The organism is Pseudomonas sp. Pseusp10, assembly GCF_059492225.1.
In genome coordinates this window covers 7,501-64,757 of the sequence record NZ_CP168528.1, presented here as the reverse complement: position 1 = coordinate 64,757, position 57,257 = coordinate 7,501, and the positions used below count along the sequence as shown (strand labels likewise).

The window sequence follows — 57,257 nt, the reverse complement described above, 5'->3', positions numbered from 1 at the left end:
GTCGGCGAACACAGCGACAAAATGGGTGATGAACTTGTCGTGGTTGCGCACGGCACTGATGGTCAGCCAGCTTGGATACAGCTCGCCATTCTTGCGCCGATTGGAAATCTCGCCCTGCCAATGACCTTCGGCGGTCAATTGATGCCACATGGCCGCGTAGAACGCGCTGTCATGCAGGCCCGAGGCGAGCAGGCGCGGCGTGTGGCCCAGCGCTTCGTTTTCACTGTAACCGGTGATTTCGGTGAACGCACGGTTCACCGCACTGATGTGTTGTTGGGTATCAGTGATCAATACGCCTTCGGCGGTGCTTTCGAACACGGTGGCGGCCTGTTGCAGTTTTTCCTGCATCAGATGCCGATCGGTGATGTCCCGGGCGATGGTCAGCATGCAGTCTTCATCGCCAATCGGCAGCGGACGGCTGGACACTTCACAGAGGCGGATCTGCCCGTCGCTGCGGCGGATGTGGCAGCTGAAGTCGCGGACAAAACCGTCGCGGTGCAGCAGGTCGAGCATTTGCTTGCGCTCATTGAGGTTGACCCAGATTCCCAGGTCCAGCGCCGAACGATCCACCGACATGGCGCTGTTGAACCCGGTGATGCGGCTAAAACCCTCGTTGACCTCCAACAGCAAGCCATCGCTTTGCCGCGACAGCAGCAAGCCGTCGGGGGAGGCGTGGAAGGCCTTGGCGAATTTTTCTTCGGAAGTTTGCAGCTGTTGCTGGGTTTCCTTGAGCTGGGTGATGTCCCGCACCACGACCACCAGCGCCGGTGTCATGTCGAGGTTGAACGGTTCGGCGGAGATCAGGCCGGTAAACACCTGGCCGTTGCTGCGACGAAAGGGCATTTCCAGGTTGCGGATGCTGCCGGCCTGCAAGCGTTGCAACAGGCCCGGCCCAACACCGGGAATCCCCCAGATGTTCAGGTTGGTGGCGGTCTGGCCAATGACGTCCTCGGCCAGGAGGCCGATCTGTTCTTCGAACGCTTCGTTGACTTCCAGCAGGCAACCGTCGCTCAGGCGCGCGATCACCAGAATGTCCGGGCATTGCTGGAACACGGATGCAAATTTCTGTTCCGACAGGCGCAGTGCTTCTTCGGTGCGCTTGGCGTCGGTGATATCGATCATCAACCCGCGCAACACCGGCTCATGCCCGTGTTCGATCAGGCTGACGATATCGCGCACCCACAGGCAGCGGCCGTCGGCGGTGATCACACGGTAATCGAGGCGGTGATCGCGCCCGGCCAGCACTTCGTGATCGCAGAAGGTCTGGGCGCGGATAAGGTCGGCGGGGTGAATGATGTTGCGCCAGAAGCCCGGAATCAGCCAGTGGGACAGGGGATAACCGAGAAGATCCTCGGCGTGGGGCGATACATAGCTGTAGGTGAAGTCGGTGACTTTTGCTTCCCAGGCGATGGCCGACAGGCTCTCCACCAGGCCACGGTAGTGGTATTCGCTGCTACGCAGTTCCTGTTCAAGGTCGACACGGCGGGCGATTTCCGAGCTCAAGCGGCGGTTGATGCGGATAACCACCGCCAGCACGGTAGTCAGCAGCAGCAATCCGGGCAGGCCATACACCACCAGGTCATTCCAGAAAGTTCGATGATCGAGGACGTTACCGACCCAATGTTCCTGGATGGCGCTGATTTCGGCGGGGCTCATGTCCGCCAGGACTTTGTCGAGAATGCCGACCAGCATCTTGTTGTCGCGGGGTACAGCCATGGCCAGTTGATAGCGATAGGGGGTTTCACCGCTGACATACAACCCGTCGAGCTTGAGTTGGCGCAGGCTCCAGACGCTGGAAGCCAGATCGCCCACCACGGCGTCCACTGCGTCGGTGGCCAGTGCCTGTAGCGCCGAGCTGACGTTGGGCATCGCCACCAGGTTCAAGTCGGGATGGTGGCTGCGCAGCAGCTCGTGGGGGGCGTAGTTTTCCACCACGGCGATTTTCAGGCCGTACAGGTCTTGCAGGTTGTGTGGCTGGGGGCCCCCGACATGGGCCAGGATGACAATCGGAAAATCCAGATAGGGGCGGGTGAACGACAGGTATTTCTGGCGTTCCGGGGTCGACATGATGCCTGGCAGCAGGTCCAGTTTGCCCTTTTTGGCTTGTTCCAGGACGGCGGTCCAGCTCACCGGTTCGATGGGTGTGAGCCGGGTTGCCAGCCTTTTGCGGATGACCTCGATGTAATCCGCGGCAAGACCCTGGTAGCGGCCCTCATCGTCACGAAACTCGAAAGGCGGCCACGACGCATCGACCCCCAGGCGCAAGTCCGGGTGAGCCGCCAGCCAGCTACGTTCATCCTCAGTGAGAGTCAGCGCGCCAGCCGTTGCGGTCCAGGTCATCAGCGACAGCAAAAAAAGCACGGTCGGCAGTCTGGGCATAACGGTCTCGTTATGGCTCTGGGGAATGTTTCGAGTGTAGACGGGCTACAGGGAGGAGGGGGGAGGTGCGGAGATATTAATCTGCCATAAAACAAAACCCCCGGCCTGGGCCGGGGGTTCTGGTATCACTCGTCGAGGAAGGAGCGCAGATGCTCGCTTCTCGTCGGGTGGCGCAGCTTGCGCAGCGCCTTGGCTTCAATCTGACGAATCCGCTCACGGGTCACGTCGAACTGCTTACCAACCTCCTCGAGGGTGTGGTCGGTATTCATGTCGATACCGAAGCGCATGCGCAGTACCTTGGCTTCACGGGCAGTGAGGCCGGACAGTACTTCGCGAGTCGCTTCTTTAAGGCTCTCAACGGTTGCGACATCGATTGGCGACTGCATGGTCGAGTCTTCGATGAAGTCACCCAGGTGGGAGTCTTCGTCATCACCGATCGGGGTTTCCATGGAGATCGGCTCTTTAGCGATCTTCAACACCTTGCGGATCTTGTCCTCAGGCATTTCCATGCGTTCGCCCAGCTCTTCCGGGGTCGGTTCACGACCCATTTCCTGCAGCATCTGGCGGGAAATGCGGTTGAGCTTGTTGATCGTCTCGATCATGTGCACCGGAATACGGATGGTGCGGGCCTGGTCGGCGATCGAGCGAGTGATCGCCTGACGGATCCACCAGGTGGCATAAGTCGAGAATTTGTAGCCGCGGCGGTATTCGAACTTGTCTACCGCTTTCATCAAACCGATGTTGCCTTCCTGGATCAGATCGAGGAACTGCAGGCCACGGTTGGTGTACTTCTTGGCGATCGAGATCACCAGACGCAAGTTGGCTTCGACCATCTCTTTCTTCGCGCGGCGGGCCTTGGCCTCACCGATCGACATGCGACGGTTGATGTCCTTGATCTCGGCGATCGTCAAACCGGTTTCGGTTTCCAGCGCGGTCAGCTTCTGCTGGCAACGGACAATGTCCGGCTGCAGGCGGCCAATGGCTTCAGCGTATTTGCTTTTGCCTTTGGCCAGGGCATCACTCCAGCTTTCGTCGACTTCGTTGCCCGGGAACTGGCGCAGGAAGTCTGCACGCGGCATGCGCGCATCACGAACGCAGAGCTGCATGATTGCGCGCTCTTGTTGACGCAGGCGATCCAGGGCGCTGCGAACACGCTCGACCAAGGCTTCGAATTGCTTCGGCACCAGTTTGATCGGCATGAACAGGTCGGCCAGGGCCAGCAACTCGGCAATCGCTGCCTTATTGTTACGACCATGCTTTTTCAGCGCCTTGCGGGTGATCTCCATCTGATCGGCCACAGCGCCAAAACGCTGGGCGGCGATGATCGGATCCGGACCGCTTTCGGCTTCTTCCTCGTCATCCGAGGCTTCACCGTCTTCGTCGTCGGAATCGTCATCCGCTTTGACGGCTTTCGCGTCAATCGGCGGCGGCACTTCTGCCGCAGGCGGCGCGATGCCGTCGTCCGGGTCGATATAACCGCTCAGGACGTCAGACAGGCGGCCACCTTCGGTGGTGACGCGGGTGTACTCGGAGAGAATATGATCAACCGTGCCAGGGAAGTGCGCGATTGCGCTCATCACTTCACGGATGCCCTCTTCAATACGCTTGGCGATTTCGATTTCGCCTTCGCGTGTGAGGAGCTCGACCGTACCCATTTCGCGCATGTACATGCGCACCGGGTCGGTAGTGCGACCAATGTCGGTCTCGACCGCAGCCAACGCTGCAGCGGCCTCTTCGGCTGCGGCTTCGTCGGTATCGGCGTCGGCCAGCATAAGGGAATCCTTATCTGGCGCAACCTCGAATACGTTGATCCCCATGTCATTGATCATGCGGATGATGTCTTCCACCTGTTCCGGATCTGAAATATCCTCCGGCAGGTGGTCGTTGACCTCCGCGTAAGTCAGGTAGCCCTGCTCACGACCAAGGGTGATCAACTCTTTGATACGAGACTGCTGTTGCGCTTTTCCGGACATAACACCCTATCCACTGAAGGTCTTGGCGGGCAAAAAACAAGCCGAGGATTATACCTGAGCTATGACCTCACGCGCCAGTTGAGGTCGGGTTTGATGCGGAAACATTGCGACTCAAGAGGTCGCGCAGTTGATTTTTCTCTTCGCTGGTCAATTCGCTTTGACGTGCTTTTCTAAGAAGTTGTTCCAGGTTTCGCTCGCGTTGGCGGGCTGACAAGCTAGTAATGGTGTCGAAAAACTGTTGTTCAAGGTTATCTCCATCAATCAGCCATTCCTTTTCCGCCAGGGCCTTGAGCAAGCGGCCTTGTTCTGTACCGTGCCAACGCGCAATCAGTTGAATTGAGTTTAGCTTGGGATTCTTCTGCACGGCTTCGAGCAGCGCCACCAGCAATTGTGTGTTGGTGTGATCCTCGGCGGCGAAGTGTCCGGCATCCTCGACTTTTTCGGCCAATTGCGGGTGATGCAGCAATGTGCGCAAGGCGGCGAGGGTCGGCGGTTCTACGGCGGCGGGCACCCGTGGCGCGCGGGGTTGATCGCGATCACCGCCCCGTTTGCCATTTTTGTCCCACGGTTTCTTGTCCCATTTCTTGCCTCCTACACCGGGTTTCTTCGGCGTCCATTCCTGCTGCGGCACATACATTTCCTGTGCCTGCGGCTGATGATAGTCGCTGTAATCAGGCATCGCGTCGTAATCGATGCCCGGGTCGTAGGCCGGTGGAGCTTCTTGCGGGGCGCTTTGTGCCAGCTGGCTCACTGCTTCGCCGCTCAGGCCGGTGATTTCACTCAGACGCTGGCGCATCAGGGTGCGCAGGTTGGCGCCGGGGACTTTGTCGATCAACGGTGCGGCGAGGGTGGCCATATGGGCCTTGCCCTCAAGCGAGCGCGGGTCGGCTTCTTCCGTCAGTTGCTGGAAGAAGTAATCGGCCAGAGGCTGCGCGTGCTGGTTGATGCGCGCGCGGAAGGCATCGGTGCCTTCGGAGCGGACCAGGGTGTCCGGATCCTCGCCTTCAGGCAGGAATAGAAAACGTGCGCGGCGACCGTCCTGCAGGCTCGAAAGTGTCGCCTCCAGCGCTCGCCATGCAGCATTGCGGCCGGCCTGATCGCCGTCGAAGCAGAACAATACGCTGGGTACGACGCGAAACAGCCGCTTGAGGTGTTCCTCGCTGGTGGCGGTGCCCAAGGTCGCGACGGCATTGCGCAGACCTTGCTGGGCCAGGGCAATGACGTCCATGTAGCCCTCGACGACGATGATCTCGTCGAGGTTGCGGTTGGTCTTGCGCGCTTCGTACAGGCCGTAGAGTTCCTGGCCTTTATGGAAAACCGGGGTTTCCGGGGAGTTCAGGTATTTCGGCTTGTCGTCGCCCAATACCCGGCCACCGAAGGCGATGACGCGCCCGCGACTGTCGCGGATCGGGAACATCACGCGGTCGCGGAAGCGGTCGTAGCGTTTGCCGCTTTCGGCATTCTCGATCAGCAGGCCGGCGTCGATCATGGCTTTTTGTTGCAGGGTATCGCTGCTCAAATGCTTGAACAGGTTGTCCCAGCCAGGTGGAGCAAAACCGAGACCGAAGTCCCGGGCGATTTCGCCGGTCAGTCCGCGCCCTTTCAGGTAGTCCACGGCGGCCTTGCGTGATGGATGGCTTTTCAGGGCCTGGCGATAAAAGTCGGCAGCGGCGCTGAGTAGCGGATACAGCGGCGAATCGGTCGGCTGTCGCGGCTTGTGCGGGCGGCCGCTTTCTTCGCGGGGGATTTCCATGCCGGCGGCTTTGGCCAGTTCTTCGACAGCCTGGACGAAATCCAGGTTGTCGTGGTCCATGATGAAGCCGAGGGCGTTGCCGCCAGCGCCGCAGCCGAAGCAGTAATAGAACTGCTTGTCGGGGCTGACGCTGAACGACGGAGTCTTTTCTTTGTGGAACGGGCAGCAGGCGGTGTGGTTCTTGCCGGCCTTTTTCAGTTGCAGGCGCGAGCTGACCACATCGACGATGTCGGTGCGGTTCAGAAGGTCGTCAATGAAGCTCTGGGGAATTAGCCCGGCCATGGCGTTCTCGTCGTCTGCGCTGAAAGGAACCCGAAACGTACGGCGATCGAACGCGGTCATTGTTTGAGACGCGCAAAGTGTGCGGCTCGACCAGTGTCGTCTGCGTAATCGCTGTCGGGAAGTGTATCTGCCGAAAGTCCACTGACGTTAATGCCAATCAGTATTCGACCGTTTGAAAGTGTTGCGCTGAATCCGCTGCGGCCAACTATCGGCCTCGGATAGCTCATCATTTGGCACGCAAGCAGGTGCCTTGGGCTGATCGTCGTGAGAGGAATCAGTGGGTGTGCTCGTCAGTAGCCTTGAAAGGCTCGTCAGAAAAGACGTGCACCGCTGGCAAAAGAGCCAGGTCTGACGCGGTGAAGCAGATTTGTCTCGGTCGCGTCTGCGGCTTTGACGGTGAAGCATCAAGCGTTTTACGCAAATGCCATAAGCCCGGCTGAGGGCCGGGCTTGGCAGAAGCTTGCTACGATCGTCTGTGTATTAGTACAGGCGAACGGCGCGGCGCTGTTCGCGCTGAACTTTCTTGGCGTGACGCTTAACAGCGGCTGCTGCTTTGCGCTTACGCTCAGAAGTTGGCTTCTCGTAAAATTCGCGGCTACGAACTTCAGCCAGTACACCGGCTTTTTCGCAGGAGCGCTTGAAACGACGCAGAGCTACGTCGAAGGGTTCGTTCTCTTTTACTTTGACGGCTGGCATCCAGAGCTACCTTCATTCATTACCGGGGTCAACATCCTCGCGGCAAAAGAGCACTTGAAGACGTCGGTTTTTAAGGGTTGCGGATGTTAACCCCTCAACGCTCGGAATGCAAAGCCTCTGATCGAAAACCGCTGGTCGGGGCATCACGCGACGACTATTATGCGCGCCTTCGAATTCAGCCTAAACAAGGCGCAAACCCATGCTAGTACTGGGATTAGAAACCTCCTGCGACGAAACCGGTGTCGCACTTTACGACAGTGAACGCGGCCTGCTGGCCGATGCGCTGTTCAGTCAGATCGACCTGCACCGCGCCTACGGCGGTGTGGTGCCGGAGCTGGCGTCGCGCGATCACGTCAAACGCATGCTGCCCTTGATTCGTCAGGTGTTGGCCGAAGCCGACTGCGTGCCGACCGAGATCGATGCGATCGCCTACACCGCGGGTCCTGGCCTGGTTGGCGCGTTGCTGGTAGGGGCTTCCTGTGCGCAGGCGCTGGCCTTTGCCTGGGGCATTCCGGCCCTCGGCGTGCATCACATGGAAGGCCACCTGCTGGCACCGATGCTGGAGTCGCAACCGCCGGAATTTCCGTTCGTCGCTTTGTTGGTGTCGGGTGGTCATACGCAACTGGTTCAGGTCGACGGAATTGGTCAGTACACGCTCTTGGGCGAGACCCTGGATGACGCCGCCGGCGAAGCGTTCGACAAGACGGCGAAGATGATGGGCCTCAATTATCCGGGGGGACCTGAGATCGCTCGCCTTGCAGAACAAGGCGTTGCAGGACGTTTCGTCTTCCCGCGTCCGATGTGCGACCGTCCGGGCCTGGATTTCAGCTTCAGTGGCTTGAAAACCTTTGCGCTGAATACCTGGCAGCAGTGCGTCAGCACCGGGGACGACGGTGAGCAAGCCCGTTGCGACATCTCGCTGGCGTTCCAGCAGGCCGTGGTGGAGACTTTGACCATCAAGTGCAAACGTGCCCTGAAAGCCGCCGGCATGAAGCGCCTGGTGATCGCAGGGGGCGTCAGTGCCAACAAGGCGTTGCGGTTTTCTCTGGAGAAAATGCTCGGCGACATGAAGGGCGATGTGTTTTATGCCCGTCCGCAGTTCTGCACCGATAACGGTGCGATGATCGCCTTTGCCGGCTGCCAGCGCTTGCAGGCCGGTCAGCAGGAAAGCCTGGCGATCAGCGTGCAGGCACGCTGGCCGATGGAGCAGTTGTCGGCGTTGTGATGAGCGGTGCTTATGTCCGGCCGCTAGAAATGCCGTTCGCGCCCGGCAAACAGGTCGCGTAGATTGCCGCGATGGCGCCAGACGATCAACCCGGTGAGCGTGCTCATGGGCAGCAGGGCTGCAGGCTCTTGCCAGGCGAGCAACGGCAGGGTCAGCGGCGTGGCAATCAGGGCGGCCAGCGAGCTGGTGCGGGTCAGGTAGAACGTCAGCAGCCAGGCGCAGACCGCCAGAAGGGCTGCGGGCGGGTAGAGTCCCAGCAACATGCCGGCAGCGGTGGCGACACCCTTGCCGCCGCGAAAGCGGAAGTACAACGGAAACAGATGGCCGATGACGGCATAGACGCCGATCCAGGCTTGCTCCTGCTGCGAAAGGCCCGCAAGACGCGCAATCAGTACCGGCAGCAGGCCTTTGCAAAGGTCGCCGAGCAGGGTCAGGATGGCGAGTTTCTTGCCGGCCAGGCGCAACATGTTGGTGGCACCGGCATTTCCCGAGCCACTCATTCGCGGATCGGGGTTACCGGTCAGGCGGCTGAGCAAAATGGCGAAGGACAGAGAGCCGAGCAGGTAGGCGAGGATCGCCAATAACCAAAACATGCTAACTATTCCGGGCGAGGAAGCCCTGATTCTAACGGCGCATTGCGCCCTTGTCGTGTAGCGGAGAGAAGTGCTTGGACAGAGTGTTTATCGAGGGCCTGGAAGTCGACACGGTCATTGGTGCCTACGACTGGGAGCGAGGCATCCGACAGTGTCTGCGTCTGGATCTGAGCTTTGCCTGGGACAATCGCCCGGCCGCAGCCGGTGATGACCTGACCCTGGCGCTCGACTACGCCAGTGTTTCCTCGCGCATTCAGGCGTTTGCCGAGCAGGCGCAGTTCCAGCTGGTTGAAACCTTTGCCGAGCGCCTGGTTGAAGTGCTGATGAGCGAATTCAAGATCACATGGGTGCGCCTGAAGCTGACCAAGCCCGGCGCCGTCCCGGCTGCCACCGGTGGTGTGGGCGTGGAGATCGAGCGCGGATGTCGCTGACTCAGGTGTACCTCGGGCTTGGTAGCAATATCGAGCGTGAAACCCATTTGCGGGCAGGGCTCGATGCTTTGGCGGAGTTCCTGGTGGATATCCGCTGTTCGGCGGTGTTTGAGAGCCAGCCGGTGGGCATCAAGAGTGGGCCGTTCTTCAATTTCGTGGTGTCGGCGTATACCGATCTGCCGCTGATGGAGCTCGATCGCCGGCTGAAATTCATCGAGGCGGATAACGGTCGTTATGCACCGGATCGCCGAGGTTTACCGTTGGATATCGACGTGTTGCTGTTCGGCGATCTGGTGGGTAACTTCGATGGTCTGATCTTGCCGCGGGCAGAAATTCTGAAAAATGCGTTCGTTCTGTGGCCGTTGTCGTTGATAGCACCGGATCGAGTACACCCGGGTGTAGGTAAAAGTCTCGCCACATTGTGGGCCGAATCGCAGATCGATCAGGTGCTGGCGCCGGTGGCGTTTGAGTGGCGTGGCGAGCAATTGACGCCTTCAGATTTGCTGTGATCTGACCGGCGCCTTCGCGAGCAAGTCGGATCGCCGCACCGCCGCTCCCACAGGTTTGCGCTAACCCTGTGGGAGCGGCGGTGCGGCGATCCGACTTGCTCGCGAAGCTTTTCAGGTAGACGCCGCTTCCTTGTAAGCCTTCAGCGCCTTTAGCCGCTCGCGCTTGATCGCCTCCCCCAGCTCCGGTCCCTTGAAGCCTTTCTCCAGCAACGGCTGAACCGCCACGCTGCGAGCCGCGGTTGCCGCGCCGCGCAGATAATCCGCCTGTAGGTAACTACTTTCTTCCCGCCCTTTGCGCCCACGCGCATCCATCTCACATGCCGCGATGAACTCCTCGAACCGCTGCGGCCGACGGTAAACGTCGAAGCTTTGCAGCAATTCCAGCAGCGTCGATGGCTTCAGCTCGAGGGCGCGATGGCCGTGGGTGTGATATTCGCCCACCAACACTGCCAGTTCCTGGCAGTCTCTTGGCACCTTGAAGCGTTCATTGACCGCTTTGATCAGCCTCAGGCCTTTGAGCTCGTGGGCAATGTGTCGCGGCCATTCTTCCTCTGGCGTCAGGCCTTTGCCCAGGTCGTGCAGCAGGCACGCCCAGCGTACGGTCAGTGGCTGTTTGTGTATGGCGGCTTGCTGCAAAACACTCAGGGTGTGTGCGCCAGTATCGATTTCCGGGTGATGGGCCGGGGGTTGTGGTACGCCGAACAGCGCGTCGACCTCGGGCATCAGTACCTTGAGTGCGCCGCATGCGCGCAAAACCTCGACAAACACCTGTGGCTGATCTTCCATCAGGGCGCGGGAAATTTCTTTCCAGCTGCGCTCCGGGGTCAGCGCCTCAAGCTCGCCTGACTCGCTGAGTTGGCGCATCAGCTCCAGGGTTTCCGGGGCAACGGTAAAACCCAGTGCCGCGTAGCGCGCCGCGAAGCGGGCAACACGCAGGACCCGGAGTGGATCTTCGGCAAATGCCGGGGAAACATGGCGAAGCAGGCGTGCTTCGAGATCGCGCTGGCCGTGGTACGGGTCGGTCAGGTTCTGCTGATCGTCTTCGGCCATGGCATTGATGGTCAGGTCGCGACGGATCAAGTCTTCTTCGAGGGTGACTTCAGGACTGGCGTGAAAAGTGAACCCGCCGTAACCGCGCCCGCTTTTGCGCTCGGTGCGGGCGAGGGCGTATTCCTCACCGCTTTTTGGATGAAGGAACACCGGGAAATCCGCGCCCACCGGGCGAAAGCCCTTGGCGAGCATTTCTTCGGTGGTGGCGCCTACCACGACCCAGTCGATATCGGTAACCGGTTTGCCCAGCAGGCGATCACGTACCGCACCACCGACTTTATAAATACGCATAAAAAACCTCCGTTAGCTCGACAGGATAACCGTTGCATCGAGCTTTCGGAGGCATAAACCGGATCAAAGATGGATGACGGCCAGGTCCAGGCGGCCGTAATCACCTTCGCCGTGCTCGCTTCTGGGGGGCACATGGTGGGTTTTCATCACGGTTTCCCCTTGCAGGGTTTCCAGGTGAATGTCGAAGCCCCAGAGGCGGTGCAAGTGTTTGAGCACTTCTTCGGTCGAGTCTCCCAGCGGTTTGCGGTCGTGCTGCTGGTGACGCAGGGTCAGGGAGCGGTCACCACGCCGGTCGATGCTGTAGATCTGCACGTTGGGCTCGCGATTACCCAGGTTGTACTGCGCCGCAAGGGTTTCACGGATGATGCGGTAGCCACCTTCGTCGTGAATGGCGGGCACCAGCAGGTCGTCCTTCTGGTCGTCATCGAGAATACTGAACAACTTCAGGTCTCGAATCACCTTCGGCGACAGGTACTGCAGGATGAAGCTCTCATCCTTGAAGCTGCTCATGGCGAACTTGATGGTCGACAGCCAGTCGGTGCCGGCAATTTCCGGGAACCAGCGGCGATCTTCCTCGGTGGGTTCTTCGCACATGCGCCGAATGTCCCGGTACATGGCAAACCCGAGGGTGTAGGGATTGATTCCGTTGTAGTAAGGGCTGTCGAAGCCTGGCTGAAAGACCACGCTGGTATGGGATGTCAGGAACTCCATCATGAAGCCGTCGGTGACCAGGCCTTCGTCGTACAGGTCATTCATCAGCGTGTAATGCCAGAATGTGGCCCAGCCTTCGTTCATCACCTGGGTCTGGCGTTGTGGGTAAAAATATTGAGCGATCTTGCGCACGATCCGCACGATTTCCCGCTGCCACGGCTCCAGTAGCGGAGCGTGTTTTTCGATGAAGTACAGGATGTTTTCCTGAGGTTCGGCGGGGAAGCGTGCATTGTCCTTGTCGCTGTACTTGTCAGCGCCTTTTGGAATGGTGCGCCACAAATCGTTGATCTGCTTCTGCAAATGCTCTTCCCGATCCTTTTGCCGGCGCCGTTCTTCTTCGGCGGAAATCGGGTAGGGGCGTTTGTAGCGGTCGACGCCGTAGTTCATTAGCGCGTGGCAGGAGTCGAGCAAGTCCTCCACCGCGTCGATGCCGTGGCGCTCCTCGCACTGCATGATGTACTGCTTGGCAAACACCAGGTAGTCGATGATCGAGCTGGCGTCGGTCCAGGTGCGGAACAGGTAATTGCCTTTGAAAAAGCTGTTGTGCCCATAGCAGGCATGCGCAACGACGAGCGCTTGCATGCAGATGGTGTTTTCTTCCATCAGGTAGGCGATGCACGGGTCCGAGTTGATCACGATCTCGTAGGCCAGCCCCATCTGCCCGCGAGTATAGGATTTCTCCGTGCTGAGGAAGTGTTTGCCATATGACCAATGGTGATAACCCAGCGGCATACCGACAGAGGCGTAGGCGTCCATCATCTGCTCGGCGGTGATCACTTCGATCTGGTTGGGATACGTGTCGAGTGCGTAACGAGCCGCCAGGCGACTGATTTCACGGTCGTAGGCCTGGATCAGCTCGAACGTCCATTCGGATCCGGTGGAAATGGGTTGGCGCTTCTGCTCTTTGGCGGTCATGTCACTAACCTGCGCTGGAAGAGTTCACGGAAGACCGGATAAATATCCCCGGCCGAGACCAGTTGTTGCTGGGCAAAAGTGTCGGAAAAGGCTTCGGCGATGCGCTCGTACTCGAACCACAGGGCCTGGTGTTCGCGCGGGGTGATCTCAACGTAAGTGTAGTACTGCACGAATGGCATGATCTGGTTGATCAGGATGTCGCGGCAGATCGGAGAGTCGTCGTTCCAGTTGTCACCGTCAGAGGCCTGGGCGGCGTAGATGTTCCACTCGTTGCTCGGATAGCGCTCGGCCATGATCTCCTGCATCAGTTTCAGGGCGCTGGAGACGATGGTGCCGCCGGTTTCCCGGGAGTAGAAAAATTCCTCCTCATCCACTTCGCGGGCGCTGGTGTGATGGCGGATGAACACGACGTCGATCTTTTCGTAGTTACGCTTGAGAAACAGATACAGCAGGATAAAGAAGCGCTTGGCGATGTCCTTGGTGGCCTGGGTCATCGAGCCGGACACGTCCATCAGGCAGAACATCACGGCCTTGGAACTGGGGTTGGGTTGCTTGATGAGCAGGTTGTACTTGAGGTCGAATGTGTCGAGAAACGGTATGCGGTGAATGCGTGCGCTGAGTTTTTCGATTTCAGCTTCTATTTCCTGAATATCGCCGAAGTTGTCCGGTTCTTCCTGCTTGAGTCGCAGAAGTTCTTCCTTGGCTTCGCGCAGTTTTGCCCGGCTGCTGCCGGACAGGGCGATTCGCCGGGCGTGGGCTGAACGCAGGGTGCGGATGATGTTGATCCGCGACGGGTTGCCTTCGTTACTGATCCCGGCCCGCACGGTCTTGAAGGTATCGGTGCCGGTCAGGTTGCGCTTGACCAGGTTGGGCAGTTCGAGATCCTCGAACATGAATTCGAGGAATTCTTCCTGGGTGATCTGGAAGACGAATTCGTCCATCCCTTCGCCGGAATTGCCGGCCTTGCCGGGGCCCCGACCGCCACCACCTCCCGGTGGACGGGCGATATGTTCGCCGCTGGTGAATTCCTTGTTGCCCGGGTGCACGACCGTTTGCTTTCCGCCGCGGCCGTGGTGGAGCACCGGTTCGTCGATGTCACGGCCGGGAATGCTGATTTGTTCGCCGTGTTCCATATCGGTAATGGAGCGCCGGCTGACCGCCTCTTCGACAGCCTTTTTGATGTGATCACGGTAGCGCCGCAGAAACCGCTGGCGGTTCACCGTGCTTTTGTTCTTGCCATTGAGACGTCGGTCGATCACATAGCTCATGACTGCTCCTTAGAAGCTGTCCTGAAAGGGGCGAGCGGTGATACAGCATCGAACCGAGAGCCGAGGGGTATTGAACGCTCCCCCAAGCGCTTTGGATGCTGCCTGAACTCGCTACCGACTTTCGAACACCTTCCAGAGGCCTGTGTAACAGAAAATGCGTACACAGGTCTCTGGCTGACGACAACCGGTCTGACCGGCGCGGGTTATTGTGATTTTCTGACCCGCAGGTACCACTCGGACAGCAGTCGTACCTGTTTGTCGGTGTAGCCCCGCTCGACCATCCGTGTCACGAAGTCGTTGTGTTTTTGCTGGTCCTCCTTGCTGGCCTTGGCATTGAAGCTGATGACTGGCAGCAGGTCCTCGGTGTTGGAGAACATTTTCTTCTCGATGACCACCCGCAGTTTTTCGTAGCTGAGCCAGGTCGGGTTCTTGCCGTTGTTGTTGGCCCGGGCGCGCAGGACGAAGTTGACGATTTCGTTGCGGAAATCCTTCGGATTGCTGATGCCGGCCGGTTTTTCGATTTTCTCCAGTTCCTCGTTCAGCGCTACGCGATTGAGGATTTCGCCGGTTTCCGGATCGCGGTATTCCTGGTCCTGGATCCAGAAGTCGGCGTACAGCACATAACGATCGAAGATGTTCTGGCCGTATTCGCTGTAGGACTCGAGGTAAGCGGTCTGGATCTCCTTGCCGATGAATTCGATGTAGCGCGGTGCCAGGTATTCCTTGAGGAAGCGCAGATAGCGTTCGCGGGTCTCGGCCTGGAACTGTTCCTGTTCGATCTGTTGTTCCAGCACATAGAGCAAATGCACCGGGTTGGCGGCGATTTCGTGCGGATCGAAGTTGAACACCTTCGACAGGATCTTGAACGCGAACCGGGTGGAGAGACCGTTCATGCCTTCGTCGACACCGGCGTTGTCGCGGTATTCCTGGATCGACTTGGCTTTAGGATCGGTGTCCTTGAGGTTCTCGCCGTCGTACACGCGCATCTTCGAGTAGATGTTGGAGTTTTCCGGCTCCTTGAGGCGCGAGAGCACGGTGAACTGAGCCAGCATCTTCAGGGTATCCGGTGCACAATGAGCCTTGGCCAGCGAGCTGTTGAACAGCAGCTTGTCGTAGATCTTCACTTCGTCACTGACCCGCAGGCAGTACGGCACTTTGACGATGTAGATCCGGTCGATGAAGGCTTCGTTGTTCTTGTTGTTGCGGAAGGTATGCCATTCCGATTCGTTGGAGTGCGCCAACAGGATTCCGGTGAACGGAATCGCGCCGAGGCCTTCGGTACTGTTGTAGTTGCCTTCCTGGGTGGCGGTCAGCAGTGGGTGCAGCACCTTGATCGGTGCCTTGAACATTTCGACGAATTCCATCAGGCCCTGGTTGGACCGGCACAGTGCGCCCGAGTAGCTGTAGGCATCGGCGTCGTTCTGTGGGAATTCTTCCAGTTTGCGGATATCGACCTTACCCACCAGTGCCGAGATGTCCTGGTTGTTTTCATCGCCCGGTTCGGTCTTGGCCACGGCGATCTGGTTGAGGATCGACGGATAGAGTTTGACCACGCGGAATTGGCTGATGTCGCCGCCGAATTCGGCCAGGCGTTTGGTGGCCCATGGCGACATGATGGTGTTGAGGTAGCGCCGTGGAATGCCGAAGTCTTCCTCGAGGATCGCGCCATCTTCGGTGGCGTTGAACAGACCCAGGGGCGATTCGAAAACCGGCGAGCCCTTGATCGCATAGAAGGGCACTTTTTCCATCAGTTGTTTGAGCTTTTCGGCCAGGGACGATTTACCGCCACCGACGGGGCCGAGCAGGTAGAGAATCTGTTTCTTTTCTTCCAGACCCTGAGCGGCGTGACGGAAATACGACACGATCTGGTCGATGCATTCTTCCATCCCGTGGAAGTCTTCAAAGGCCGGATAGCGGCGGATCACCTTGTTGGAAAAAATGCGCGACAGTCTCGAGTTGGTCGAGGTGTCGAGCAGCTCCGGTTCTCCGATGGCCAGCAGCAGACGCTCGGCGGCGGAAGCGTAGGCGCTGCGGTCCTTTTTGCACAGCTCCAGGTACTCTTGCAGAGAGAGTTCTTCCTGGCGTGTGGACTCGAAGCGTTGTTGGAAGTGGCTAAAGATACTCATGACGTCACCTCGCTCGATACGTGGAGCCGACGCCGGATCACTCAGTCGATGCTGGCAGCAACCGAACAGGCGGTTGCTGTTTACCCCCCAGAACTCCCTCAAGGCTTACCGCCCCGAAAGCTACTCCCGATGACCCGTGCGCCGGTGTACCGGCTCTCCCCTGTTTTGGATGGCCTGCGCTTAAGGATAGTTGGGAATTCGGCAGGTAAAGGCGAGATACGTAATTGTTTGTGGCAGACCGTTCGTCTGCCACCGCGCCAGCCCGCAGGAGCCGGGGCTTGCAACGTTACAAAAAAATTATTCGCAGGTGCCTTGCGCCGTTTCCGCAGGGTACGTCGTACGCCACAACTCAAATCCGCCATCCATGCTGTAGACGTCGGAGAAGCCCTGGCTGATCAGGTAGGCGGCCGCGCCCTGGCTGGAATTGCCGTGATAGCAGACCACCACGGTCGGTGCGTCGAGGTCGGCACCCTGGATGAAAGCGTGCAGTGAATGATTGTCCAGATGCTTCGAGTCTGCGATGTGCAGGGCGGCAAAAGTGGCCGGGTCGCGGACGTCGACCACCACGGCGCCTTGTTCGCGCAGGGCTTGGGCCTGTTCCGGGGGGATACGTTTGAATTCGCTCATGGCGGGCTCCTGTGGCTCGGCTGAATGGGCAGTCTAGCGCGGGGCGCTGGCTGGTGATGTTTGGGGAATGGATGAGGCGACTGACGGCACGGCAACATGGCCGTGTTCGTCGCATTTGCAGGACAGGCGCTCAAAGCTGTCGACGTTCATCAGGGTCAGGGCGCCGCCCCAGACACAACCGGTGTCGAGGGCCGAGATACCCGGCTCGTCGCACTTGCCTTCCAGTGCAGCCCAGTGACCGAAGAGGATTTTCAGACCTTTGGTCTTGCGTTCCTTGTGCTGGAACCAGGGCTTGTAGCCAGGTGGTGCGGTATCGAGACCTTCCTTGCTCTTGAGGTCGAGTTTGCCTTCGGCGGTGCAAAAACGCATGCGGGTGAAATAGTTGGTGATCACCCGCAGGCGCGTCACGCCTTTGAGGTCGTTGTCCCATTTCGCCGGATCGTTGCCGTACATGCCATCGAGGTAGGGCGGCAACAGGTTGTCGTCACGCAAGGCGGTCTCGACTTCGGCAGCACACTTCAAGGCTTTGCGCAGCGACCACTGGGGTGGAATGCCGGCATGGACCAGTGCCACGTTGCGTTGTTCGTCGTAGTGCATGAGCTTTTGCTGGCGTACCCATTCGAGCAGCTCGGCGCTATCCGGCGCTTCAATGATTTCGCGCAGGGTATCGGCCTTCTTCAGGCGTTCGATGTTGCGTCCTGCCGCCAGCAGGTGCAGGTCATGGTTGCCGAGTACACACACCAGCGATTCGCGGATGCCATAGAGGAAGCGCAGGGTTTCCAGCGACTGCGGGCCGCGGTTGACCAGGTCGCCCACCAGCCACAGACGATCCCGTTGTGGGTCGAACGCCACTTGTTTGAGCAGGCATTGCAGGGCCTGAAGGCAGCCTTGCAAGTCGCCGACCGCGTACGTTGCCATCAGTGCAAGGCTCCGGGCACCGCCAGGCGGAAGGGCGCGATGATGGCATCGAAATGTTTGCCGTCATCGGAAAGCATCTGATAGGTGCCCTGCATGGTGCCGACCTTGGTGGTCATGACTGTGCCACTGCTGTAGGTGTGACTCTTGCCGGGGTCGATCAACGGTTGCTGGCCTACCACGCCTGCGCCGCGCACTTCTTCGACATGCCCGTCACCGTCGGTGATGACCCAGTGCCGAGACAGCAATTTGGCGCGCACCAGGCCATTGTTTTGCACGGTGATGGTGTAGGCGAAGGCAAAGCGGTCGTGCTCGGGTTGCGATTGTTCTGCCAGATAGCGGGTGACGACGCTGACGTCGACCTGATAACGAGGATCGGACATGCAAGGGGCCTTAAAAACGAAGCGGGACGCGGGGCGTAGCTGATGGGGTTCAGTCTAGGCCAAGTATCGGGTAGTAGACCAGAGTGGCGTCCTACCCGATAGCGCTCATCGCCTGTCAGTCAGCGGCAGGCTTTTGTGGCGCCTGCTCGCTGAGCTTGTCGGCCAGGCGCACGAAGGCGGCCAGGTCGAGTTGCTCGGGACGCAGGCTGCCATCGACGCCGGCGGCTTCGATTTCGGCATTGCTCAGCAGCAGCTTGAGGGTGTTGCGCAGGGTTTTGCGGCGCTGGTTGAACGCTTCGCGCACGACGCGCTCCAGCAAGCGGTGATCCTTGGCCGGGTGCGGCAGCACCGCGTGGGGCACCAGGCGCACGATGGCCGAGTCGACTTTCGGCGGCGGGTTGAATGCGCCCGGGCCGACATTGAATAGATGTTCGACCCGGCAGTGGTACTGAACCATGATCGACAAGCGGCCCCAGTCACCACCACCCGGGCCGGCAGCCAGGCGCTCGACCACTTCCTTTTGCAGCATGAAGTGCATGTCGCGAATCAGGTGCGAGTTGTGCAGGAGGTGAAAAATCAGCGGCGTGGAGATGTTGTACGGCAGGTTGCCGACCACTCGCAGGCTGCCTGGCGCGGCATTCAGGCTGTTGAAGTCGAACTTCAGTGCATCGCCCTGATGCAGGTTGAAGTTGCTCTTGTCGGCAAACTGCTGGTTGAGGATCGGGATCAGGTCCTTGTCCAGCTCCACCACATCGAGTTGGGCGCCGCTGCTGAGCAGGCCTTGGGTCAGTGCGCCCTGGCCCGGGCCGATTTCCAGCAGGCGGTCTTCTGCCTTGGCGCGAATGGAACGCAGGATGCGGTCGATAACGCCGGCATCGTGCAGGAAGTTCTGGCCAAAGCGTTTGCGCGCCTTGTGTTGGTATTGCTCGGTCATAAACGGGTCTCGGCCATCTGGTAGGCGGTTTCCAGGGCGACTTGCAGGCTGCCGGTGTCGATCTTGCCACTGCCGGCCAGATCCAGAGCGGTGCCGTGGTCGACCGACGTGCGGATGATCGGCAAGCCAAGGGTGACGTTGACTGCCGCGCCGAAGCCTTTGTACTTCAGCACCGGCAGGCCCTGGTCGTGGTACATCGCCAGCACTGCGTCGCAGTGCTCCAGATATTTGGGGGTAAACAGAGTGTCGGCGGGCAGGGGACCACGCAGGTCCATGCCTTCGCCGCGCAGGCGCTCTAATGTGGGTTCGATGATATCGATTTCTTCATGGCCCAGGTGTCCGCCTTCACCGGCATGGGGGTTGAGCCCGCAGACCAGGATACGTGGCCGGGCGATGCCGAATTTGTTTTGCAGGTCGGCGTGCAGGATTCGCGTGACGCGTTCCAGGCGCTCCGGCGTGATTGCATCGGCAATCTCGCGAAGGGGAAGGTGAGTTGTCACCAGTGCCACGCGCAATCCGCGTGTGGCCAGCATCATCACCACTTGCGCGGTATGGGTCAGGTCGGCGAGGAATTCCGTGTGCCCGGAAAAGGCGATGCCGGATTCATTGATCACACCCTTGTGCACCGGGGCGGTAATCATGCCGGCGAAATGTCCGTCCAGGCAGCCCTGGCCAGCGCGGATCAGGGTTTCCAGAACGAAGGCAGCGTTGGCCTTGTCCAGTTGCCCGGCAACGACCTTGGCATTGAGTGGTGTATCCCAGACATACAGGCTATTGGCTGGCGCGGGCGCATCCGGCCAGTTGTCCGGTGTGACCGGCAGCAAGTCGACAGCCACGCCCAGTTGCGCGGCCCGCTCAATGAGCAGGTCGCGGCTGGTAATGGCAATCAGGGGGTGGGGCTGGGCTTGCGAGGCGAGCAGCAGGCACAGGTCGGGACCTATGCCGGCCGGTTCACCGGGTGTCAGCGCGAAACGTTGAGGTTTCACTGCGCTGCCTGGTCGGCGCCAGGGAGTTTGATTTCCACGTACGCTTCGTCACGGATCTGACGCAGCCAGGTTTGCAGCTCTTCGTCGTATTTGCGGTTACGCAGTACGGTCATTGCTTGCTGCTCGCGAGCCTGTGTGGTGCTGTCGGTGGCGCGACGACCAAGGACTTCCAGAACGTGCCAGCCGTATTGAGTCTGGAACGGCTTGGACAGCTGACCTTGTGGGGTCTTGGCCATCACTTCACGGAACTCGGGCACCAGCGCGCTCGGGTCGATCCAGTTCAGGTCGCCGCCGTTGAGGGCGGAACCGGGGTCTTCCGAGTAGCTTTTTGCCAGCTCGCCGAAGTCTTCGCCAGCCTCGATACGGCTGTAGAGCGACTGGGCCAGGGCCTTGGTTTTCGCTTCGTCGCGGATCGGGCTTGGTTTGACCAGAATGTGGCGCACATGCACTTCATCGCGCATCTGGGTCTCGCCGCCACGCTTGGCGAGGATCTTCAGGATGATGAAACCGCCCGGCGTGCGCATTGGCTGGGTGATATCACCCACCGGCATGGTGCTCAGCAGGCGATCGAATGGCGGTGGCAATTGAGCGGCTTTACGCCAGCCCATGTCACCACCTTCCAGTGCGGTTTCGCTGGCGGACTTGGCGATGGCCAACTGACCGAAGTCGGCGCCTTGCTTGAGTTGCTGGTAAATCGCATCAGCCTGTTTGGCTGCATTCTGAATTGCGTCGGAGTTGGCGCTTTCCGGCGTAGGAATCAGGATGTTGGCCAGGTGGAACTCTTCGGACAGCTGCATTTTGCCCAGGTCGGAAGCCAGGAAGTTCTTCACTTCCTGCTCGGAGACCTGAATGCGTTCGGCAACCCGACGCTGGCGCACGCGGCTGATGACCATTTCGCGACGAATCTGCTCACGCGCGTCGTCGTAAGACAGGCCGTCGCGAGTCAGGGCGGCGCGGAACTGCTCGACCGACATGTTGTTGCGCTGGGCAATGGTGCCGACAGCCTGGTTCAACTCTTCATCGGTAATGCGGATGCCGGAGCGTTCGCCAATCTGCAATTGCAGGTTTTCGACGATCAGGCGCTCCAGTACCTGCTGCTCCAGCACGCTGGCCGGCGGCACGGCAGAACCACGCTTGGCAATGGTTTGCTGAACGTCATGAACGCGTTGGTCCAGTTGGCTCTGCATGACCACGTCGTTGTCGACGATGGCCACCACTTTATCGATGGACTGCACTGCAGCGCTTGCCGCCGTACTCAGGAACAGCGCGCCCAGCATCAGCGGGCGCAGACAATCAGAAAGCTTGGTCTTCACGTTCACGATAACCTTGAATGCCTTTGTCGAGGAAGCTCTCTGCCTTGGCGCCGGTGAGGCCGCCGAGTCCCTTCAGAACAATTTGGAGGAAGACGCCATGGTCGCCTTTTTCGTTTTGCGGTGCTTGTTGGCTGAACTCGTCGTAATCAACGAAGTAACGGTTGATCAGGCGTAGTTTCCAGCAGCAGCTGTCGTACTCGAAACCACCGAAGGCTTCCAGGGTACGGCTGCGGTTGTAGTCATACTGCCAACGGCTGATAGCGCTCCATTGCGGCACGATCGGCCAGATCACCGAGAAGTCGTGCTGTTTGATCTTGTAGTAATCCTTCACGAAGCCAGGCTGGCCAGGGGTGCCGTAGTCACCGCCGAACTGCCATTGACCGGTGTTCTGGTTGTAGATCACCTGGTCGTTACGATAGCGATAGCCGACGTTGACCACCTTGTTCGGGTTGTCTTCAGGCTGGTAGTGGAACATCGCACTGCCCGAACGAGGGCTGCGGCTGTCCGGGTCCCAGTTGTAGTCGGCCGTGGTGCGCCAGTCGCGATTCCAGCGATATTCGTATTCCAGCGCATAAGGCGAAACATTCGAATGTGCATCGGCGCGGGTTTGTGGGTTGATGCCCGGCAACTGTACTTCGCGGTCCTTGAAGTACAAGGCCTGGCCGACACTGATGCGTTGACGCTCGAAACCGTTGTCTTCGATCCAGCGGCTGGTCACGCCCAGGGACAGTTTGTTCTCGTCACCGACACGGTCGGAACCGGAGAAACGGTTGTCCCGGAACAGTGACGCATAGTTGAAGGTGTATTCGCTGGTATCGAATACCGGGATGTCTTCCTGGTCGACCTCAGGCACGTACAGGTAGAACAGGCGCGGCTCGAGAGTCTGGCGGTAGTTCTTGCCGAAATACTGGGTATTTCGATCGAAGTACAGACCGCTGTCGATGCTGGCAATCGGCACGCCGCGGTTCTGGTTGCTGTCAAAATTACCGTTGAAATTCTTAGTCCCGGCTGCAGCCGCGGCTTGATCCTGAGTCACGATTTGACTTTTGCCGATACTGTCCAGGTCCAATTGGTACTGGGTGTACTGGTATTTGAGCTTCGGTGTCAGGAAGCCGTACGTCGTATTCATCGGCAGGCTCATGGCGGGCGCGAGATTCAGGCGGTCGCCAGTGGCGCGAGCCAGACCTTGAATGTTGTTATCAATACGGGGCGTCACATTACCGTCTTCGTCGGAGTAGTTGCCGGTCTGCAGATCCCGGTCAAACCGTACCAGTTCGGTGTTGTATGTGAAATCCAGGCCTTCCGGATGATAGGGCAGCATACCGTCGAGGGTGAGCTGCGGCAGGCGGTCGTAGGGCGTAATGTTCGATACGCTCGCCAGTTCGTATGCCTGGGCGTTCACCCGAGCAGTATAGCTGTCGCCACGATAGGTGACGGAACCCTGCTGGTTCACGTAGTCGTTGCTTTTCACACCGATCTGGTCGGTCTGCAGATCCTGGAAGTAATACGGATCGCTGATCTTGGTGTAGTCGACTTGCGTGAATACCCGCGAGTCGAGACCACCCTTGTGCTGCCAGTTGTACATGTAGCGGGTTTTCTCGGCGTCGGACTGCTTGTCGCGTTCGTTGCTTTCGTCGTTGAGGTACGCCGCACCGAACTGGCCTTCGCTGGTCTTGGTCAGGTAGCGGAATTCGCCTTCCATCAACAAGCCGTGTTTTTCCATGTAGCGCGGGTACAACGTGGCATCGTAGTTCGGCGCCAGGTTGAAGTAGTACGGGGTGACCAGCATGAAGCCGGTATCGCTGCCGGTGCCGATGGACGGCGGCAGGAAGCCGGACTGGCGACGGTCGTCGATCGGGAAATAGATGTACGGCGTGTACAGGACCGGAATGTCCTTGACCCGCAGAGTCACGTTGGTCGCTGTACCGAAACCGGTGGCCGGGTTCAGGGTGATGTTATTGCCCCTGAGCTGCCAGGCGTTGCTGTTCGGTTCGCACGTGGTGTACGTACCATCCTTGAGGCGGATGATCGCGTTCTCGGCACGTTTGGCGTACAGCGCATTACCGCGAACGCGGGATTTGTGCATCACGTATTCGGCGTTGTCGACCTTGGCTTCACCGGTGTCGAGCTGTACGTCGGCGTGGTCGCCAACGATCAGTGCGCCGTTGTCGCGAATGCGCACGTTGCCGTTCAGGTCGCCACGGCTTTCGGCCTGGTACAGGTTGGCTTCGTCGGCTTCGACCTGCATGCTGCCCTGACGCATGACAACGTCGCCGGCCAGGGTCGCGACCTGCTCATCCTGCTTATAGCGGGAGGCTTTTGCGCCGATGAAGGTTGGAGCGTCACTTTTATTCGTCTTGTCATTCATGCCAGGACGAATCGGTTCGATATAGGAACCAGAGCAATAAGGACCGGTTTCGGCCAATTGTGCGGCAGTGAGCTGTTCGCGCGGAACCCAGTCGAGGTGACTATAGTCTGCGCTACGTGACTTCAGGCCACGGCCTTTGGATTCGGTGACCAGTACCGGCTTGGCGCCAGCGTCTTCGCTGGAACCGTTCTCGGCCGGGGCTTCGCCGGTGGCGGAAACAGCGCTGCCGTCATGGACGGGACGCGGTGGCAATGCAGCCGCCGGCGACTTTGGTGCACAGTCCCAGGAACCCGAAGCAGAGACTGAACAGTCAAACTGTTCCGCGGCGACCACGTAGGAAGTGGCAAGGGGTTGCAGCGCCAGCAAACTGCCGGTAACCAACAACGGAAATTTTTTACGAAACGCGGGGGATTTCAATGCCATCTTATTAGTCCGGGCTTCCTGCGTGCCATCTGCCCGCGGTGTGGGCCGCACGCCTCTCGATGGTCTGAAAAAGATGCTGGATAATAAAGCATGACCCGCTTGACGGCTAGCGCCGTCGGAGACCCTTGCAATGCCTGATCAAGATGTACGCTTGCAACACCTGAAAGTTTGGCTCGATGAACAATTGGCGACCCTTTTTGCCGAGCAGGATTGGGGTGTCGTACCCCCGGCCACGTTGACTGCGGCCAGCAGCGACGCGAGTTTCCGGCGGTATTTCCGCTGGGAAGGCGACGGTAAAAGTTTCATCGTGATGGACGCCCCCCCGCCCCAGGAAAACTGTAAACCCTTCGTGGATATCGCCTTTTTGCTGGCGAAATCCGGAATAAATGTGCCGAAAATTTATGCCGAAGACCTCGAGCGCGGTTTTCTTTTGCTCAATGACCTGGGCAACAAGACCTATCTGGACGTCATCGACAGCGAAAACGCCGACGATTTGTTCAAGGATGCCCTGCAAGCGTTGCTGGCTTTCCAGCAGTTGCCGATGGTTGCGCCTCTGCCGAGCTATGACGTGGCATTGCTGCGTCGTGAGCTGGAACTGTTCCCCGAGTGGTACGTGAAGCGCGAATTGGGCATCGAATTCGACCCGGCCCAGCAAGTGCTCTGGCAGCAGGTCAGCGATCTGCTGATCGACAGCGCCCTGGCACAGCCAAAAGTCCTGGTGCATCGTGACTACATGCCGCGCAACCTGATGCTCAGCGAACCCAACCCCGGCGTGCTGGATTTCCAGGATGCGGTGTATGGCCCGGTGACCTACGACGTGACCTGCCTGTTCAAGGACGCATTTCTCAGCTGGCCGCAAGAGCGCGTGCACGGCTGGCTCGAAAGCTACTGGCAGCAAGCGGGCGCCCTCGGTATTCCGGTTCAGCCCGAGTTCGAGGATTTCCTGCGTGCCAGCGATTTGATGGGGGTGCAACGTCACCTGAAAGTCATCGGCATTTTCGCCCGTATCTGCCATCGTGACGGCAAGCCGCGTTATCTGGGTGATGTGCCGCGTTTCTTTGCCTATATAGATGCCGTGATCGAGCGCCGTCCTGAACTGGCCGGGCTGGATGTGTTGCTGGCCAGTCTGCGTGCCGGAGTGACAGCATGAAGGCAATGATTCTGGCCGCGGGCAAAGGCGAGCGCATGCGCCCGCTGACCCTGACCACGCCAAAACCGCTGGTTCGTGCAGGCGGAGTCCCGCTGATCGAATATCACCTACGAGCGCTGGCCGCCGCCGGATTCACCGACATCGTGATCAATCACGCCTGGCTCGGTCAGCAGATCGAAGACTATCTGGGCGATGGTTCGCGCTATGGCGTGAGCATTCAGTACTCGGCGGAAGGCGAGCCCCTGGAAACCGGCGGTGGGATTTTCCGCGCGTTGCCGTTGCTGGGGGATGAAGCATTTGTCGTAGTCAACGGCGACATCTGGACCGATTACGACTTCAGCGTGCTGCATCAGCCCATCAATGGCCTGGCGCATCTGGTGCTGGCGAACAACCCACCCCATCATCCGGCCGGGGACTTCAGCCTGGTCGGAACCCTGGTGCGCGACGGTCAGCCGGAAGCTGCCACCCTGACCTACAGCGGCATCGCCGTGTTGCATCCGCAGTTGTTCGACGGTTGCACCGCGGGGGCCTTCAAGCTCGCGCCGCTGTTGCGCAAAGCCATGGCTGACGGGCAAGTGACCGGCGAGCCATTGAAGGGGCACTGGGTTGATGTCGGCACTCACGAGCGTCTGGCCGAAGTTGAATCATTAATAGAAGCGAGCCGCTGACATGCTGTGGCCAGGGACTCTGATTGGAGCCGGGGCAGGTTTTGCCATAGCCAGTCTTCCGGGGGCCATGCTTGGTGCATTGTTGGGGCAGGCGCTGGACCGGCGCCTGCACTTGCAGAGCTGGGGGCACTTGCGGGAAAAGCTGGGCGGCCGTCCGGTGCTGCGTAACGATGAATTGCTGTTTGTCTTGTTGGGGCGTCTGGCCAAGTGCGACGGCCAGGTGACGGCCGGGCACATCGATCAGGCTCGGGCGGAAATGCGCTCGCTGGAAATGTCCGAGCCGGCCCAGCGTCGTGCGATTGCCGCGTTCAATCGCGGCAAGTCGGACCGCGACCGGTTACGCGGTTATCTGCGTCGCCTGAGTGCCCAGCCCCATGCGGCGGAAGGCGTGTTGCGCGCCTGCTGGCGCATGGTATGGGCCGATGGTCGTGCCGGCCGCAGTGAGCGTGAGTTGATCGGCCAATGGGGCAAGTGGCTGGGCTGGACGCCGCACCAGGTGCAAGCGTTGGCCCATGACTATGAGCCGCAGAAACGGCCATTGGGCAACAGCGTGCCAAGTTATCAGGATGCCTTGCGGCTTCTGGGCGTGTCGGCCACCAGCGAGCCGGCGCAGATCAAGCGAGCCTATCGGCGCCTGCTCAGTCGCCATCATCCGGACAAGATTGCCGGCAGTGGCGCGACGGCGCTGCAGGTGCGTGAGGCCACCGAGAGGACGCGTGAGTTGCATAGCGCCTATACGCTGATTCGGGAGCGGCGGGATTTTCGCTAACAGGAAGATTTGTGTCGTCTGTTATGGCCCTATCGCGAGCAAGCTCGCTCCCACAGGTTTTATGTCGATTACAAAAGTTGTGTGCGACGTTAATCCTGTGGGAGCGAGCTTGCTCGCGATGAGGGCGACTCGGTCCTTCAGTCTGTCGCAGGCTGCGGATTCAACCAGCCCCGCACCCGCCGGAACAGTTGCTCCTGTTCGGCCTTGCTATCCGGCAACGCCTTGAGTGCGACCTGGCTGAATGCCGACGACTTCAGGCGTTTGCTGGCCTGCAGGCGTTCCAGTGCTGCGTTGCGATCCGGCGCCTTGTCCTTGTAGAAAATATCCGCGGTCGGCAGTTTCAGGGTCGGAGTCAGCTCTGCCAGCCCGGGCGCGGCCGCCACAGGTGTCCGGGCGGCAATCATCACCAGTTTTTCGACCTGCGATGGCTGCTTCTCGCTCAGGTAGCGCGCGGCCCAATAGGCGCCGGAACCATGCCCCAACACCACGATACTGCGAGCGCTTTGCTGTTCGGCGAACGCGATTGCGGCGTCGATCCGGGCAAAGATGCGCTCGGCATCTGCCCTGGACTGTTCTTCGGTGGTCTCGGCGATGGCCTTGTCGGCTACATCGGCCTCGCCAGCGGCCACCTGTTCGATGGGGGCCGCGGTGGTCGAGTCTTTACTGCCGGTTTCGGGGGCCTTGGGAGCCGGCGCCGCTTCCACGATTCGTGGCGCAATGGCATCGCTTTGCAGGTCCGGCAAGGTGATACTCAGGCTGCTCCACTCGGCATCCGGCAATTTGCGCCGTAAAGGGCCGACCGCTTGCGGCCAGTCAACGGTTTCGCCGGCGGCCGGGATGATAATCACCGCGCCTTTGGGGTCGGCGGCGTTGGCCGGTTTCCACAAAGCCAGAAACGTGTCGGTGCCCGCTTGCAGTTGTTGCTGTTCCTGAGCCGGGATCTTTCGCTCAAGTGCAGTCGCTTCTTCCTGACTACGTTCAGGCAGCGGCTGACGTTCGAGTGGCTTTTCTTCGGTGGTTTTTTCCTTGGCGGCGGGCGCCGGGTCGGCCGCCTCGACGGAAAAAGCGCAAGGCAGGATCAACGACAGGCACAATGCTGGCAGTGCCAGGCGGTAGACAGGGGGCATCGGATATTCCAGGCCAGAAGTTGTTCCGGCAGCCTAATGGGTTGGTCAGTATTTGTCAGTGTGTGAGAGTTCAATGATGCGTTTTCGCTGCCTGTGGGTTATCGGCTGTTTGTGGTTTCCCTTGATGGGCTGGGCGGCAGTCGTGCCCCCGGTGCACGTTGCCCAGCTGTCACCGAAACAACAGCACTGGCTGGCGCAGCAAAGCGAGTTGCGGGTCGGCGTGGTGTTACAGGCACCCTATGCGCAATACGATCGCCGCTTGCAGCGCCTGTCAGGGGTGAACGTCGAGCTGATGAAGTGGCTCGCAAAAAACCTCAATGTCGAACTGAGCTGGCGCAATTTTTCCGACCTTGAACAATTGGAAGCCGCGGCCCGGGAGGGTGAAATCGACATTGCCCCGGGGCTGACCCAGACGCCCGGCGGACTGCGCCTATGGCAGTTTTCCGACCCCTACATGCGGGTGCCGCAACTGGTGGTCAGCGACCAGAAAAGCGCCGGCACGGTCGAGCTGGAAAAACTCGACAGCCAGACCCGCGTCGCCGTGCGCATGCCCAGTGCCATTGCCGATTACCTGCGCGGCAACTATCCGCACTTGAATCTGCAAGGCGTACCGATGGAACGCCAGGCATTGCAATTACTGACTGGCCAGCAGGCGGCTTATGCGGTGATCGATGAGGCGCAACTGGGGCGCCTGTCCGTCGAACCGGAGTTCGCCGGGTTGGTGGTGGTGGGGGATGTCGGCCTGCCACAGTTGCTGCGGGTGGCCACGCGCCGCGACAAGCCGGAACTGGCGGGCATCGTCGAAAGTGCATTGCGGGCGATCCCGGCCAAGGATCTGGAACAACTGCACAATCAATGGCTGCAACCCAAGTATCCGCGCCTCACCGAGTCTCCGGGGTTTTGGCAAAACCTTTGTCTGTTGCTGGCCGTGCTGGCGTTGAGTTGCATGGCCATCGTGTTCTGGCAGCGCCGCCAGCAGCACAACCTGGAGCAACGCTTGTTGGCCGCGCAGGAAGACATTGCCTTGCGCGCCGCCAGCGAAGAGGCCTTGCGGCTCACCCAGTTTTCCATCGACCAGAGCACCGTTGGTATCCTCTGGGTCAACTGGGACAGCCATGTGCGCTACGCCAACCGCGCGGCGGAAAGCATGCTTGGCTATCCGGCCGGGGGGATCATCGATCGCCCACTGATCGATTTCGAACCCGGCCTGCACATGGACCGCTGGCTGAACCTGTGGAAGCGTGCCCGGGCCAGTGAAGAGGGCCCGCAAAGCTTCGAAGCCAATTGCGTGCGCGCTGATGGCAGCATTCTGCCGGCCGATGTCTCGTTGAGCTTCCTGCGCTTTCGCGATGGCGAATACCTGGTGGTTTACCTCAACGACGTCACCGAGCGACGTCGCGCCCTGGCCGCCTTGCGGGAAAGCGAGGCGCGGCTGCAAGGCATCGCCGCCAACGTTCCGGGACTGGTTTTCCGGCTGGAGCGGGCGCCGGTGACGGGCCAGATCGACTTTGCCTACATCAGCGAAGGCAGCGAAAGCCTGGTGGGTTATTCGCCGGCCACGCTGGCGCATCGCGATAAAGGCCTGCGCAGCCTCGTGCATCCGGATGACAAGGCTAGCTATCACCAGACCCAGGATCATGCGCTGGACACCGACAGCGACTGGTCGTGGCAGGGGCGAATCCTCACGCGCCAGGGCGAGCAGCGCTGGGCGGAAATCAAGGCCATCACCCGTCAGCTGGAAGACGGCGCCTATGTCTGGGACGGGATCGTCTGGGACATCAGCGAGAGCAAGCGCATCGAACTGGAACTGGCCAGTTCCCGGGAGCAACTGCGTGAATTGTCCGCGCACCTGGAGAGTGTGCGCGAGGAAGAAAAAGCGCGCATCGCCCGGGAAGTTCACGACGAACTGGGTCAGATGCTGACCGTGCTCAAGCTGGAAACCTCCATGTGCGAACTGGCTTACGCGCAACTTGATCCCGGTCTGCATGAGCGCCTGAGCAGCATGAAGCGCCTGATCGCTCAACTCTTCCAGTTGGTTCGCGACGTCGCGACCGCATTGCGCCCGCCGATTCTTGATGCCGGCATTGCCTCGGCCATCGAATGGCAGGCCCGGCGTTTCGAGGCGCGTACGCAGATTCCGTGCCTGGTGCAGGTGCCGGACAACTTGCCGGTGCTCAGTGATGCCAAGGCGATCGGCTTGTTCCGGATCCTTCAGGAAGCGCTGACCAATGTCATGCGCCATGCCCAGGCGCATACTGTTGAACTGACACTCGCGCTGGAAGGCGACGAGTTGTGTCTGACGGTCGCCGATGATGGCGTAGGATTTGTTGCTGCGCCTGGCAGGCCAACGTCCTTTGGGATCGTCGGAATGCGTGAGCGGGTGTTGATCATGGGCGGTGAGTTATCCCTTGAGAGTGAGCCGGGTGAAGGCACGACGCTGAGTGTGCGAGTGCCATTGGATGGGGCCTGATTATTTAATGTTGTCTGTACTGACGCCTTCGCGGGCAAGCCCGCTCCCACAAAGTTTTGTGTAAATACTCAAATCCAACGTGGGAGCGGGCTTGCTCGCGAATGATCCTGAATCTGGAGAAGAACGTGATTCGTGTACTGGTAGCCGAAGACCACACCATTGTTCGCGAAGGCATCAAGCAATTGATCGGCCTGGCCAAGGACTTGTTGGTGGTGGGGGAGGCGAGCAATGGCGAGCAGTTGCTCGATACCTTGCGTCATGTGCCCTGCGAAGTGGTGCTGCTGGACATCTCCATGCCGGGTGTTAATGGCCTGGAAGCCATTCCGCGGATTCGCGCCCTGAACAATCCACCGGCGATCCTGGTGTTGTCGATGCACGATGAAGCGCAGATGGCCGCCCGGGCGCTGAAGGTTGGCGCTGCCGGTTATGCGACCAAGGACAGCGACCCCGCGCTGTTACTGACGGCCATACGCAAAGTGGCGTCAGGCGGACGTTACATCGACCCGGAACTGGCCGACCGCATGGTTTTCGAGGTCGGCCTGACCGACTCGCGTCCATTGCACTCGTTGCTCTCCGAACGCGAATTTTCCGTGTTCGAACGCCTGGCCCAGGGCGCCAACGTCAACGACATCGCCCAGCAACTGGCGCTGAGCAGCAAGACCATCAGCACCCACAAGGCGCGGCTGATGCAAAAGCTCAACATCACCTCGCTGGCGGAACTGGTGAAGTACGCGATGGAACACAAGCTCCTCTAAAGCACACCACTGTCCAATGTGGGAGCGGGCTTGCTCGCGAAAGCGGTGTGTCAGTCGACATATCCGGGCCTGATACACCGCTTTCGCGAGCAAGCCCGCTCCCACAAGTCCGGTGGTGGCATACCGATTTGCGACACTGTTCAAAACCGCATTGGCTTGTTCTTGCGGCCTGCAACTGAGCGCTCGCCGCTGTGCTTGCCAAAACGCGCCATCCTTGTAGGGCAATCCCTACCCCCAGCCTTCCATCCGGCTGAGGCGAATCTCTCTTGCGCCCCGATTTGCGTGACCCTCAGCGTCCACTAGGCTTAATCCCACAGCAGTCATCAATAACAAAGGTGTGGGTATGAGCCAGGTCGATTCAAGCGCAGGGGCCAATGATGTTCTGGTCAGCTTCCGTGGAGTGCAGAAGAGCTACGACGGCGAGAACCTGATCGTCAAAGACCTCAACCTGGACATTCGCAAAGGCGAATTCCTCACGTTGCTCGGGCCGTCCGGCTCTGGCAAGACCACCAGCCTGATGATGCTCGCCGGTTTCGAAACCCCGACCGCGGGCGAAATCCTGTTGGCGGGGCGCGCCATCAACAACGTGCCGCCGCACAAGCGCGACATCGGCATGGTGTTCCAGAACTACGCGTTGTTCCCGCACATGACGGTGGCTGAGAACCTGGCGTTCCCGCTGACCGTACGCGGCATGAACAAGAGCGACGTCAGTGCCCGGGTCAAGCGCGTGCTGAGCATGGTCCAGCTCGATGCGTTCGCCCAGCGTTACCCGGCGCAGCTTTCCGGCGGTCAGCAACAGCGTGTGGCATTGGCCCGGGCGCTGGTGTTCGAACCGCAACTGGTGCTGATGGACGAACCCCTCGGCGCACTCGACAAGCAACTGCGTGAACACATGCAGATGGAAATCAAGCACCTGCACCAGCGCCTGGGCGTAACCGTGGTCTACGTGACCCACGATCAGGGCGAAGCCTTGACCATGTCCGACCGTGTGGCGGTGTTCCATCAGGGCGAAATCCAGCAGATCGCGCCGCCGCGCACCCTCTACGAAGAGCCGAAAAACACCTTCGTCGCCAACTTCATCGGCGAGAACAACCGCCTCAATGGCCGACTGCACAGTCAGACCGGCGACCGCTGTGTAGTCGAACTGGGGCGTGGTGAAAAAGTTGAAGCGCTGGCGGTGAATGTCGGCAAGACCGGCGAGCCGGTGACCCTGTCCATTCGCCCGGAGCGAGTGAGCCTCAATGGCTCCAGCGACCAATGCATCAACCGCTTCTCGGGGCGAGTCGAGGAATTCATCTATCTGGGCGACCACGTCCGGGTTCGCATGGAAGTCTGCGGCAAGACCGACTTCTTCGTGAAACAACCGATTGCCGAGCTTGATCCCTCGCTCGCCGTCGGCGACGTGGTACCGCTTGGCTGGCAGGTCGAGCACGTTCGTGCGCTCGACCCTCTTTTAGAGGCGAACTGATCGCCCGGGCAATACCAACACCAACCCTGCACGTGGAGAGAACAATAAATGTTGAGATCCCTGAAATTCACCGCTTTGGCACTGGGCATGATGGGCGCGGCGCACGCGATGGCGGCCGGCCCGGACCTGACCGTGGTGTCCTTTGGCGGGGCGAACAAGGCGGCTCAGGTCAAAGCCTTCTACGCACCGTGGGAAGCGGCAGGTAACGGCAAGATCGTGGCCGGCGAGTACAACGGCGAAATGGCCAAGGTCAAGGCCATGGTCGACACCAAGAGCGTGTCGTGGGATCTGGTAGAGGTTGAATCGCCGGAACTGTCCCGTGGTTGCGACGAAGACATGTTCGAACAACTTGATCCGAAGTTGTTCGGCAAGACCGAAGACTACGTCAAGGGCGCCATCCAGCCTTGCGGCGTGGGTTTCTTCGTGTGGTCGACCGTGCTGGCCTACAACGCCGACAAACTGAAATCCGCACCGACCAGCTGGGTGGATTTCTGGGACACCAAGCAGTTCCCGGGCAAGCGTGGCCTGCGTAAAGGCGCCAAGTACACCCTGGAATTCGCACTGATGGCCGACGGCGTTGCGCCGAAAGACGTCTACAAAGTGCTGGCCGGCAAAGACGGTCAGGACCGCGCGTTCAAGAAGCTCGATGAACTCAAGCCGAACATCCAGTGGTGGGAAGCCGGCGCACAACCGCCGCAATACCTCGCTTCCGGTGACGTGGTCATGAGTTCGGCCTACAACGGCCGGATCGCTGCCGTACAAAAAGAAAGCAACCTGAAAGTCGTGTGGAACGGCGGTATCTACGACTTCGACGCATGGGCCATTCCGAAAGGCCTGGATGCCAAGCGTGCAGAAGCGGCGAAGAAATTCATCGCCTACTCGGTACAGCCACAGCAGCAGAAAACCTACTCGGAAAACATCGCCTACGGCCCGGCCAACACCCAAGCCGTACCGTTGCTGGCCAAGGATGTCCTGAAAGACATGCCGACCACCCCGGAAAACATCGCCAACCAGGTACAGATCGACGTCAGCTTCTGGGCTGACAACGGCGAACAACTGGAACAGCGCTTCAACGCCTGGGCTGCCAAGTAAGACCGCACCGCGGGCTTACGCTGTAGGAGCGAGCTTGCTCGCGAAAGCGGTGGGTCAATCAACATAGATGTTGAATGTGATGGCCTCATCGCGAGCAAGCTCGCTCCCACAGGTTGCGGTGTTTCAACACAACAGAGGTGGTTCTCCGCCTCTGTAACGATCAAAGATTCCCGGAGTACGTCATGGCTATCGCCGTTCCCCTGAACGAGGGCACCAGCCCCACCTTGAAGCAGCGGCTCAAGCACGCCGAGCGGGTCAACCGCTGGAAGGCCCAGGCGTTGATCGCACCGTTGGTGCTGTTTCTGTTGCTGGTGTTCCTGGTGCCGATCGTGGCGCTGCTCTACAAAAGCGTTGGCAACCCGGAGGTGGTCGGCGGCATGCCGCGCACCGTGACGGCCATCGCCAGTTGGGACGGTCGCGGCCTGCCCGCTGAACCGGTTTACAAAGCGGCGGCCGAAGACCTCGCCGACGCGCGCAAGAATCAGACCCTGGGCGATCTGTCCAAACGCCTGAACATGGAACTGGCCGGCTACCGCAGCCTGCTGACCAAAACTGCCCGTGCCTTGCCGCTCGCCACTGAGCCGGCTTCCTATAAAGAAGCGCTGGAAGGCCTCGATGAGCGTTGGGGCGACCCGGCCTACTGGCAAGCGGTACGCCGCAACACCAGCAGCATCACCCCTTATTACCTGCTGGCGGCTGTCGATCATCGCATCGACGACCTCGGCGAAATCGCCCCGGCCACCCCGGATCAGGCGATCTACCTCGACATCTTCGCCCGCACCTTCTGGATGGGCCTGATCATCACCGTGATTTGCCTGGTGCTGGCGTATCCCCTGGCTTACCTGTTGGCGAACCTGCCTTCGCGCCAGAGCAACCTGCTGATGATTCTGGTGCTGTTGCCGTTCTGGACGTCGATCCTGGTACGGGTCGCGGCGTGGATCGTGTTGCTGCAATCGGGTGGCCTGATCAACAGCGGCCTGATGGCCATGGGCATCATCGACAAGCCGATCGAGTTGGTGTTCAACCGTGTCGGTGTCTACATCTCGATGGTGCACATTCTGCTGCCGTTCATGATCTTGCCGATCTATAGCGTGATGAAAGGCATCTCGCCGACCTACATGCGTGCTGCGATTTCCCTCGGCTGCCATCCGTTCGCCAGCTTCTGGCGGGTGTACTTCCCGCAGACCTATGCCGGTGTCGGCGCCGGTTGCCTGTTGGTGTTCATCCTCGCCATCGGCTACTACATCACCCCGGCATTGCTGGGCAGCCCGAACGATCAAATGGTCAGCTACTTCGTCGCCTTCTACACCAATACCAGTATCAACTGGGGCATGGCGACCGCACTCGGTGGGCTGCTGTTGCTCGCGACGGTCGTGCTTTATCTGATTTACAGCTGGCTGGTGGGCGCGAGCCGCCTGCGCCTGAGCTAAGGGGAGAACGAAATGCTGAGTCCTTATATGTCGCCCATCGAACGGGTGTGGTTCTACAGCTTGCGGATTCTCTGCGGCTTGATTCTGTTGTTCCTGATCCTGCCGGTACTGGTGATCATTCCACTGTCGTTCAACTCCGGGAGTTTTCTGGTTTATCCGCTGCAAGGCTTCTCGCTGCACTGGTACCAGGATTTCTTTGCCTCGGCGGAATGGATGCGTTCGTTGAAGAACAGCATGATCGTGGCCCCGGCAGCCACCGTGTTGGCGATGATCTTCGGTACGCTGGCGGCGATCGGCCTGACTCGGGGCGACTTCCCGGGCAAGGCGTTGGTGATGGCGCTAGTGATTTCGCCGATGGTGGTGCCGGTGGTGATCATTGGTGTGGCCAGTTACCTGACCTTCGCTCCACTGGGATTTGGCAACAGCTATACCTCTTTGATCGTCGTGCATGCCGTGCTCGGTGTGCCGTTTGTGATCATTACCGTGTCGGCGACGTTGCAGGGGTTCAACCACAACCTGGTGCGGGCCGCTGCGAGCCTGGGCGCTTCGCCGCTGACCACTTTCCGCCGGGTGACCTTGCCACTGATTGCACCGGGCGTGATATCCGGGGCGCTGTTTGCCTTCGCGACATCGTTCGATGAGGTGGTGGTGACGCTGTTCCTCGCCGGTCCTGAACAAGCGACCCTGCCACGGCAGATGTTCAGCGGCATCCGCGAAAACCTCAGCCCGACCATCGCCGCCGCCGCGACACTGCTGATTGCCTTCTCGGTGATCCTGCTGCTGACCCTGGAATGGCTGCGTGGGCGTAGCGAGAAACTGCGTACCGCGCAGGTCTGACGCCGAACCCGGTAAAAATGTGGGAGCGGGCTTGCTCGCGAAAGCGGAGTGTCAGCTGATATAAAAGCTGAACGACACACCGCCTTCGCGAGCAAGCCCGCTCCCACAGGGGGTTCCAGTGGACCATTAGTTCATTCACCGCCTGAATACCAGCCAACCCCAAATCCCCAGCTACTATTGTGCCCAGCTCCCCTACCTATAAGAGGCTGCGCACATGAGTATTTCCTCTTTCAAAATCGCTCACAAACTGATCACCGGCGCAGGTGCCATCGAGCAACTGTCTGCCGAGCTGACGCGCCTGGACATCGACAACCCGCTGATCGTCACCGACGCCGCCCTGGTCAAGTCCGGCACGGTAGAGTTGGCCCTCGCGCAGTTGGGCGAACGCAGCTACGAGATCTTCGACCGGGTACTGCCGGATCCGGAAATCGCCATCGTCGAAGATTGCATGCAGGTGTATCGCGAAGGCGGGCATGACGGATTGATCGGCCTGGGTGGCGGCAGTGCCATCGACATCGCCAAAAGCGTTGCAGCCTATGCCGGTTACCACGGGGCGCTGGAGGACTTGTTCGGTATCGATCAGGTGCCGCGCAAAGGCCCGCCGCTGATCGCCATCCCGACCACGGCCGGCACTGGCTCGGAAGTGACCAACGTCGCCATCCTTTCCGACAAGGTCGCGCAACTGAAGAAGGGCATCGTCAGCGACTACCTGTTGCCGGACGTGGCGCTGGTCAGTCCGCAAATGACCCTGACCTGTCCGCGCAGCGTCACGGCGGCCAGTGGCGTCGATGCGCTGGTGCATGCCATCGAGTCCTATCTGTCGGTCAATGCCTCGCCGATTACCGATGCCCTGGCCATCGGCGCCATCAAGTTGATCGCCAGGGCATTGCCAAAGGCCTACGCGAATCCGTCGAACCTGCAAGCCCGGGAAGACATGGCCACCGCCAGCCTGATGGCCGGCATGGCGTTCGGCAATGCCGGGGTCGGCGCAGTGCATGCGTTGGCGTATCCGCTGGGTGGGCGCTTCAACATTGCCCATGGCGTCAGCAACGCCTTGTTACTGCCCTATGTCATGACCTGGAACAAGATGGCCTGCATCGAACGCATGCAGGATATCGCCGAGGCCATGGGCGTGAAGACTGCACATTTGAGTGCCAACGATGCGGCCGACAAAGCCGTGCACGCCATGACCGAGCTGTGTGCAGCCGTAGAAATTCCCCTGGGCCTGCGCAGTTTCGGTGTTCCCGAGGACGTCATCCCGTCCATGGCCGCGGAAGCGGCGGGGATCGAGCGCTTGATGCGCAACAATCCGCGCAAGTTGAGTGCCGTCGATATCGAAAAGATCTATCGCGCGGCGTACTAGGGCCTTCTCTGATCAGGGATGATGGCAAGGTCCAATCATCGCGCTCACGGTGCGCGCGTCAAAGCATGAGGTATACAATGCGCGCCATCGTGATTCTGCTCAGAAAAGGTGCGTCATGCAGCCCTTCGTAATTGCTCCGTCGATTCTCTCCGCCGACTTCGCCCGCCTGGGTGAAGAAGTGGACAACGTCCTGGCCGCCGGCGCCGACTTCGTGCACTTCGATGTCATGGACAACCACTATGTACCGAACCTGACCGTCGGCCCGATGGTCTGCTCGGCGCTGCGCAAGTACGGCGTTACCGCGCCGATCGACGCACATTTGATGGTCAGCCCGGTGGACCGCATCGTTGGCGACTTCATTGAAGCCGGCGCGACCTACATTACCTTCCACCCGGAAGCCACCCAGCATGTCGATCGTTCACTGCAACTGATCCGCGAAGGCGGCTGCAAGTCGGGCCTGGTGTTCAACCCGGCGACCCCGCTGGATGTGCTCAAGCACGTGATGGACAAGGTCGACATGATCCTGCTGATGAGCGTCAATCCAGGGTTCGGCGGGCAGAAGTTCATCCCCAGCACCCTCGACAAACTGCGAGAAGCACGGGCTTTGATCGATGCTTCTGGCCGTGACATTCGCCTGGAAATCGACGGCGGCGTGAACGTGAACAACATCTGCGAAATCGCAGCGGCCGGTGCCGACACCTTCGTCGCCGGCTCGGCCATCTTCAATGCGCCGAACTATCAGGAAGTCATCGACAAGATGCGTTCCGAACTGGCGCTGGCTCGCCCATGAGCGGTTTTGAGCAGTTGTTCCCGGGGCAACTGCCGCGGCTGGTGATGTTCGATCTGGACGGCACGTTGATCGATTCGGTCCCCGACCTTGCGGCGGCTGTGGATAACATGCTGCTCAAGCTCGGGCGTAAACCCGCCGGCATCGAATCGGTGCGCGAGTGGGTCGGCAACGGTGTGCACATGCTGGTTCGCCGGGCGCTGGCCAACCATATCGACGAAGAAGGTGTCGATGATGTCGAAGCCGAATATGCTCTGGAGTTGTTCAACGGCTTTTATGAGGCCGGCCATGAGTTGACCGTGGTTTACCCCGGCGTGCGCGATACCCTGAAATGGCTGCAAAAACAGGGTGTCGAGATGGCGCTGATCACCAACAAACCGGAGCGTTTCGTCGCGCCGCTGCTGGATCAGATGAAGATCGGCCGCTATTTCCGCTGGATCATCGGCGGCGACACCCTGCCACAGAAAAAACCGGACCCGGCCGCGCTGTTTTTCGTGATGAAAATGGCCAATATTCCGGCTTCGCAGTCGTTGTTTGTCGGCGATTCGCGCAGCGATGTGCTGGCGGCGAAAGCAGCGGGGGTCAAGTGCGTGGCCCTGAGCTACGGCTATAACCACGGTCGGCCAATCGCGGAAGAATCGCCCGCGCTGGTGATCGACGACCTGCGCAAGCTAATTCCCGGTTGCCTGGATCAGGCCGCTGAGATAACGTTGGCCGACGCTGTCAAACCCCCTTCTGGAAACGCCATCGTGGTGGTCACTCGCAAACTCTGGATGAAAGTCATCAAGGCCCTGGCCCGCTGGCGTTGGCGCGCCTGACTTGATCCTGGCCGGTTTCCGGCGCGTTTGCATACCTGACTGTTCGACCCTCAAGCCACGAGGCACCTCATGATCCGCGAAGAATTCCTGCGTTTGGCCGCTGCCGGCTACAACCGTATTCCGCTTGCCTGCGAAACCCTGGCCGACTTCGACACGCCGCTGTCGATCTACCTGAAACTGGCTGACGAGCCCAATTCCTACTTGCTGGAGTCCGTACAGGGCGGCGAGAAGTGGGGCCGTTACTCGATCATCGGCCTGCCGTGCCGCACCGTGCTGCGGGTTCACGACCATCACGTCAGCGTGACCGTCGACGGCGTCGAGACCGAAAGCCACGACGTGGAAGACCCGCTGGCCTTCGTCGAAACCTTCAAGGCCCGCTACAACGTGCCAACCATCGCCGGCCTGCCGCGCTTCAACGGCGGCCTGGTGGGTTACTTCGGTTACGACTGCGTGCGTTATGTCGAGAAGCGTCTGGGCAAATGCCCGAACCCGGATCCGCTGGGCGTGCCAGACATCTTGCTGATGGTCTCCGACGCCGTGGTGGTATTCGACAATCTCGCTGGCAAGATGCACGCCATCGTGCTGGCCGATCCGTCCCGGGACGACGCCTTCGAGCAAGGCCAGGTACGCCTGGAAGAGCTGCTGGAAAAACTCCGTCAGCCAATCACCCCACGCCGTGGCCTGGACTTCAGCAAGCAACAGTCTGCTGACCCGGTGTTCCGCTCCAGCTTTACCCAGGACGATTACGAAAAAGCCGTCGACACCATCAAGGAATACATCCTGGCCGGTGACTGCATGCAGGTCGTGCCGTCCCAGCGCATGTCAATCGACTTCAAGGCGGCGCCGATCGATCTGTATCGCGCGCTACGCTGCTTTAACCCGACGCCTTACATGTACTTCTTCAACTTCGGCGACTTCCATGTCGTCGGCAGTTCGCCGGAAGTGCTGGTGCGGGTCGAAGACAACCTGATTACCGTGCGCCCGATTGCCGGTACCCGTCCGCGGGGGGCCAACGAAGAGGCCGATCTGGCACTGGAAAAAGACCTGCTGTCGGATGACAAGGAAATTGCCGAGCACTTGATGCTTATCGATCTGGGCCGTAACGACACCGGTCGTGTATCGGAAATCGGTTCGGTGAAGCTCACCGAGAAAATGGTCATTGAGCGTTATTCCAACGTGATGCACATCGTGTCCAACGTTACCGGGCAACTGAAAGCCGGGCTGACGGCCATGGATGCGCTGCGGGCGATTCTGCCGGCGGGCACCTTGTCCGGTGCGCCGAAGATTCGCGCGATGGAGATCATCGACGAACTGGAGCCGGTCAAGCGTGGCGTCTATGGCGGTGCGGTCGGTTACTTCGCCTGGAACGGCAACATGGACACCGCCATTGCGATCCGCACGGCGGTGATCAAGAACGGCGAACTGCACGTGCAGGCCGGTGGCGGCATCGTCGCCGACTCGGTGCCAGCGCTGGAGTGGGAAGAAACCCTGAACAAGCGCCGTGCAATGTTCCGCGCCGTTGCCCTGGCCGAACAAACCCCGAACACCTGACTTCAAGCAAAGCCCTGTGGGAGCGAGCTTGCTCGCGATGGGGCCATTACTGCCACATTGATGTTGTCTGACCCACCGCAATCGCGAGCAAGCTCGCTCCCACAAGGGTTACACCACCATAAAAAAACGCGGCGCCTGTGAGGGCGCCGCGTTTTTTATTGTCGGTACATCAAAAGTCCAGCGCAACACCTACGTTGATGCCTTGTTGGGTGAAGTCGTCGTCCTTGCGAATGTTGTAGCTGGCGCGCAATGCCAGATCCCGGGTGAGGTTGTGGCTCACGCCCAGGTTCACACGTTGCAGGTGACTTTGCGGGGTGTAGCCTTGCAGCGTGAACTGGTTGTTCGGCAGGCTGTTGAGGTTGATGCTCACGTCCTGGGTATCGTCGTTGTACTCACGCTCGATTGCCGCTTCGCCGAACACCTGGGTTTGCGGGGTGATCTGGTATTTGCCCTGCAGCCCAGCGCCCAGGCGCCGGGAAATCCGCTCCTGATCGGCGAAGGTCAGTGCCGTGGAATCGTTGCCGTCCTCAGAGTAACCGTCGACTTTCACCTTGGCGAAATCGGCACTGACAAACGGCGACAGGTGCCAAGGGCTGCTGGCTTGTTGCGCAATGTCGTAACCCAGGCGAGCACTGAAGGCCTCGACGTAGCCACTGGTATCGCCTTTTTCGCCGCGCTCGTTGACGCCCAGCTGGAACTTACGCTTGAGGCTGTCGTAATCCAGATGCCCGGCCGTTAACGCCGCGTCAGCCCACACACGGTTTTGCTGATACTGGGCGAATGCCGTGCCCAGGTAAGTGTTGAGCTTGTAGTCGGAGTCGTTGCTGCCGGCTTCGAGTTTCTGGTTATAGAAGCCGGCCACCAGACCGACACGCCAGGCATCGTCGAGACGGTAGCTGCCGCCGATGTTCAGGTTGGCACCGTTGCCGTCGGCACTGACCGCGCTGTCCTGACCGTCAAAGTCCTGATGCTGTCCGCCGCCGGCAACAATGGCTCGCCATTGGCCAACGCCTTGCCAGTTTTCCCAATCGGCCAGCCACTGATTGTGCAATTCATCCTGATGCGCGCGCAGGGTGCCTTGAGCCATTTCCGGCAGCAAGGTCAGCTCCCACGGCGCGGCCAACAGGGAATGCGCGTAGTCGGCAATCAGGCGCTGCCCGGCTTCTGTGGGGTGCACGGAGTCGTTGTAGATCAGCTTGGTCGGGTCCGGCGTGGCGCTGTTGATGCCGTAGCGGGCATTCTCGGTGCAACCGCTGCCGCTGAAGCAGGTGGCGATGAGGTTCTGGTCGGTGGCCAGGCCAAACTGTGCCGGGTTGGCAAACGTCTCTTTGAGCAGTACTGGAATGTTGAGCGGGATGATTTCTGCATTGATGTTCTGCAGTCGGCTTACCAGTTCAGTATTGAACTGGGTGCTGAGTTGGGACGTGAACGCTTGCAGCGGGGTGCCGTTGAACGCCGGGGTAAAGCCGATATCGGGCAGCAACCAGACCATGACGTATCGGGCACCGGCCGATTGCAGCGTTTGTACGCTGTCGGCCAGTCGATCGGCAGCGGCGCTGGCTTGGGGCAGGCTGGTGACACGCCCCTGGAGGAAGTCGTTGCCGCCGCCAGACAGGTAGAACAGCGCATTCGGGTCGGCACGGAAGTTGTTCGATGGCAGATAACCCGCCCGGACGCGCTCGCCGGTGTCGGAGGTGGTGGCGATCGACTCCAGGATCTGGTCGGTGCGGTAACCTCCGACGGCCCAGTTGTTACCATCGGGCTGGCCGTTGCTGGCGCGCACGGCCGAATTGGATGACGCGGTCTGGTCCGCCGAAAACCCCAGTTTCCCACCCAGTATCTGCGTGGAGTTGAGCGAGCGGACTTCGCCGCTGCCATCCAGATACACCGGCCCCGTCCGGTTGGTAAAGCGCTTCGTCGCCCCGACAGGCCCGCCGGTGTCGGCAAAGGTCCCGGCGTCGTTGAGGCTGTCCCCGAAAACCACGAAATTTGTATAAGGATTGGGTGCGGCGTTCGCCTGGGCGCATGCCATCGCGAGCAAGCATCCTGCGAGGGGTACAAACAACGACTGTTTGATCATGAGCAAGTCCGTTTATTTATTGTTGTAGTGAACGAAACGACAGTACCAAAAACTTTCGGCCTTTTGCCATCTGTCGCGAAGCCTTTGATAGTTTCGCGGGCAGTGGCCCCGGCGATATTGCACGCTCTGCCCAGCTAAGTTACTGTGCCGGGACGTACGAACGAGACCTTCCCCGTGTTGATCATCAGTAAACTCCTGGATCAAGTCATCAAGGCACACGCCCGCTGGCGTTGGCGCGCCTGAATTCTTTTGCCGGCTACGCCGGACCTGTACCGCTTTGCCTTCTTTACCTGTTTGAAATGCCGCTTTGCTGGCGCTACTCCAGCACCTGACAAAGCGCAGCGCTCTGCGGGTAATCATTCGAAGGCCATCTTTAAAGTCAGTGAATTCAAGAGGTTCTTAACGCCATGTTACTGATGATCGATAACTACGACTCCTTTACCTACAACGTTGTGCAGTACCTGGGCGAACTCGGCTCCCAGGTCAAAGTCGTGCGCAACGATGAACTGACCATCGCTGAAATCGAAGCCCTCAACCCTGAGCGTATCGTTGTGTCCCCCGGTCCTTGCACCCCGACTGAAGCCGGCATCTCGATCGAAGCGATCAAGCATTTCGCTGGCAAACTACCGATTCTTGGCGTCTGCCTTGGCCACCAATCCATCGGCCAGGCCTTTGGCGGCGATGTGGTGCGCGCCCGCCAAGTGATGCACGGTAAGACTAGCCCGGTATTTCACGAGGACAAGGGTGTATTCGCAGGCCTGAATCGTCCGCTGACGGTCACGCGCTATCATTCATTGATCGTCAAGCGCGAAACCCTGCCCGATTGCCTCGAACTGACCGCCTGGACCCAGCTCGAAGACGGTTCGGTCGATGAAATCATGGGCCTGCGTCACAAGACCCTGAACATCGAGGGCGTGCAGTTTCACCCGGAATCGATCCTCACCGAGCAGGGCCACGAACTGTTCGCCAACTTCCTCAAACAAACCGGCGGCACGCGCTAAGGACTTTTCATGAATATCAAGACCGCCCTGAGCCGTATCGTTGATCACCTCGACCTCAGCACCGATGAAATGCGCGATGTCATGCGCGAAATCATGACCGGGCAATGCTCGGACGCGCAGATTGGCGCGTTCATGATGGCCATGCGCATGAAGAGTGAAAGCATCGACGAAATCGTCGGTGCGGTGTCGGTGATGCGCGAACTGGCGGACAAGGTCGAACTCAAGACCCTCGACGGTGTGGTCGATGTGGTCGGCACCGGCGGCGACGGTGCCAATATCTTCAACGTGTCGACCGCTGCTGCGTTCGTCGTTTCCGCTGCCGGTTGCACCGTGGCCAAGCATGGCAACCGTGCAGTCTCGGGCAAGAGCGGCAGTGCCGACCTGCTGGAGGCGGCCGGCATCTACCTGAACCTGACCCCGGTGCAGGTGGCGCGTTGCATTGACAACGTTGGTATTGGTTTCATGTTTGCCCAGACCCATCACTCTGCGATGAAATACGCTGCAAGCCCGCGCCGCGAGCTGGGTCTGCGGACCTTGTTCAACATGCTCGGCCCGCTTACGAATCCGGCCGGTGTGAAGCATCAGGTGGTGGGCGTGTTCACCCAGGCCTTGTGCCGGCCGCTGGCCGAAGTGTTGCAGCGCCTGGGCAGCAAGCATGTGCTGGTGGTGCATTCGAAGGATGGCCTGGATGAGTTCAGCCTGGCAGCACCGACGTTTGTCGCTGAGCTGAAGGATGGCCAGATCACCGAATATTGGGTCGAGCCGGAAGACCTGGGCATGAAAAGCCAGAGTCTGCATGGCCTGGCGGTGGATAGCCCGGCGGCGTCCCTGGAACTGATTCGCGATGCCCTGGGCAAGCGCAAGACCGAGAACGGTCAGAAAGCGGCCGAGATGATCATGCTCAATGCCGGTGCCGCACTGTATGCGGCCGACCATGCCAGCAGCCTGAAAGAAGGCGTTGCCTTGGCACACGATGCGCTGCACACCGGCCTCGCTCGAGAAAAGCTTGAGGAGCTGGGTGCATTTACCGCGGTATTCAAAGTGGAGAATGAAGGATGAGTGTACCGACGGTTCTGGAAAACATTCTGGCGCGCAAGGTCGAGGAAGTTGCCGAGCGTAGCGCTCGTGTCAGCCTCGCCGAGCTGGAAAGTCTGGCCAAGACGGCCGATGCACCCCGTGGTTTTGCCAAGGCCTTGCTGGCTCAGGCCAAGCTGAAGCAACCGGCCGTCATTGCCGAAATCAAGAAAGCTTCGCCGAGCAAAGGCGTGATCCGCGAGAATTTCATTCCCGCCGACATCGCCAGAAGCTACGAGAAGGGCGGCGCGACATGCCTGTCGGTACTTACCGATATCGATTACTTCCAGGGCGCCGATGCCTATCTGCAGCAGGCCCGTGCGGCGTGCCAGTTGCCGGTGATCCGCAAGGACTTCATGATCGATCCGTATCAGATCGTCGAAGCCCGGGCCCTGGGTGCCGATTGCGTGCTGTTGATCGTTTCCGCACTGGACGACGTGAAAATGGCCGAACTGGCGGCCGTGGCCAAAAGCGTGAACCTTGACGTGCTGGTGGAAGTCCACGATGGCGATGAGCTGGAGCGGGCCCTGAAAACCCTCGACACTCCGCTGGTTGGCGTGAACAACCGCAACCTGCACACCTTCGATGTCAGCCTGGAAACCACCCTCGATCTGTTGCCGCGTATTCCGCGTGATCGTCTGGTCATCACCGAGAGCGGCATTCTCAACCGCGCCGATGTCGAACTGATGGAAATCAGCGACGTCTACGCGTTTCTGGTCGGCGAAGCGTTCATGCGCGCCGAGAGCCCGGGTACCGAGTTGCAGCGTCTGTTCTTCCCCGAGCGCGGCGTTCCCGTCAGCGGCTCGACCCTCGACTGACTACTCGCAGACCGAGTCGACCCCATCGCGAGCAAGCTCGCTCCCACAAGGAGCCTGCTACCCCATGAGATCCATTGTGGGAGCGAGCTTGCTCGCGATGGCGGCATAAGATGCCCCACAGACTGACCGTTCTATGGAAGACCTTATGACCTCACCTGTTTCCCTGACCATCGAAGCCGGCCTGCAAGCCGAACAGGATCTGCTGGCCTCGGTCTGCGCCGGCGACTCGGAGTTCGGTCTGCTGTTCTGGCAGCCGAGCGATCAGGCGCTGGTCATGCCGCGCCGTTTGAATCGCTTGCCCGGATTCGAGGCTGCATGTGACGTGTCGGCGGCGGCGGGGTGGCCCGTGTTGTTGCGCGATACTGGCGGCGAGCCGGTTCCACAATCCGCCACAACGATCAACATCGCCCTGGTTTACGCGCCACCACGCAGCGAAGGTGATTTGAACCGCATCGAAACCGGTTACCGGCGCCTGTGCGACCCCATCTGCCAGTTGCTGGATGAATTGGGTGGTTCGTCGTCCCTTGGCGAAATCGACGGTGCATTCTGTGATGGACGCTTCAACGTCAATCTTGATGGTCGCAAGATGGTTGGCACCGCCCAGCGCTGGCGCCAGAGTCAGGGTGGGCAGCGTCCGGTGGGGCTGGTGCACGGTGCGATGCTGATGGATAACGACCGAGAGTCAATGGTCGCCGCGGTCAATCGCTTCAACGAAGCTTGCGGCCTGGAACAACGAGTACGCGCCGAAAGCCACATCGCGTTGCATGAGAAGTTCACGGCACCCTATGCACTGGCGCGCCTCGACGAACTCTATCGGCGGATGCTGTCACAGATGTTCAGCGGCTAGGTTTTCGAGCTTATCGCGTACCGAAGACCACCATGGTCTTGCCTTTGACGTCCACCAGGTTGCGTTCTTCCAGATCCTTGAGCACGCGACCGACCATCTCCCGGGAGCAACCGACAATCCGCCCGATTTCCTGACGGGTCACCTTGATTTGCATGCCATCGGGGTGAGTCATGGCGTCTGGCTGTTTACACAGCTCCAGCAGGCAGCGGGCGACTCGACCGGTCACATCGAAGAATGCCAGGTCACCGACCTTGCGCGTAGTGTTGCGCAGGCGCTGTGCGATTTGTCCGCTGAGTACGTAAAGAATGTCCGGATCCAGCAGCGACAACTCGCGAAATTTTGCGTAGCTGATTTCCGCGACTTCGCATTCAACCTTGGCCCGCACCCAGGCGCTGCGCTCCTGTTCCAGGCCGGCCTGCTCAAACAGGCCCAGCTCGCCGAAAAAGTCCCCGGTGTTCAGGTAGGAAATGATCATTTCCCGGCCATCGTCATCTTCGATCAGGATGGTGACTGAGCCTTTGATGATGAAGAACAGCGTTTCCGAGCGGTCTCCGGCGCAAATGATGTTGCTCTTGGCCTGATAGCGGCGGCGCTGGCAATGCATCAACAGCTTGTCGAGGTTCTTGATCTTGGGGTTGGGGGCAATCGCAACCATGGTTGTATCCCGAAAAGACAGCACGGTGTGTCTGGTTTTTTTATGAATAGCGAACGCTGGGAAAAGCTGGCCATGCGCCATTGAATTGGCGCCAGCTTAACAGACACTTCCTGCAATATTCGAGCATTTACCTACAAGGCCGTGGGATATGTCCTAGGACGCCGGACGCTTTCAATCACGGGGCCTGTGCTAAGCTGGCGACCCTTTTTTATACAGTGGAGTCTTGGCGATGAAGGCACGCATCCAATGGGCTGGCGAAGCCATGTTCCTCGGCGAATCCGGTAGCGGTCATGTCGTGGTCATGGACGGTCCGCCTGATGCCGGCGGACGTAACCTGGGTGTCCGGCCGATGGAAATGCTGCTGCTGGGTGTCGGCGGTTGCAGCAATTTCGATGTGGTCAGCATCCTCAAGAAGTCCCGCCAGGCGGTCGAAAGCTGTGAAGCTTTCCTTGAAGCCGAGCGTGCGGCCGAAGATCCAAAGGTTTTCACCAGGATCCACATGCACTTCGTGGTCAAGGGCCGCGGGCTGAAAGAAGCGCAGGTCAAGCGCGCCATCGAACTGTCTGCCGAGAAATATTGCTCGGCGTCGATCATGCTCGGCGCGGCAGGCGTGGCAATCACCCACGACTACGAGATCATTGAGCTCGGTTGAGTCGACATTCAACTATCATAAAAGCAGTGCAGACTCTGGCGAACCCAAGCTGACGTCTGCATAATGCGCCACTTTTTTCAGGGTAGTGGCTTGTCAGCCGACAGGCCTCGCACCCGAACAGACAACCAAAATCGCCATCGCGAAGAGGTGTTAACCGTCCTACGCAGGTGCGTTGTTCGCATCTGACGGGCATGCTTGATCACGCGGCCGGGCCGCAAACACATAGAGAGTTTTTAACGGTGAAAAGCAAACTCAAGCTCCACGGGTTCAATAACCTGACAAAGACCTTGAGCTTCAACATCTATGACATCTGCTACGCGGAAACCCCGCAGGACCAGCAGGCTTACGTCGAGTACATCAATAAAGAGTACAACGCGAAACGCCTGACGCAGATCCTCACGGAAGTTGTCGATATCATTGGTGCCAACATCCTGAACATTGCCAGTCAGGACTATGAGCCGCAGGGCGCCAGCGTCACGATCCTGATCTCCGAAGAGCCGGTAACCCCGACCGACAGTCAGATCGAAGAGTCCCCGGGCCCGCTGCCCGAAATCATTCTGGCCCACCTCGACAAGAGCCACATCACGGTGCACACCTACCCGGAAATCCATCCGGTCAGCGGTATTGCAACCTTCCGTGTGGACATCGACGTGTCGACTTGCGGGGTCATTTCACCGCTCAAAGCGCTCAACTTCCTGATTCACCAGTTCGATTCGGACATCGTGACCGTGGACTACCGTGTGCGCGGCTTCACCCGTGACGTTGAAGGCAAAAAGCACTTCATCGACCATGAGATCAATTCGATCCAGAACTACCTTTCCGATGACACTTACGACGCGTACCAGATGACCGACGTGAACGTGTACCAGGAAAACCTGTTCCACACCAAGATGCTGCTGAAGAACTTCGAACTGGACAACTACCTGTTCGGCGACGCCACCAGCAACCTGTCCTCTGAGCAACGAGCCCAGGTGACGGAGCGGGTGAAACACGAAATGCTCGAAATCTTCTACGCGCGCAATATGGCGTAAGGCTCTCGAACACAAAAAAGGCGACTCCCTTGCGGTAGTCGCCTTTTTTATTGCTGTCAGTCAGGGAGGTCGAGTGATGCTGTTCGCGAGCAAGCTCGCTCCCAAATTGGGCTGCCGCACACCGAACCATTGTGGGAGCGAGCTTGCTCGCGATGAAGTCCTGTCAGGCAATCGAGAGGTCAGATCCGATAAGTACTCTTGGTCATCACCTTGGCCATCAGACTCATCCCGAACTTCACCGGTGCCGGAAACCGGAACCCGCCAGCATCCAGCGCACTTTCGGCATGCTGTTTTTCATCGATGCGCATCTGCTCAAGAATCGCCCGGGATTTTTCATCCTCGGCCGGCAATTGCTCCAGATGTTCGTTCAGGTGTTTGCACACCTGGTCTTCCGTTGCCGCCACGAATCCCAGGCTGACTTTATCGCTGATCAGGCCGGCCACTGCGCCAATCCCGAACGACATGCCATAAAACAGCGGATTGAGGATGCTGGTGTGGCTACCCAGTTGCTGGATGCGTTGTTCGCACCAGACCAGGTGATCGATTTCTTCTTCGGCGGCATGCTCCATCGCGGCACGCACTTGCGGCAGTTTGGCAGTCAGCGCCTGCCCTTGGTACAGCGCCTGGGCGCAGACTTCGCCGGTATGGTTGATGCGCATCAGGCCGGCAACGTGGCGCGTGTCTTCGTCGCTCATTTTCGCATCCGGCTGCACGATGGCCGGCGACGGACGGTACGGCTGGCCGCTGAAGGGCAGCAGGGTGCGCATCGCGGCATCGGCTTGCAGCAGAAGTCGGTCAATTGGCGAGTAGTGACGTTGGGTAGTCATGCTGACCTCCGGGGGAATTTCGGCGGCCAGTTTAACCCAAACGGCCGGGGAAGGTTTGCGCTGGGTCATTGTGAGGCAGAGGCTGTGACAGTGTTGTGATGCCCTTGTGGGAGCGGCGGTGCGGCGATCCCACAAGGGGGAGGCAGTAATCAGCCCGGCGGCCAGTGCATCTGGCGTTGACCCAGTACGTGCATATGAATGTGGTAGACGGTTTGCCCGCCTTCTTCATTGCAGTTCATGACGACGCGGAAGCCTTTTTCGCAGCCCAGTTCCAGTGCCAGGCGCTGGGCGGTGAACAGAATGTGCCCGGCCAATGCCTTGTCGTCCTCGGTCAGGTCATTCAAGGTGCGAACCGGTTTCTTCGGTACCACCAGAAAATGTACCGGTGCCTGTGGGGCAATGTCGTGGAAGGCCAGTACCTGGTCGTCCTCGTAAATGATCTTCGCCGGGATTTCCCGGTTGATGATCTTGGTGAACAGAGTATCCACAGCTGTTTTCTCCGTTGTTTGGGCTGGGCTGAGTGTACTCATGGCTCATGCCGGCGCCCAGCCTTTTACCTTGAGTTGGATCAGCGCGGACAGTAGGCCTTGTTGACCATGCCGGCAATGGTGCGAGTCAACCAGCGCGAGCCGAGTCTTGGCAGGAAGGCGAACCAGCGGTTGCGCCGTCCCGGAATGATGATCGCTTGATTCTTTTCCAGTGCGCGCACGGTGTAGAGCGCCACTTCCTCAGGGCTCATCAGCAGTTTGCTGTTGGCCAGTTTGTCGTTGTTGAGTTGCGCAGTACGGAAAAACGCCGTGCGGGTCGGCCCGGGGCAGAGCACCGAAACCCTGATCGCACACTTTTTCAGCTCGACGCGCAACCCTTCGGAAAAGTGCAGCACATATGCCTTGCTGGCGTAATAGGTGCTCATCCATGGTCCTGGTTGAAACGCCGCCACCGAGGCCACATTCAGAATCTGCCCACCGCCTTGCAGGGCCATGCTGTTGCCGATGGCGTGACACAGGCGGGTGAGGGCGAGGATGTTCACTTCGATCAGGTCTTGCTCGGTCATCCAGTCCTGGGCCAGAAACGGGCCGCATGTACCGATACCGGCGCAGTTGACCAGCAGATCGATCTGCCGGTCGCCTTCTTCCAGCTCCAGCAGGAATCCGGACAGGCGCAGTGGCTCGCCAAGGTCACAGGCGCGGAACAACACTTCCACGCCGAACCTTTGGGTCAGTTCAATTGCAATACTTTCCAGCTGATCACGTTGTCGGGCCACCAGAATCAGGCTGCGGCCGCGCCGGGCCAGCGCCTCGGCCATTGCCAAGCCGATGCCGCTGGAGGCACCAGTGATCAGAGCGTAACGGGTCATGCAGTTCTCCATCGCAACAGCTCCGCGCCGCGACGCAGGTGTCACGGGCCAGGAGCGCTGTTCATTCTTTCGCAGAGTCTACAGGGGGCTGGACCTCTTCGGCTGCATCATCGACGGAATTTGGCACCGGTGCGACCTCGACGTCGATTTCATCGGTGGTGACCGAACTGCTTTCGTAGCTGCTCTGGGCGGCGCTTTTGTATTCTTCCCGTATCGCCGTGAGACCGCCGGCCATCGAGCCGAACAGAACCAGCGCGATAACGATCAGCCACAGCGAAGACAATACCTTGACCGCGGTACTGTTCGGCGGAGGCGGCGGGCCGTAGCGGTTGGCGGTGTCGTTGCCCGGCACAACCATGATCACTAACGGAAAGAAACTGCCAACGAACGGCACCAGGTTAAGCAGCCACAGCCAGCCGGACCAGCCGACATCGTGCAAGCGTTGAACAGTGATCTGGATGCTGACGAATACAAATCCGACGAACAGGATCAAGGCCAGCAAGCTGCCCAATATCAGGCCCGCGGTCGAATCCGCGCCGATGAGAGCCAGAGCTACCAAGGCAAACACCCCGCAAACGGCCAGGAGTACAGTTGAAAGCACCAGCGTCCAGGCGAGGTAACGCAAACGGCCGATACGGCCATCGAAGCTGAATGGCTTGAGCGTGGCGAATTCCGCCGCGACTTCGCCGACCGGCGCGCGAGGCGGCGCGTAAGGGGACTGCGGATCTGCAAAAGACGCCTGGCTGCTGGCCGAGGTATGGTCATGAACGTCGGCGAGGTTCAGCTCGATCGGCGTTTCGGCTTCTATGCGGGCGTCGATACCGGTTTTGCTCAGCGCCTGGAGATAGGTCTGGGCATCGGCTTGCGACAGGTTGCGTTTGAGTGCTACCGGACGCCCGGTGAACAGGCGCTCAATGGCCGTGACATCGCTTTTGAACAACTCGGCAAGATTGAGCTTTGCCGTGGTGATGTCGACACCGGGCAGCAAGGCGCCCTCGAATACGATCTTGAAGTGATTTTCGCCCATGTGCGAAGCATCCTTGTCGCGAGAGGTTGAAAGAAGAATGTTGTGTCCGGCGAGTGTAAGGCCAGCCGGGCAAGACTGGCCAAGGTTTGCTGTCAGCGTGGCCAGCGTTTGGTCAACCGGGCGGCGTGCTCCAGGGCCGTGCGGTACTCCGCGTCGAGACGAGCAATCAACTGCTCGACACTCGGCAAATCCTCGATTTCTCCCACGCCCTGGCCAGCAGACCAAACGGTTTTCCAGGCTTTGGCCTCATCGCTCACGGGTTTGAGCTTGGAGCCGAAGTTGATCTCGCCCTTGCCTTGCAAGGCGGCCATGTCGAAACCGGCGGCCTCCAGGCTCTGGCGCATGAAGCTCGCGGGGACACCTGAAACGGCTGGAGTATGGATGATGTCTGCTGCTTTGGATGTCAGCAGCATTTCTTTGTAGGCGTCAGGCGCGTGGCTTTCGGTGGTACCGATAAAACGCGTGCCAAAGTAGGCCAAATCCGCACCGAGCAATTGCGCGGCAAGAATTTCGTGGCCATGGTTCAAGCAGCCGGCCAGCAACAGGGTCTTGTCGAAGAACTGGCGGATTTCGGCAATCAGCGAGAACGGGCTCCAGGTCCCGGCGTGTCCACCGGCGCCGGCGGCCACGGCGATCAGACCATCCACACCTGCTTCGGCGGCTTTCTCGGCGTGGCGACGGGTCGTCACGTCATGGAATACCAGGCCGCCATAGCTGTGGACAGCATCGACCAGTTCTTTCACGGCGCCGAGGCTGGTGATCACAATCGGTACTTTGTGTTCGACGCAGATCTGCAGATCCGCCTGTAAACGTGGATTACTGTTATGGACGATCAGGTTCACGGCATAAGGCGCGGGGTTTTCCAGTGTCGCCAGCCCGGCTTCGATTTCTTCCAGCCAGGCCCTGAAGCCGCTGCTTTCGCGCTGATTCAGCGCCGGGAAGCTGCCGACCACGCCCTGGCGACAGCAGGCGAGCACCAATTGCGGATTGGAAATCAGGAACATCGGCGCTGCCACCACGGGCAGACGCAAACATTGTTCGAGCAGAGCGGGCAGCGACATTGGAAGTACCCCGGTGAGTTGTACCTGTTGGATTTAGAACGGCCGAACGACGACCAGAATTACGATTGCCAGCAATATCAGAACCGGAACCTCATTGAACCAGCGATAAAAGACATGGCTGCGGGTGTTTTCGCCACGGGCAAAACGTTTTACCTGCGCGCCGCACATGTGGTGGTAGCCGATCAGAAGCACCACCAGCGTCAACTTGGCATGCATCCAGCCCCCCTGAGTGAAGTAGGCGCCGGGGTTGAGGCTGATCAACCAGCCGCCGAAGATCAGTGTCGCGATCATTGCCGGGCCCATGATGCCGCGGTACAGCTTGCGCTCCATGATGCTGAAGCGTTCCTTGCTGACGGTGTCCTCGCTTTGGGCGTGATAGACGAACAGTCGCGGCAGGTAGAACAGGCCGGCAAACCAGCAGACGACGCTGATGATGTGAAGCGCTTTGAGCCACAGATAAAGCATTTTTAGTTATTCCCCAATTCACGGTAGCCAGAATAGTAGAGGCTTGACGCTCCGCACGTCACCTTGCCGGTTGTCGCAGGCGCCTGCGCGCCCTATTATCGACGGCTTTCCAGTGGGTTCGTTGAGGGCAGGTTTATGGTCAAGGTCGGTATCGTCGGCGGCACGGGTTACACCGGTGTCGAACTGCTGCGTCTGTTGGCGCAACATCCGCAAGCTGAAGTGGTGGTCATCACTTCCCGATCCGAGGCTGGCCTGGCCGTGGCCGACATGTACCCGAACCTGCGAGGCCACTACGACGGCCTGGCGTTCAGCGTTCCGGACATCAAGACCCTGGGCGCTTGCGATGTGGTGTTTTTCGCCACGCCGCACGGAGTTGCCCATGCATTGGCGGGCGAATTGCTGGCGGCCGGGACCAAGGTCATCGACCTGTCGGCCGACTTCCGCCTGCAAGACGCGGATGAATGGGCCAAATGGTACGGCCAGCCGCACGGCGCGCCGGAACTGCTGGACGAAGCAGTCTACGGTCTGCCGGAAGTCAATCGCGAGCAGATCAAGAAAGCGCGTCTGATTGCCGTGCCGGGCTGCTACCCGACTGCAACGCAATTAGGCTTCCTGCCATTGCTCGAAGCCGGCCTGGCCGATGCTGCGCATCTGATCGCTGACTGCAAATCCGGCGTCAGCGGTGCCGGTCGTGGTGCTTCCGTAGGCTCGCTGTACTCCGAGACGTCGGAAAGCATGAAGGCCTATGCCGTCAAAGGTCACCGTCACCTGCCGGAGATTCGCCAGGGGCTGCGTCGTGCAGCAGGCAAGGACGTTGGCCTGACCTTCGTTCCGCATCTGACGCCGATGATTCGTGGCATTCACTCCACGCTGTACGCAACTGTCGTTGATCGCTCGGTGGACCTGCAGGCGCTGTTTGAAAAGCGCTATGCCAATGAGCCATTCGTCGATGTGATGCCGGCCGGTAGCCACCCTGAAACTCGCAGCGTACGCGGTGCCAACGTTTGCCGTATCGCGGTGCATCGTCCGCAGGATGGTGATCTTGTGGTGGTGTTGTCGGTGATCGATAACCTGGTCAAAGGTGCTTCGGGCCAGGCAGTGCAGAACATGAATATCCTGTTCGGGCTGGATGAGCGTCTGGGTCTTTCCCACGCCGGCATGTTGCCGTAAGGCTTATCGCGCACAGCAAAAAGGCCCGTCTAACGGGCCTTTTTGCATTCCGGGCTGGCGATTGGATTGGTTGATATACCATAACAATAGTTGACCGCTTTTCTAGGAGAAGCGGATAATGCGCGTCATCACGCAATATGACGGCGTAACGCCGGGAGATAGTCAGCATGAGCGTCGAATCCTTCACCCCCACGGCTTTGCAATTCACCCACGGTGCCGCGCACAAGGTGAAGAGCCTGGTCGATGAAGAGGGGAATGATCGCTTGAAGCTGCGCGTATTCGTTACGGGCGGCGGTTGTTCAGGTTTTCAGTACGGTTTCACCTTCGATGAAGAAGTGGCCGATGACGACACCATCGTCGAGCGCGAAGGTGTGAGTCTGGTGGTCGATCCAATGAGCTTCCAGTACCTGGCAGGTGCCGAAGTGGACTACCAGGAAGGTCTGGAAGGTTCGCGTTTCGTCATCAAGAACCCGAATGCGACCACCACCTGTGGCTGCGGTTCTTCGTTCTCGATCTGATCAGCGCACCTGTTTCACAGAACGCCGCATGGCCTCAGGGTCTTGCGGCGTTTTGCTGTGCGGAGGATTTATGCGGGGTAGATGGCGCCGAGTACGCGCAAACCGCGGGCACCGGTAACGCTCGGACGGTTGGCTGCAATGCCTTCGAGGCAACAATGAGCCAGCCACGCGAAGGCCATGGCTTCGACCCAGTCGGGGTCTACACCGTAGGTGGCGGTGCTGCTGACGCTTGCATTTGGCAGCAGGCTGGCCAAACGGTTCATCAAAGCAGTGTTGTGGGCGCCGCCGCCGCAGACCAGCAGCTCCTGCGTGCCTGCCTGGGCGCTTTGCAGTGATTCGATGATGGTCAGCGCGGTCAACTCAAGCAACGTCGCCTGAACATCTTCGGCGGCGAAGGCTGGCAGTTGTGCCAGATGCTGTGTCAGCCATGGCAGGTTGAACACCTCCCGGCCGGTACTCTTCGGGCCTTTGGTCACAAAGAACGGATCACTGAGCAGCGCATTCAACAGCACCGGTTGAACGTTGCCACTGGCAGCCCATTGGCCGTCACGGTCAAAGTGGTCGCCGCGTTGCTGATGAATCCAGGCGTCCAGCAGCACATTGCCCGGGCCACAGTCGAAACCTGCTACCGGCTTGCCAGGCTCGATCAGGCTGAGATTGCTGAAGCCGCCAACGTTCAGCACGGCGCGATTACCGATCCGTTCTTCAAACAAGGCTTCGTGAAAGGCGGGAACCAGTGGTGCGCCTTGTCCGCCGGCAGCGACATCGCGGCTGCGGAAGTCGCTGACCACGGTGATACCGGTCAGCTCCGTCAGCAGGGCCGGGTTGCCGATCTGCACAGTGAAGCCGCGTGCCGGTTCATGGCGGATGGTCTGGCCATGGCTGCCAATTGCACGAATGTCGTCAGGTTTCAGTTGCTGTTGAACCAGAAGGGTGTGAATCCCTTGGGCTGCCAGTTTCACCCAGTTCTGCTGGGCGATGGCGGAGCGGGCGATTTCGTCCGGGCCGCTGGCGCACAAGCCGAGCAGCTCGGCGCGCAGGGTATCGGGCATCGGGATGTAGTGGGAGGCGATCAGTCTGATCGCCGGGGTTTGCTCGATCAGTGCGATGTCCAGGCCATCAAGGCTGGTTCCGGACATCACACCTATATAGAGCGCCATGGCTTAGCGCTTGCTCGAAGCCAGCAGAGTGGCTTTTTCCTGTTCCATGCGCGCCATCAGTGGCTGGCTTTGGGCGAGGAAGCGTGTGCGTTCTGCCTTGGCAATCGGATCGGCCATTGGCAGTTTCTGGCCCAGCGGATCGACGTGCACACCATTGACCTGGAACTCGTAGTGCAGGTGCGGCCCGGTGGAGAGGCCAGTGGTGCCGATATAGCCAATCACCTGGCCCTGTTTCACTGTGCCGCCAGTCTTCACGCCTTTGGCGAAGCCTTGCATGTGGCCGTAGAGCGTGGTGTAGGTATTGCCGTGCTGGAGGATCACAGTATTGCCGTAGCCGCCACGACGGCCGGCCAGCAACACCTTGCCATCACCGGCAGCCTTGATCGGCGTGCCACGCGGTGCTGCGTAGTCGACGCCTTTGTGGGCGCGGATCTTGTTCAGGATCGGGTGTTTGCGGCCCATGGAAAATTTCGAGCTGATGCGGGCGAAGTCCACCGGTGTGCGGATGAACGCCTTGCGCATGCTGTTGCCGTCAGCGGTGTAGTAGCTGCTGTTGCCTTGTTTGTTGGTGTAGCGCACGGCGGTGTAGGTCTTGCCGCGGTTGGTGAAGCGCGCCGACAGGATCGGGCCATTGCCGACGGCCTTGCCGTTGACCACCTTTTGCTCGTAGATCACGTCGAACTCGTCACCCTGGCGAATATCCTGGGCGAAGTCGACGTCGTAGCCAAACACACTGGCCATGTCCATGGTCAGGCTGTGAGACAGGCCAGCACGGGCCGCGGATTGCGACAGCGAGCTGTTGATCACGCCATGAACGTAAGCGGAGCGCACGGTCGGTTTTGCGGTAATGCGGTTGAACGTGTAGCCCTTGTCGTTCTTGGTCAGGCTGATGCTTTCGATGTCGTTGAGCTTGCTGTGCAAGTTGGTCAACTGGCCGTCAGGGCTCAGTTCGAATTCAAGTTTTTGCCCATGCTTGAGCTGGCTGAATTGCTTTGCCTGCTTGTCGCTGGCCAGTATTTCATGCACTGAAGTGGCTGGAAGCCCGACTTTCTCGAACAGCGTGGAGAGGGTATCGCCC

51 protein-coding genes (2 of these 51 only partly in view) are annotated in these 57,257 nt (G+C 59.6%); 24 read left to right on the top strand and 27 right to left on the bottom strand.

Features of this window, described 5'->3' with window-relative positions:
• From ACEN8Z_RS00285 to rpsU, 4 genes are all read right to left on the bottom strand, one after another.
• Positions 1-2,379, bottom strand: the 5' portion of a protein-coding gene (locus tag ACEN8Z_RS00285) for a bifunctional diguanylate cyclase/phosphodiesterase (RefSeq protein ID WP_495596423.1). The gene continues 1,368 nt to the left of window position 1, outside the view; the window shows 2,379 of its 3,747 coding nt (coding positions 1-2,379); the start codon lies at positions 2,377-2,379; the stop codon falls past the left edge of the window.
• 125 nt (positions 2,380-2,504) lie between these two features.
• Positions 2,505-4,352, bottom strand: a complete 1,848-nt coding sequence (gene rpoD, locus ACEN8Z_RS00280) for an RNA polymerase sigma factor RpoD (RefSeq protein WP_277532383.1) — start codon at positions 4,350-4,352, stop codon at positions 2,505-2,507.
• A gap of 67 nt (positions 4,353-4,419) precedes the next feature.
• On the bottom strand, positions 4,420-6,387 hold the full coding sequence (gene dnaG, locus ACEN8Z_RS00275; protein WP_495596422.1) for a DNA primase: 1,968 nt from the start codon (positions 6,385-6,387) through the stop codon (positions 4,420-4,422).
• A gap of 480 nt (positions 6,388-6,867) precedes the next feature.
• Entirely contained in the window at positions 6,868-7,083 is a 216-nt protein-coding gene (rpsU, locus tag ACEN8Z_RS00270; RefSeq protein ID WP_002551877.1) for a 30S ribosomal protein S21, read from the bottom strand.
• A gap of 199 nt (positions 7,084-7,282) precedes the next feature.
• Between rpsU and tsaD the strand changes: the two genes are divergently transcribed.
• A complete protein-coding gene (gene tsaD, locus ACEN8Z_RS00265) occupies positions 7,283-8,308 on the top strand; it encodes a tRNA (adenosine(37)-N6)-threonylcarbamoyltransferase complex transferase subunit TsaD (protein ID WP_495596421.1) in 1,026 nt (341 codons plus the stop codon).
• A 23-nt stretch (positions 8,309-8,331) separates the two neighbouring features.
• On the opposite strand, the gene plsY is transcribed toward tsaD, so the two are convergent.
• Positions 8,332-8,901, bottom strand: a complete 570-nt coding sequence (gene plsY / locus ACEN8Z_RS00260; protein WP_007993197.1) for a glycerol-3-phosphate 1-O-acyltransferase PlsY — start codon at positions 8,899-8,901, stop codon at positions 8,332-8,334.
• 74 nt (positions 8,902-8,975) lie between these two features.
• Between plsY and folB the strand changes: the two genes are divergently transcribed.
• A complete protein-coding gene (gene folB / locus ACEN8Z_RS00255) occupies positions 8,976-9,332 on the top strand; it encodes a dihydroneopterin aldolase (protein ID WP_007993198.1) in 357 nt (118 codons plus the stop codon).
• Positions 9,323-9,841 (top strand): 2-amino-4-hydroxy-6-hydroxymethyldihydropteridine diphosphokinase, encoded by a 519-nt coding sequence (gene folK, locus ACEN8Z_RS00250; RefSeq protein ID WP_495596420.1) that lies wholly within the window; start codon positions 9,323-9,325, stop codon positions 9,839-9,841. The genes folB and folK overlap by 10 nt, the downstream gene beginning before the upstream one ends.
• A 111-nt stretch (positions 9,842-9,952) precedes the next feature.
• Here the strand turns inward: folK and ACEN8Z_RS00245 are convergent, their stop codons facing one another.
• The 11 genes from ACEN8Z_RS00245 to ACEN8Z_RS00195 form a co-directional block, all read right to left on the bottom strand.
• Positions 9,953-11,182: a multifunctional CCA addition/repair protein gene (locus ACEN8Z_RS00245; protein ID WP_495596419.1), complete on the bottom strand. Its 1,230-nt coding sequence runs from the start codon at positions 11,180-11,182 to the stop codon at positions 9,953-9,955.
• A gap of 63 nt (positions 11,183-11,245) precedes the next feature.
• A complete protein-coding gene (locus ACEN8Z_RS00240; RefSeq protein WP_007993201.1) occupies positions 11,246-12,808 on the bottom strand; it encodes a SpoVR family protein in 1,563 nt (520 codons plus the stop codon).
• Positions 12,805-14,076, bottom strand: coding sequence for a YeaH/YhbH family protein (locus ACEN8Z_RS00235; protein ID WP_007993202.1), 1,272 nt, complete (start codon positions 14,074-14,076; stop codon positions 12,805-12,807). The genes ACEN8Z_RS00240 and ACEN8Z_RS00235 overlap by 4 nt, the downstream gene beginning before the upstream one ends.
• 203 nt (positions 14,077-14,279) lie before the next feature.
• Entirely contained in the window at positions 14,280-16,202 is a 1,923-nt protein-coding gene (locus ACEN8Z_RS00230; protein ID WP_007993203.1) for a PrkA family serine protein kinase, read from the bottom strand.
• 297 nt (positions 16,203-16,499) lie between these two features.
• Positions 16,500-16,829 carry a thiosulfate sulfurtransferase GlpE gene (glpE, locus tag ACEN8Z_RS00225; protein WP_495596418.1) on the bottom strand — a complete coding sequence of 110 codons (330 nt, stop codon included), beginning with the start codon at positions 16,827-16,829 and terminating at the stop codon, positions 16,500-16,502.
• 33 nt (positions 16,830-16,862) lie between these two features.
• Positions 16,863-17,747, bottom strand: coding sequence for a symmetrical bis(5'-nucleosyl)-tetraphosphatase (locus tag ACEN8Z_RS00220; protein WP_007993205.1), 885 nt, complete (start codon positions 17,745-17,747; stop codon positions 16,863-16,865).
• Entirely contained in the window at positions 17,747-18,127 is a 381-nt protein-coding gene (gene apaG, locus ACEN8Z_RS00215; RefSeq protein WP_495596417.1) for a Co2+/Mg2+ efflux facilitator ApaG/CorD, read from the bottom strand. The genes ACEN8Z_RS00220 and apaG overlap by 1 nt, the downstream gene beginning before the upstream one ends.
• Before the next feature lie 115 nt (positions 18,128-18,242).
• The gene (gene rsmA, locus ACEN8Z_RS00210; protein ID WP_495596416.1) at positions 18,243-19,061 is read right to left on the bottom strand and encodes a 16S rRNA (adenine(1518)-N(6)/adenine(1519)-N(6))-dimethyltransferase RsmA; all 819 of its coding nucleotides are present in this window, start codon (positions 19,059-19,061) and stop codon (positions 18,243-18,245) included.
• Positions 19,058-20,047: a 4-hydroxythreonine-4-phosphate dehydrogenase PdxA gene (gene pdxA / locus ACEN8Z_RS00205; RefSeq protein WP_495596415.1), complete on the bottom strand. Its 990-nt coding sequence runs from the start codon at positions 20,045-20,047 to the stop codon at positions 19,058-19,060. The genes rsmA and pdxA overlap by 4 nt, the downstream gene beginning before the upstream one ends.
• Complete coding sequence (gene surA / locus ACEN8Z_RS00200; RefSeq protein ID WP_033051862.1) at positions 20,044-21,360, bottom strand: peptidylprolyl isomerase SurA; 1,317 nt, start codon at positions 21,358-21,360, stop codon at positions 20,044-20,046. The genes pdxA and surA overlap by 4 nt, the downstream gene beginning before the upstream one ends.
• The gene (locus tag ACEN8Z_RS00195) at positions 21,341-24,151 is read right to left on the bottom strand and encodes an LPS-assembly protein LptD (protein ID WP_495596414.1); all 2,811 of its coding nucleotides are present in this window, start codon (positions 24,149-24,151) and stop codon (positions 21,341-21,343) included. Before ACEN8Z_RS00195 ends, surA begins: the two co-directional genes overlap by 20 nt.
• A 130-nt stretch (positions 24,152-24,281) precedes the next feature.
• On the opposite strand from ACEN8Z_RS00195, the gene ACEN8Z_RS00190 reads away from it, so the two are divergent.
• Genes ACEN8Z_RS00190 through ACEN8Z_RS00180 form a run of 3 tightly spaced genes read left to right on the top strand, consistent with a single transcriptional unit; the run spans position 24,282 to position 26,738 of the window.
• Entirely contained in the window at positions 24,282-25,301 is a 1,020-nt protein-coding gene (locus ACEN8Z_RS00190; protein WP_495596413.1) for an aminoglycoside phosphotransferase family protein, read from the top strand.
• The gene (gene murU / locus ACEN8Z_RS00185) at positions 25,298-25,969 is read left to right on the top strand and encodes an N-acetylmuramate alpha-1-phosphate uridylyltransferase MurU (RefSeq protein WP_108231618.1); all 672 of its coding nucleotides are present in this window, start codon (positions 25,298-25,300) and stop codon (positions 25,967-25,969) included. Before ACEN8Z_RS00190 ends, murU begins: the two co-directional genes overlap by 4 nt.
• A gap of 1 nt (position 25,970) precedes the next feature.
• A complete protein-coding gene (locus tag ACEN8Z_RS00180) occupies positions 25,971-26,738 on the top strand; it encodes a TerB family tellurite resistance protein (protein WP_495596412.1) in 768 nt (255 codons plus the stop codon).
• A 137-nt stretch (positions 26,739-26,875) separates the two neighbouring features.
• Here ACEN8Z_RS00180 and ACEN8Z_RS00175 read toward each other — a convergent pair whose 3' ends face one another.
• Positions 26,876-27,865 (bottom strand): alpha/beta hydrolase family protein, encoded by a 990-nt coding sequence (locus ACEN8Z_RS00175; protein WP_495596411.1) that lies wholly within the window; start codon positions 27,863-27,865, stop codon positions 26,876-26,878.
• A 73-nt stretch (positions 27,866-27,938) separates the two neighbouring features.
• On the opposite strand from ACEN8Z_RS00175, the gene ACEN8Z_RS00170 reads away from it, so the two are divergent.
• The 10 genes from ACEN8Z_RS00170 (at position 27,939) to trpE (ending at position 40,436) form a co-directional block, all read left to right on the top strand.
• Entirely contained in the window at positions 27,939-30,335 is a 2,397-nt protein-coding gene (locus ACEN8Z_RS00170; RefSeq protein WP_495596410.1) for a PAS domain-containing sensor histidine kinase, read from the top strand.
• A 101-nt stretch (positions 30,336-30,436) separates the two neighbouring features.
• On the top strand, positions 30,437-31,090 hold the full coding sequence (locus ACEN8Z_RS00165; protein WP_007993216.1) for a response regulator: 654 nt from the start codon (positions 30,437-30,439) through the stop codon (positions 31,088-31,090).
• Positions 31,091-31,433: 343 nt separating this feature from the next.
• Positions 31,434-32,558, top strand: coding sequence for an ABC transporter ATP-binding protein (locus tag ACEN8Z_RS00160; RefSeq protein WP_007993218.1), 1,125 nt, complete (start codon positions 31,434-31,436; stop codon positions 32,556-32,558).
• A gap of 48 nt (positions 32,559-32,606) precedes the next feature.
• Positions 32,607-33,650 carry a polyamine ABC transporter substrate-binding protein gene (locus tag ACEN8Z_RS00155; RefSeq protein ID WP_007993220.1) on the top strand — a complete coding sequence of 348 codons (1,044 nt, stop codon included), beginning with the start codon at positions 32,607-32,609 and terminating at the stop codon, positions 33,648-33,650.
• 182 nt (positions 33,651-33,832) lie between these two features.
• Positions 33,833-35,080: an ABC transporter permease gene (locus tag ACEN8Z_RS00150; RefSeq protein ID WP_108216892.1), complete on the top strand. Its 1,248-nt coding sequence runs from the start codon at positions 33,833-33,835 to the stop codon at positions 35,078-35,080.
• Positions 35,081-35,092: 12 nt separating this feature from the next.
• Positions 35,093-35,917 carry an ABC transporter permease gene (locus tag ACEN8Z_RS00145; RefSeq protein WP_008017428.1) on the top strand — a complete coding sequence of 275 codons (825 nt, stop codon included), beginning with the start codon at positions 35,093-35,095 and terminating at the stop codon, positions 35,915-35,917.
• A 214-nt stretch (positions 35,918-36,131) separates the two neighbouring features.
• Entirely contained in the window at positions 36,132-37,280 is a 1,149-nt protein-coding gene (locus ACEN8Z_RS00140) for an iron-containing alcohol dehydrogenase (RefSeq protein WP_495596409.1), read from the top strand.
• Positions 37,281-37,395: 115 nt separating this feature from the next.
• Positions 37,396-38,070 carry a ribulose-phosphate 3-epimerase gene (gene rpe / locus ACEN8Z_RS00135; protein ID WP_495596408.1) on the top strand — a complete coding sequence of 225 codons (675 nt, stop codon included), beginning with the start codon at positions 37,396-37,398 and terminating at the stop codon, positions 38,068-38,070.
• On the top strand, positions 38,067-38,885 hold the full coding sequence (locus ACEN8Z_RS00130) for a phosphoglycolate phosphatase (protein ID WP_495596407.1): 819 nt from the start codon (positions 38,067-38,069) through the stop codon (positions 38,883-38,885). The genes rpe and ACEN8Z_RS00130 overlap by 4 nt, the downstream gene beginning before the upstream one ends.
• A 69-nt stretch (positions 38,886-38,954) precedes the next feature.
• Positions 38,955-40,436, top strand: coding sequence for an anthranilate synthase component I (gene trpE, locus ACEN8Z_RS00125; protein WP_495596406.1), 1,482 nt, complete (start codon positions 38,955-38,957; stop codon positions 40,434-40,436).
• Between the two features lie 169 nt (positions 40,437-40,605).
• Here trpE and estP read toward each other — a convergent pair whose 3' ends face one another.
• Positions 40,606-42,516 (bottom strand): esterase EstP, encoded by a 1,911-nt coding sequence (gene estP / locus ACEN8Z_RS00120; protein ID WP_495596405.1) that lies wholly within the window; start codon positions 42,514-42,516, stop codon positions 40,606-40,608.
• A gap of 407 nt (positions 42,517-42,923) precedes the next feature.
• On the opposite strand from estP, the gene ACEN8Z_RS00115 reads away from it, so the two are divergent.
• From ACEN8Z_RS00115 to ACEN8Z_RS00100, 4 genes are all read left to right on the top strand, one after another.
• The gene (locus tag ACEN8Z_RS00115) at positions 42,924-43,517 is read left to right on the top strand and encodes an aminodeoxychorismate/anthranilate synthase component II (RefSeq protein ID WP_007980194.1); all 594 of its coding nucleotides are present in this window, start codon (positions 42,924-42,926) and stop codon (positions 43,515-43,517) included.
• A gap of 9 nt (positions 43,518-43,526) precedes the next feature.
• On the top strand, positions 43,527-44,576 hold the full coding sequence (trpD, locus tag ACEN8Z_RS00110; RefSeq protein WP_108231610.1) for an anthranilate phosphoribosyltransferase: 1,050 nt from the start codon (positions 43,527-43,529) through the stop codon (positions 44,574-44,576).
• Complete coding sequence (gene trpC / locus ACEN8Z_RS00105) at positions 44,573-45,409, top strand: indole-3-glycerol phosphate synthase TrpC (protein WP_007986019.1); 837 nt, start codon at positions 44,573-44,575, stop codon at positions 45,407-45,409. The genes trpD and trpC overlap by 4 nt, the downstream gene beginning before the upstream one ends.
• A gap of 145 nt (positions 45,410-45,554) precedes the next feature.
• Positions 45,555-46,256 carry a lipoate--protein ligase family protein gene (locus tag ACEN8Z_RS00100; protein WP_495596404.1) on the top strand — a complete coding sequence of 234 codons (702 nt, stop codon included), beginning with the start codon at positions 45,555-45,557 and terminating at the stop codon, positions 46,254-46,256.
• Between the two features lie 10 nt (positions 46,257-46,266).
• On the opposite strand, the gene crp is transcribed toward ACEN8Z_RS00100, so the two are convergent.
• Positions 46,267-46,911 (bottom strand): cAMP-activated global transcriptional regulator CRP, encoded by a 645-nt coding sequence (gene crp, locus ACEN8Z_RS00095; RefSeq protein ID WP_495596403.1) that lies wholly within the window; start codon positions 46,909-46,911, stop codon positions 46,267-46,269.
• Positions 46,912-47,140: 229 nt separating this feature from the next.
• Here crp and ACEN8Z_RS00090 point away from each other — a divergent pair, with 229 nt between their 5' ends.
• Entirely contained in the window at positions 47,141-47,563 is a 423-nt protein-coding gene (locus ACEN8Z_RS00090; protein ID WP_495596402.1) for an OsmC family protein, read from the top strand.
• A gap of 239 nt (positions 47,564-47,802) precedes the next feature.
• On the top strand, positions 47,803-48,594 hold the full coding sequence (gene speD, locus ACEN8Z_RS00085; RefSeq protein WP_007986012.1) for an adenosylmethionine decarboxylase: 792 nt from the start codon (positions 47,803-47,805) through the stop codon (positions 48,592-48,594).
• Between the two features lie 179 nt (positions 48,595-48,773).
• Here the strand turns inward: speD and coq7 are convergent, their stop codons facing one another.
• The 6 genes from coq7 to hemJ form a co-directional block, all read right to left on the bottom strand.
• Positions 48,774-49,421, bottom strand: a complete 648-nt coding sequence (coq7, locus tag ACEN8Z_RS00080; protein ID WP_495596401.1) for a 2-polyprenyl-3-methyl-6-methoxy-1,4-benzoquinone monooxygenase — start codon at positions 49,419-49,421, stop codon at positions 48,774-48,776.
• 149 nt (positions 49,422-49,570) lie between these two features.
• Positions 49,571-49,909: a histidine triad nucleotide-binding protein gene (locus tag ACEN8Z_RS00075; RefSeq protein ID WP_007986008.1), complete on the bottom strand. Its 339-nt coding sequence runs from the start codon at positions 49,907-49,909 to the stop codon at positions 49,571-49,573.
• Positions 49,910-49,989: 80 nt separating this feature from the next.
• Complete coding sequence (locus tag ACEN8Z_RS00070) at positions 49,990-50,778, bottom strand: SDR family NAD(P)-dependent oxidoreductase (RefSeq protein ID WP_033052053.1); 789 nt, start codon at positions 50,776-50,778, stop codon at positions 49,990-49,992.
• Between the two features lie 61 nt (positions 50,779-50,839).
• Complete coding sequence (locus ACEN8Z_RS00065) at positions 50,840-51,805, bottom strand: DUF805 domain-containing protein (RefSeq protein WP_495596400.1); 966 nt, start codon at positions 51,803-51,805, stop codon at positions 50,840-50,842.
• Positions 51,806-51,897: 92 nt separating this feature from the next.
• Positions 51,898-52,866 carry an NAD(P)H-dependent flavin oxidoreductase gene (locus ACEN8Z_RS00060; RefSeq protein ID WP_007994927.1) on the bottom strand — a complete coding sequence of 323 codons (969 nt, stop codon included), beginning with the start codon at positions 52,864-52,866 and terminating at the stop codon, positions 51,898-51,900.
• Positions 52,867-52,899: 33 nt separating this feature from the next.
• Positions 52,900-53,331, bottom strand: a complete 432-nt coding sequence (gene hemJ / locus ACEN8Z_RS00055) for a protoporphyrinogen oxidase HemJ (protein WP_007994924.1) — start codon at positions 53,329-53,331, stop codon at positions 52,900-52,902.
• A 135-nt stretch (positions 53,332-53,466) separates the two neighbouring features.
• Between hemJ and argC the strand changes: the two genes are divergently transcribed.
• Entirely contained in the window at positions 53,467-54,501 is a 1,035-nt protein-coding gene (argC, locus tag ACEN8Z_RS00050; RefSeq protein ID WP_007980174.1) for an N-acetyl-gamma-glutamyl-phosphate reductase, read from the top strand.
• A 167-nt stretch (positions 54,502-54,668) separates the two neighbouring features.
• Positions 54,669-55,019 carry an iron-sulfur cluster insertion protein ErpA gene (gene erpA, locus ACEN8Z_RS00045; protein WP_007906865.1) on the top strand — a complete coding sequence of 117 codons (351 nt, stop codon included), beginning with the start codon at positions 54,669-54,671 and terminating at the stop codon, positions 55,017-55,019.
• A 68-nt stretch (positions 55,020-55,087) separates the two neighbouring features.
• Here erpA and ACEN8Z_RS00040 read toward each other — a convergent pair whose 3' ends face one another.
• Both ACEN8Z_RS00040 and ACEN8Z_RS00035 read right to left on the bottom strand, forming a co-directional pair.
• Positions 55,088-56,179 carry an anhydro-N-acetylmuramic acid kinase gene (locus ACEN8Z_RS00040; RefSeq protein WP_495596399.1) on the bottom strand — a complete coding sequence of 364 codons (1,092 nt, stop codon included), beginning with the start codon at positions 56,177-56,179 and terminating at the stop codon, positions 55,088-55,090.
• 3 nt (positions 56,180-56,182) lie between these two features.
• A protein-coding gene (locus tag ACEN8Z_RS00035) for a peptidoglycan DD-metalloendopeptidase family protein (RefSeq protein WP_495596398.1) crosses the window boundary here: on the bottom strand, positions 56,183-57,257 show its 3' portion. Its footprint extends 344 nt past the window's final position; the window shows 1,075 of its 1,419 coding nt (coding positions 345-1,419); its start codon lies beyond the right edge, outside the window; it ends in the stop codon at positions 56,183-56,185.

Bases quoted from the DNA above. Each gene is read 5' to 3' on its own strand.
- tsaD (WP_495596421.1), top strand. From the start codon at position 7,283: ATGCTAGTACTGGGATTAGAAACCTCCTGCGACGAAACCGGTGTCGCA.
- folK (WP_495596420.1), top strand. From the start codon at position 9,323: ATGTCGCTGACTCAGGTGTACCTCGGGCTTGGTAGCAATATCGAGCGT.
- ACEN8Z_RS00175 (WP_495596411.1), bottom strand. From the start codon at position 27,865: ATGCCCCCTGTCTACCGCCTGGCACTGCCAGCATTGTGCCTGTCGTTG.
- trpE (WP_495596406.1), top strand. From the start codon at position 38,955: ATGATCCGCGAAGAATTCCTGCGTTTGGCCGCTGCCGGCTACAACCGT.
- coq7 (WP_495596401.1), bottom strand. From the start codon at position 49,421: ATGACTACCCAACGTCACTACTCGCCAATTGACCGACTTCTGCTGCAA.
- ACEN8Z_RS00155 (WP_007993220.1), top strand. From the start codon at position 32,607: ATGTTGAGATCCCTGAAATTCACCGCTTTGGCACTGGGCATGATGGGC.
- hemJ (WP_007994924.1), bottom strand. From the start codon at position 53,331: ATGCTTTATCTGTGGCTCAAAGCGCTTCACATCATCAGCGTCGTCTGC.
- rsmA (WP_495596416.1), bottom strand. From the start codon at position 19,061: ATGACCGAGCAATACCAACACAAGGCGCGCAAACGCTTTGGCCAGAAC.
- ACEN8Z_RS00195 (WP_495596414.1), bottom strand. From the start codon at position 24,151: ATGGCATTGAAATCCCCCGCGTTTCGTAAAAAATTTCCGTTGTTGGTT.
- ACEN8Z_RS00150 (WP_108216892.1), top strand. From the start codon at position 33,833: ATGGCTATCGCCGTTCCCCTGAACGAGGGCACCAGCCCCACCTTGAAG.
- rpe (WP_495596408.1), top strand. From the start codon at position 37,396: ATGCAGCCCTTCGTAATTGCTCCGTCGATTCTCTCCGCCGACTTCGCC.
- ACEN8Z_RS00245 (WP_495596419.1), bottom strand. From the start codon at position 11,182: ATGCGTATTTATAAAGTCGGTGGTGCGGTACGTGATCGCCTGCTGGGC.
- ACEN8Z_RS00145 (WP_008017428.1), top strand. From the start codon at position 35,093: ATGCTGAGTCCTTATATGTCGCCCATCGAACGGGTGTGGTTCTACAGC.
- ACEN8Z_RS00190 (WP_495596413.1), top strand. From the start codon at position 24,282: ATGCCTGATCAAGATGTACGCTTGCAACACCTGAAAGTTTGGCTCGAT.
- erpA (WP_007906865.1), top strand. From the start codon at position 54,669: ATGAGCGTCGAATCCTTCACCCCCACGGCTTTGCAATTCACCCACGGT.
- ACEN8Z_RS00060 (WP_007994927.1), bottom strand. From the start codon at position 52,866: ATGTCGCTGCCCGCTCTGCTCGAACAATGTTTGCGTCTGCCCGTGGTG.
- ACEN8Z_RS00070 (WP_033052053.1), bottom strand. From the start codon at position 50,778: ATGACCCGTTACGCTCTGATCACTGGTGCCTCCAGCGGCATCGGCTTG.
- ACEN8Z_RS00230 (WP_007993203.1), bottom strand. From the start codon at position 16,202: ATGAGTATCTTTAGCCACTTCCAACAACGCTTCGAGTCCACACGCCAG.
- murU (WP_108231618.1), top strand. From the start codon at position 25,298: ATGAAGGCAATGATTCTGGCCGCGGGCAAAGGCGAGCGCATGCGCCCG.
- ACEN8Z_RS00140 (WP_495596409.1), top strand. From the start codon at position 36,132: ATGAGTATTTCCTCTTTCAAAATCGCTCACAAACTGATCACCGGCGCA.
- ACEN8Z_RS00220 (WP_007993205.1), bottom strand. From the start codon at position 17,747: ATGGCAACGTACGCGGTCGGCGACTTGCAAGGCTGCCTTCAGGCCCTG.
- ACEN8Z_RS00240 (WP_007993201.1), bottom strand. From the start codon at position 12,808: ATGACCGCCAAAGAGCAGAAGCGCCAACCCATTTCCACCGGATCCGAA.
- trpD (WP_108231610.1), top strand. From the start codon at position 43,527: ATGAATATCAAGACCGCCCTGAGCCGTATCGTTGATCACCTCGACCTC.
- ACEN8Z_RS00160 (WP_007993218.1), top strand. From the start codon at position 31,434: ATGAGCCAGGTCGATTCAAGCGCAGGGGCCAATGATGTTCTGGTCAGC.
- argC (WP_007980174.1), top strand. From the start codon at position 53,467: ATGGTCAAGGTCGGTATCGTCGGCGGCACGGGTTACACCGGTGTCGAA.
- crp (WP_495596403.1), bottom strand. From the start codon at position 46,911: ATGGTTGCGATTGCCCCCAACCCCAAGATCAAGAACCTCGACAAGCTG.
- ACEN8Z_RS00115 (WP_007980194.1), top strand. From the start codon at position 42,924: ATGTTACTGATGATCGATAACTACGACTCCTTTACCTACAACGTTGTG.
- ACEN8Z_RS00065 (WP_495596400.1), bottom strand. From the start codon at position 51,805: ATGGGCGAAAATCACTTCAAGATCGTATTCGAGGGCGCCTTGCTGCCC.
- apaG (WP_495596417.1), bottom strand. From the start codon at position 18,127: ATGTCCGATCCTCGTTATCAGGTCGACGTCAGCGTCGTCACCCGCTAT.
- trpC (WP_007986019.1), top strand. From the start codon at position 44,573: ATGAGTGTACCGACGGTTCTGGAAAACATTCTGGCGCGCAAGGTCGAG.
- glpE (WP_495596418.1), bottom strand. From the start codon at position 16,829: ATGAGCGAATTCAAACGTATCCCCCCGGAACAGGCCCAAGCCCTGCGC.
- plsY (WP_007993197.1), bottom strand. From the start codon at position 8,901: ATGTTTTGGTTATTGGCGATCCTCGCCTACCTGCTCGGCTCTCTGTCC.
- rpsU (WP_002551877.1), bottom strand. From the start codon at position 7,083: ATGCCAGCCGTCAAAGTAAAAGAGAACGAACCCTTCGACGTAGCTCTG.
- ACEN8Z_RS00100 (WP_495596404.1), top strand. From the start codon at position 45,555: ATGACCTCACCTGTTTCCCTGACCATCGAAGCCGGCCTGCAAGCCGAA.
- ACEN8Z_RS00130 (WP_495596407.1), top strand. From the start codon at position 38,067: ATGAGCGGTTTTGAGCAGTTGTTCCCGGGGCAACTGCCGCGGCTGGTG.
- ACEN8Z_RS00170 (WP_495596410.1), top strand. From the start codon at position 27,939: ATGATGCGTTTTCGCTGCCTGTGGGTTATCGGCTGTTTGTGGTTTCCC.
- ACEN8Z_RS00040 (WP_495596399.1), bottom strand. From the start codon at position 56,179: ATGGCGCTCTATATAGGTGTGATGTCCGGAACCAGCCTTGATGGCCTG.
- ACEN8Z_RS00090 (WP_495596402.1), top strand. From the start codon at position 47,141: ATGAAGGCACGCATCCAATGGGCTGGCGAAGCCATGTTCCTCGGCGAA.
- dnaG (WP_495596422.1), bottom strand. From the start codon at position 6,387: ATGGCCGGGCTAATTCCCCAGAGCTTCATTGACGACCTTCTGAACCGC.
- ACEN8Z_RS00165 (WP_007993216.1), top strand. From the start codon at position 30,437: ATGATCCTGAATCTGGAGAAGAACGTGATTCGTGTACTGGTAGCCGAA.
- estP (WP_495596405.1), bottom strand. From the start codon at position 42,516: ATGATCAAACAGTCGTTGTTTGTACCCCTCGCAGGATGCTTGCTCGCG.
- ACEN8Z_RS00180 (WP_495596412.1), top strand. From the start codon at position 25,971: ATGCTGTGGCCAGGGACTCTGATTGGAGCCGGGGCAGGTTTTGCCATA.
- ACEN8Z_RS00235 (WP_007993202.1), bottom strand. From the start codon at position 14,076: ATGAGCTATGTGATCGACCGACGTCTCAATGGCAAGAACAAAAGCACG.
- rpoD (WP_277532383.1), bottom strand. From the start codon at position 4,352: ATGTCCGGAAAAGCGCAACAGCAGTCTCGTATCAAAGAGTTGATCACC.